The organism is Modestobacter sp. SYSU DS0904 (genome assembly GCF_054051115.1).
In genome coordinates this window covers 1-53,335 of sequence record NZ_JBJHAQ010000028.1, presented here as the reverse complement: position 1 = coordinate 53,335, position 53,335 = coordinate 1, and the positions used below count along the sequence as shown (strand labels likewise).

41 protein-coding genes are annotated in these 53,335 nt (G+C 72.6%); 25 read left to right on the top strand and 16 right to left on the bottom strand.

Annotation, left to right across the window (positions count from 1 at the left end):
- Positions 1–579: 579 nt before the first annotated feature.
- Together ACI79U_RS16285 and ACI79U_RS16280 are read right to left on the bottom strand one after the other, a co-directional pair.
- A complete protein-coding gene (locus ACI79U_RS16285; RefSeq protein ID WP_457070340.1) occupies positions 580–1,635 on the bottom strand; it encodes a hypothetical protein in 1,056 nt (351 codons plus the stop codon).
- A gap of 147 nt (positions 1,636–1,782) precedes the next feature.
- On the bottom strand, positions 1,783–2,922 hold the full coding sequence (locus ACI79U_RS16280) for a glycosyltransferase family 4 protein (protein WP_457070338.1): 1,140 nt from the start codon (positions 2,920–2,922) through the stop codon (positions 1,783–1,785).
- Between the two features lie 511 nt (positions 2,923–3,433).
- On the opposite strand from ACI79U_RS16280, the gene ACI79U_RS16275 reads away from it, so the two are divergent.
- The 7 genes from ACI79U_RS16275 (at position 3,434) to ACI79U_RS16245 (ending at position 13,772) form a co-directional block, all read left to right on the top strand.
- Positions 3,434–4,549: a glycosyltransferase family 4 protein gene (locus ACI79U_RS16275; RefSeq protein ID WP_457070336.1), complete on the top strand. Its 1,116-nt coding sequence runs from the start codon at positions 3,434–3,436 to the stop codon at positions 4,547–4,549.
- A 656-nt stretch (positions 4,550–5,205) separates the two neighbouring features.
- The gene (locus tag ACI79U_RS16270) at positions 5,206–6,135 is read left to right on the top strand and encodes a glycosyltransferase family 2 protein (protein WP_457070334.1); all 930 of its coding nucleotides are present in this window, start codon (positions 5,206–5,208) and stop codon (positions 6,133–6,135) included.
- Between the two features lie 935 nt (positions 6,136–7,070).
- A complete protein-coding gene (locus ACI79U_RS16265) occupies positions 7,071–7,868 on the top strand; it encodes a WecB/TagA/CpsF family glycosyltransferase (protein ID WP_457070332.1) in 798 nt (265 codons plus the stop codon).
- Positions 7,869–7,930: 62 nt separating this feature from the next.
- A complete protein-coding gene (locus tag ACI79U_RS16260; protein ID WP_457070330.1) occupies positions 7,931–8,926 on the top strand; it encodes a glycosyltransferase family 2 protein in 996 nt (331 codons plus the stop codon).
- Positions 8,927–9,668: 742 nt separating this feature from the next.
- Positions 9,669–11,165, top strand: a complete 1,497-nt coding sequence (locus ACI79U_RS16255; protein ID WP_457070328.1) for a hypothetical protein — start codon at positions 9,669–9,671, stop codon at positions 11,163–11,165.
- Positions 11,166–11,314: 149 nt separating this feature from the next.
- Positions 11,315–12,442 (top strand): O-antigen ligase family protein, encoded by a 1,128-nt coding sequence (locus ACI79U_RS16250; RefSeq protein ID WP_457070326.1) that lies wholly within the window; start codon positions 11,315–11,317, stop codon positions 12,440–12,442.
- 115 nt (positions 12,443–12,557) lie between these two features.
- A complete protein-coding gene (locus tag ACI79U_RS16245) occupies positions 12,558–13,772 on the top strand; it encodes a lipopolysaccharide biosynthesis protein (protein WP_457070324.1) in 1,215 nt (404 codons plus the stop codon).
- 202 nt (positions 13,773–13,974) lie between these two features.
- Here ACI79U_RS16245 and ACI79U_RS16240 read toward each other — a convergent pair whose 3' ends face one another.
- Both ACI79U_RS16240 and ACI79U_RS16235 read right to left on the bottom strand, forming a co-directional pair.
- The gene (locus ACI79U_RS16240) at positions 13,975–15,615 is read right to left on the bottom strand and encodes a family 16 glycosylhydrolase (protein ID WP_457070322.1); all 1,641 of its coding nucleotides are present in this window, start codon (positions 15,613–15,615) and stop codon (positions 13,975–13,977) included.
- Between the two features lie 409 nt (positions 15,616–16,024).
- Positions 16,025–17,482, bottom strand: a complete 1,458-nt coding sequence (locus ACI79U_RS16235; protein ID WP_457070320.1) for a hypothetical protein — start codon at positions 17,480–17,482, stop codon at positions 16,025–16,027.
- Between the two features lie 581 nt (positions 17,483–18,063).
- Here ACI79U_RS16235 and ACI79U_RS16230 point away from each other — a divergent pair.
- On the top strand, positions 18,064–19,509 hold the full coding sequence (locus ACI79U_RS16230) for a sugar transferase (protein WP_457070318.1): 1,446 nt from the start codon (positions 18,064–18,066) through the stop codon (positions 19,507–19,509).
- Positions 19,510–20,124: 615 nt separating this feature from the next.
- Here the strand turns inward: ACI79U_RS16230 and ACI79U_RS16225 are convergent.
- Complete coding sequence (locus ACI79U_RS16225) at positions 20,125–21,195, bottom strand: LCP family protein (protein ID WP_457070316.1); 1,071 nt, start codon at positions 21,193–21,195, stop codon at positions 20,125–20,127.
- Between the two features lie 243 nt (positions 21,196–21,438).
- Between ACI79U_RS16225 and ACI79U_RS16220 the strand changes: the two genes are divergently transcribed.
- A complete protein-coding gene (locus ACI79U_RS16220) occupies positions 21,439–22,758 on the top strand; it encodes a UDP-glucose dehydrogenase family protein (RefSeq protein ID WP_457070314.1) in 1,320 nt (439 codons plus the stop codon).
- A gap of 40 nt (positions 22,759–22,798) precedes the next feature.
- Here ACI79U_RS16220 and ACI79U_RS16215 read toward each other — a convergent pair whose 3' ends face one another.
- Positions 22,799–23,383: a hypothetical protein gene (locus ACI79U_RS16215; RefSeq protein WP_457070312.1), complete on the bottom strand. Its 585-nt coding sequence runs from the start codon at positions 23,381–23,383 to the stop codon at positions 22,799–22,801.
- 139 nt (positions 23,384–23,522) lie between these two features.
- Here ACI79U_RS16215 and ACI79U_RS16210 point away from each other — a divergent pair, with 139 nt between their 5' ends.
- The 4 genes from ACI79U_RS16210 to ACI79U_RS16195 all read left to right on the top strand — a co-directional run bounded on the left by ACI79U_RS16210 (position 23,523) and on the right by ACI79U_RS16195 (position 27,322).
- Positions 23,523–24,275 carry a 3'(2'),5'-bisphosphate nucleotidase CysQ gene (locus ACI79U_RS16210; RefSeq protein ID WP_457070310.1) on the top strand — a complete coding sequence of 251 codons (753 nt, stop codon included), beginning with the start codon at positions 23,523–23,525 and terminating at the stop codon, positions 24,273–24,275.
- Between the two features lie 112 nt (positions 24,276–24,387).
- Complete coding sequence (locus ACI79U_RS16205; protein ID WP_457072811.1) at positions 24,388–25,200, top strand: hypothetical protein; 813 nt, start codon at positions 24,388–24,390, stop codon at positions 25,198–25,200.
- 315 nt (positions 25,201–25,515) lie between these two features.
- Positions 25,516–27,018, top strand: coding sequence for a sugar transferase (locus tag ACI79U_RS16200; protein ID WP_457070306.1), 1,503 nt, complete (start codon positions 25,516–25,518; stop codon positions 27,016–27,018).
- Positions 27,008–27,322 (top strand): hypothetical protein, encoded by a 315-nt coding sequence (locus ACI79U_RS16195; protein WP_457070304.1) that lies wholly within the window; start codon positions 27,008–27,010, stop codon positions 27,320–27,322. Before ACI79U_RS16200 ends, ACI79U_RS16195 begins: the two co-directional genes overlap by 11 nt.
- Here ACI79U_RS16195 and ACI79U_RS16190 read toward each other — a convergent pair.
- A complete protein-coding gene (locus ACI79U_RS16190; RefSeq protein WP_457070302.1) occupies positions 27,309–28,328 on the bottom strand; it encodes a cell wall-binding repeat-containing protein in 1,020 nt (339 codons plus the stop codon). The two genes, ACI79U_RS16195 and ACI79U_RS16190, sit on opposite strands and share 14 nt — an antisense overlap.
- A gap of 399 nt (positions 28,329–28,727) precedes the next feature.
- Between ACI79U_RS16190 and ACI79U_RS16185 the strand changes: the two genes are divergently transcribed.
- The 5 genes from ACI79U_RS16185 (at position 28,728) to ACI79U_RS16165 (ending at position 34,073) form a co-directional block, all read left to right on the top strand.
- Complete coding sequence (locus tag ACI79U_RS16185; RefSeq protein ID WP_457070300.1) at positions 28,728–29,774, top strand: alpha-hydroxy acid oxidase; 1,047 nt, start codon at positions 28,728–28,730, stop codon at positions 29,772–29,774.
- A 134-nt stretch (positions 29,775–29,908) separates the two neighbouring features.
- Positions 29,909–30,727: a sugar phosphate nucleotidyltransferase gene (locus ACI79U_RS16180; RefSeq protein WP_457070298.1), complete on the top strand. Its 819-nt coding sequence runs from the start codon at positions 29,909–29,911 to the stop codon at positions 30,725–30,727.
- A gap of 411 nt (positions 30,728–31,138) precedes the next feature.
- On the top strand, positions 31,139–32,164 hold the full coding sequence (locus ACI79U_RS16175; protein ID WP_457070296.1) for an NAD-dependent epimerase/dehydratase family protein: 1,026 nt from the start codon (positions 31,139–31,141) through the stop codon (positions 32,162–32,164).
- Positions 32,161–32,730 (top strand): dTDP-4-dehydrorhamnose 3,5-epimerase family protein, encoded by a 570-nt coding sequence (locus tag ACI79U_RS16170; protein ID WP_457070294.1) that lies wholly within the window; start codon positions 32,161–32,163, stop codon positions 32,728–32,730. The genes ACI79U_RS16175 and ACI79U_RS16170 overlap by 4 nt, the downstream gene beginning before the upstream one ends.
- A complete protein-coding gene (locus ACI79U_RS16165) occupies positions 32,727–34,073 on the top strand; it encodes an NAD(P)H-dependent oxidoreductase (protein ID WP_457070292.1) in 1,347 nt (448 codons plus the stop codon). The genes ACI79U_RS16170 and ACI79U_RS16165 overlap by 4 nt, the downstream gene beginning before the upstream one ends.
- Positions 34,074–34,127: 54 nt before the next feature.
- Here the strand turns inward: ACI79U_RS16165 and ACI79U_RS16160 are convergent, their stop codons facing one another.
- The gene (locus ACI79U_RS16160) at positions 34,128–34,559 is read right to left on the bottom strand and encodes a MerR family transcriptional regulator (RefSeq protein ID WP_457070290.1); all 432 of its coding nucleotides are present in this window, start codon (positions 34,557–34,559) and stop codon (positions 34,128–34,130) included.
- 126 nt (positions 34,560–34,685) lie between these two features.
- Positions 34,686–35,834: a DUF4267 domain-containing protein gene (locus ACI79U_RS16155; RefSeq protein WP_457070288.1), complete on the bottom strand. Its 1,149-nt coding sequence runs from the start codon at positions 35,832–35,834 to the stop codon at positions 34,686–34,688.
- 315 nt (positions 35,835–36,149) lie between these two features.
- Between ACI79U_RS16155 and ACI79U_RS16150 the strand changes: the two genes are divergently transcribed.
- Positions 36,150–37,184, top strand: a complete 1,035-nt coding sequence (locus ACI79U_RS16150) for a glycosyltransferase family 2 protein (RefSeq protein ID WP_457070286.1) — start codon at positions 36,150–36,152, stop codon at positions 37,182–37,184.
- Between the two features lie 41 nt (positions 37,185–37,225).
- Here ACI79U_RS16150 and ACI79U_RS16145 read toward each other — a convergent pair whose 3' ends face one another.
- A complete protein-coding gene (locus ACI79U_RS16145) occupies positions 37,226–38,347 on the bottom strand; it encodes a glycosyltransferase family 4 protein (RefSeq protein WP_457070284.1) in 1,122 nt (373 codons plus the stop codon).
- Positions 38,344–39,231 (bottom strand): glycosyltransferase, encoded by an 888-nt coding sequence (locus ACI79U_RS16140; RefSeq protein WP_457070282.1) that lies wholly within the window; start codon positions 39,229–39,231, stop codon positions 38,344–38,346. The genes ACI79U_RS16145 and ACI79U_RS16140 overlap by 4 nt, the downstream gene beginning before the upstream one ends.
- Positions 39,232–39,428: 197 nt before the next feature.
- Here ACI79U_RS16140 and ACI79U_RS16135 point away from each other — a divergent pair, with 197 nt between their 5' ends.
- A complete protein-coding gene (locus ACI79U_RS16135; protein WP_457070280.1) occupies positions 39,429–40,577 on the top strand; it encodes a glycoside hydrolase family 26 protein in 1,149 nt (382 codons plus the stop codon).
- Between the two features lie 12 nt (positions 40,578–40,589).
- Here the strand turns inward: ACI79U_RS16135 and ACI79U_RS16130 are convergent, their stop codons facing one another.
- Positions 40,590–42,005 carry a hypothetical protein gene (locus ACI79U_RS16130; protein ID WP_457070278.1) on the bottom strand — a complete coding sequence of 472 codons (1,416 nt, stop codon included), beginning with the start codon at positions 42,003–42,005 and terminating at the stop codon, positions 40,590–40,592.
- Between the two features lie 132 nt (positions 42,006–42,137).
- Between ACI79U_RS16130 and ACI79U_RS16125 the strand changes: the two genes are divergently transcribed.
- Positions 42,138–43,601, top strand: a complete 1,464-nt coding sequence (locus ACI79U_RS16125) for a hypothetical protein (RefSeq protein WP_457070276.1) — start codon at positions 42,138–42,140, stop codon at positions 43,599–43,601.
- Positions 43,602–43,623: 22 nt separating this feature from the next.
- On the opposite strand, the gene ACI79U_RS16120 is transcribed toward ACI79U_RS16125, so the two are convergent.
- Complete coding sequence (locus tag ACI79U_RS16120; RefSeq protein WP_457070274.1) at positions 43,624–44,913, bottom strand: hypothetical protein; 1,290 nt, start codon at positions 44,911–44,913, stop codon at positions 43,624–43,626.
- A 366-nt stretch (positions 44,914–45,279) separates the two neighbouring features.
- On the opposite strand from ACI79U_RS16120, the gene ACI79U_RS16115 reads away from it, so the two are divergent.
- From ACI79U_RS16115 to ACI79U_RS16100, 4 genes are all read left to right on the top strand, one after another.
- Positions 45,280–46,770, top strand: a complete 1,491-nt coding sequence (locus ACI79U_RS16115; protein ID WP_457070272.1) for a hypothetical protein — start codon at positions 45,280–45,282, stop codon at positions 46,768–46,770.
- A 254-nt stretch (positions 46,771–47,024) separates the two neighbouring features.
- Positions 47,025–48,308, top strand: coding sequence for a hypothetical protein (locus ACI79U_RS16110; protein ID WP_457070270.1), 1,284 nt, complete (start codon positions 47,025–47,027; stop codon positions 48,306–48,308).
- 304 nt (positions 48,309–48,612) lie between these two features.
- The gene (locus tag ACI79U_RS16105; protein ID WP_457070268.1) at positions 48,613–50,124 is read left to right on the top strand and encodes a sugar transferase; all 1,512 of its coding nucleotides are present in this window, start codon (positions 48,613–48,615) and stop codon (positions 50,122–50,124) included.
- 86 nt (positions 50,125–50,210) lie between these two features.
- Positions 50,211–51,707 carry a hypothetical protein gene (locus ACI79U_RS16100; protein WP_457072810.1) on the top strand — a complete coding sequence of 499 codons (1,497 nt, stop codon included), beginning with the start codon at positions 50,211–50,213 and terminating at the stop codon, positions 51,705–51,707.
- Between the two features lie 12 nt (positions 51,708–51,719).
- Here the strand turns inward: ACI79U_RS16100 and cysC are convergent, their stop codons facing one another.
- From cysC to ACI79U_RS16085, 3 genes are all read right to left on the bottom strand, one after another.
- Positions 51,720–52,748, bottom strand: a complete 1,029-nt coding sequence (gene cysC / locus ACI79U_RS16095) for an adenylyl-sulfate kinase (protein ID WP_457070264.1) — start codon at positions 52,746–52,748, stop codon at positions 51,720–51,722.
- A gap of 41 nt (positions 52,749–52,789) precedes the next feature.
- Positions 52,790–52,939, bottom strand: coding sequence for a hypothetical protein (locus ACI79U_RS16090; RefSeq protein ID WP_457070262.1), 150 nt, complete (start codon positions 52,937–52,939; stop codon positions 52,790–52,792).
- Between the two features lie 111 nt (positions 52,940–53,050).
- The gene (locus ACI79U_RS16085) at positions 53,051–53,191 is read right to left on the bottom strand and encodes a hypothetical protein (RefSeq protein WP_457070260.1); all 141 of its coding nucleotides are present in this window, start codon (positions 53,189–53,191) and stop codon (positions 53,051–53,053) included.
- Positions 53,192–53,335: the final 144 nt, after the last annotated feature.

The following is a 53,335-nucleotide window of genomic DNA, read 5'->3' as shown; positions in this document are numbered from 1 at the left end:
CCGCCACGACGAGCACCGCCACGACGAGCACCGCCACGACGAGCACCGCCACGACGAGCACCGCCACGACGAGCACCGCCACGACGAGCACCGCCACGACGAGCACCGCCACGACGAGCACCGCCACGACGAGCACCGCCACCACGAGCACCGCCACCACGAGCACCGCCACCAGGGGAGCGGCCCAGCGGAGCCGGCGACGACGCCCCGGCGCCGCTGCGGGCTCGCCGTCGGCGACCGGCTGGGGTGGTGCTGCCGTCGCGCCGGCGACCGGGCGGAGCGGGGACCGCCCGCAGGACTCGATGACACGCGGTGCGCCACCACCGGGGTACCCCGGGACGCGCTCGAGCGCCCAGGCGTCGAGGTCCCGGACGGCTCCGGAGAATCTTGTCGCGGGGACAGCGGCCGGCGGCCCAGTTGTCCAGGGTGCGCACGCTGACCCGGTTGCCGGAGCGGCGGGCGAGCTGTTCCTTGCCGCCGGTGGCGCCGAGCAGCCAGTTGACCTGGACGACGAACGGGTCGGCGGGCGCTCCGGCGGACGCCCCTCTCTCCGGGCGGCCGGTGGTGCGGTGGGCGCGGTCAGCCGCCGAGCAGGTCGCCGACGGTGCCGATGATGCCGCCGAGCAGGCCCTCGGTCGGCTCGGGCGCCTCGGTGGTCGGGGTGGCGGCCGGGGTCTCCGGGGCCGGCGCCGGGGTGGTGGGTACCGCGGACGGCGCCGCCGGGTCGCTGGGCGCGGGGGAGCCGGCCGGGACGGACGGGGCCGGGGGTTTCGGCTGCGTGGGTGCCGGCCGGACGGGCTGCGCGGTGCTGATGGGTTGCGGCACGGTCTGCGGGGTGAGCACCGTCCGGGGCGTCGACCGCTGGGCGGTGTTCGGCGCGGGGGTGCCGACGGTGGCGGGCGTCGAGGGGACGAGTGTGATGACGGGGGGCGCCACGGCGGCCGGCTCCGGGGAAAGCGGGGCGGGCTCGGGTACCGCGTCGACGGCCTGGCCCTCGGGGGTGACCTCGACGTCGTCAGGGACCTCGTTGGTGGCGGCCACGGTGGCGGGGTCGGTGGGGGCAGTCGGTCGGCTGTAAGGGTCGCCGATGCCCGCGGACGTGGGGTCGGCGAGCTGACTGCCACGCTCGAGCTCGGCGCGGGTGGCGTCCTCGCGCTCGGGGACGGCGGCGACATCGGCGGCGACGGCGTCGTGCAGGCCCAGGTTGCTGCTGGAGCGGGCGAGCACCGGGGCGAGGGCCATCACGACGAGGGCGCTGCAGGCCACGATCTGCTGGGTGAGCCGGCTGGCGGTGCGCGGGCGCGGCTTCGCCGGGGCCTTGGTCCGGCGGATCTGCTTCCCGGCCGGGCGGCGCTGCTCGGCGGGGCGGCGCTGCTCGGCGGCGCGGTGGCGGTCGGTCTGCAGCGGCGGGGGAGGCGGCAGGTCGGGAGCGGCGTACCGGGGAGCTCTAGGGGTGACCAGCGGCGGGGGAGGGGGCAGGTCAGGCGCGCCGTACGCGTAGCGAGGAGGTGCGGCCGGGGCGACCTGCGGCTCGACGGAGACGGCGTGGTGGCGCCCGGTCTCGGTGAGCGTGGCGCCCACGTCGATGCGGCGGTGGCGGCCGGTGGTCCCCGGACCCTGTGCTGCGGCGTGCACCCTGCTGCTTCCCCCCGTTCACCCGCCGGCCGGCAGCCAGCGATGAAGAAGATAGGGCGCGTAGTCGCACGTGCACAGACCGCTACCGCGTGTCCCCCCGGGACACGCCATGCCATGCGTGGCGGGTCAGCGGGAAGCGCAGGTCTCTCAGTCGCCGGCAGGTGGCGTCACAGGTCCCGGCCCGGCGAGCATCGCACGGATGAAGTCCTGATATGCGGGCGCCAGCTCATCGGCCGGGAGCAGGCGCGCCGCCGCCCTCAGGTCAGGTAGCCGGCTCGGCAGCAGGCGCAGGGCCGCCGCGAGGTCATGCACGTCGCCGGGTCGGGCGAACAGCGCCGCGTCCCGGTAGATGTCCCGGAACAGCGGCAGGTCGCTGGCCACGGCCGGCACCCCGCGCTTGCGCGCCAACGCGGCCATGCCCGAGTTGTCGATGCTGCGGTAGGGCAGCGCCACGACGTCCGCCGCGGCCAGCAACTGCGCAAGGGTGGACTCCTCGAGCCACCCGGGGCGCAGCGTGACCACCGGGTCCACCCCGAGGGATGCAGCCAGCGCGGGCAGGTCCAGCTCGGGCCACGGCCGCCCGGCCATGAGGACGTGCACCGGCAGGTCCGGGTCCTGAACCCGGGCCGCGGCCAGAGCTCGCAGCAGGACGTCGGGTCCCTTGTAGGGATAGAGGTAGCCGAGGAGGGCAACAACGATCCGGTCGGTGGGGAGCCCCAACGCCGCTCGCTCGTCAGGGTCGGCACTCCCGGCGGGCGCCTCGGCGGTGATGTCCGGCGGGGGGAAGGGCAGCCGAACCACGTTCATCCGCCGCGTCTCGGCCCAGGCCTGCATGGCGTCGGTGTGCACGACCACGTGCTGCGCCCGGCGGGCCGCCGCCACCACCAGTCGCGAGTCCTGGTCCCTGACCTGTGGCGCCCGGTTGTGCACCGTGGCCACCACGACGGCCCCGCAGGCACGCAGCGTCGCCACCAGTGGCAGTTCGTAGGACGGCCGCATGCCCAGGTGCACCCAGGCGATGTCACCCCGGCGCACGGACCGCGCCGCGCGCAGTAGACCGACCAGGGCTGCCCGCGCCTTGCCCACCGGTCCACCGGCCCCACGGGGAAACCAGACGGCCGAGGTCGCGCGCAGCCCGCCCACCGGGCCGCCGTCCGTGGTGGCGACGACGACGTCGGAGACGGGGGCGACCAGGTTGGCGACGTCGACCGCGTACCGGCCGATGCCGCCGTGCCCGAACTCCTCGACGAGCCAGACTCGATGCTCGGAACGCCGGTGGGCCGTCACGGGTCGGTGACCGCGCGACCAGTGGCCGTGGACAGGGCGGTCGCCCTCACCACGTAGCCGGCGACGACGGCGCCCCAGGTCCGGCCAGCCACGACGGTGCGCTCCCCCTGGACGGGCCGTGCCACCACGGCAATACCGACTCCCGACAACCGGCACGCAACCTAGCGCACATTCTCATTCGTGCCGGAAGTCGTCGGCGCACCACATCAACCGTCAACACGGATCCTGCTTCGAGTTCGCGCCTTGGATGGCCAGCGCGCCTATAGCACTGGACGGTGGGACGTGCGGGAACCTGCTGCCGCATTCACACGATCGGGTGCTCGTGCCGATATGTCACCGATCGATCATGGTTCGTCTTCCCATTACCTGAACGAGTCCTTACGTTTCCGCCATGCCCGCAACGTCTCGCAGAGTTCTCATTTCTGCCTTTGACTGCAGCCCCGGTCGAGGGTCGGATCCGGGGACGGGCTGGGGGTTCGCCGAGGCCATGGCGAAGCATCACGAGGTGTGGGTGCTCACCAGCACCGCGAACCGGCCGGAGATCGAGCGGGAGCTGAGCCGGATTCCTCGCGCTGACTTGAACTTCGTCTACTGCGACCTGCCGTCGTGGATGTCGCGGCGAACGCAGGGGCGGCACATGCGATGGAGCCTCTACTACTACCCGTGGCAGGTCTTGGCCTACGTCGTTGCCAAGCGACTGCACCGCCGAGTGGACTTCCATCTGGTCCATCACATCACGCTGATGAAGTTCTGGATGCCGACGTTCCTCTTCCTGCTGCCCGTGCCCCTGATCTGGGGGCCCGTCGGTGGTGGTGAGTCAGCTCCCCGCTCGCATTACCCGAGTCTGGGCATCCGCGGGAGGCTCTACGAGGCCGCGCGTGATGGCATCCGCGCCCTGGGTGCACGAGACCCCTTCGTCCGGCTGAGCGCGCGACGCAGCGTGCTGGCCTACGGGACCACCGAGGAGACCTCCACGCGGCTCCGCGCTCTGGGCGCCCGGACGGTCCGCACCCTCCCGGGGGTGTGCTTGCCCCAGGAGGAGATCGAGGCGCTGGGGTCGCGGCCATTCGGCTCCGACGGGCCGCTACGGCTGATCAGCATCGCCCAGCTCCTGCACTGGAAGGGGTTCCAGTACGGCCTGGCCGGATTCGCAGCAGCCGGGCTCCCGGACGCCGAGTACTGGATCGTCGGGGACGGACCCGAGCGCGCCTCGTTGGAGCGACTGGCGGAGCGGCTGGGCGTTGCCCAGCAGGTGCGTTTCCTGGGCGCGCTCGGACGGGTGGAGACCATGGATGCGTTGACCGAGTGCCATGCGCTGGTGCACCCCAGCCTGCACGACTCCGGCGGCTCGGTGTGCCTCGAGGCCATGGCGGCGGGGCGTCCGGTGCTCTGCCTGGACACCGGTGGCCCCGCCGCACTGGTCGGAGAGGACGCCGGGATCCGCATCACCCCCTCGAGCCCGGCGGACACGGTGCGCGGCTTGGCCGAGGCCATTCGCATGCTGGACTCCGCACCGCAGCTGCGCGTCCGTATGGGGGAAGCGGGGAAGAGGCGGATGGCCCAATTCGATTGGGACAGCCGGGCGGAAGAGTTCGTCCAGATCTACGAGGAAGTGCTCGTAACGTGAGCATTGGGCGAAGTTGCAGACGCTGCACCTCGACCGGCCGAACATGGGGGCAGGGTGACCGAGCGACCCGGGGCGGCCAGTCAGCTGGCGGACAGGCTCCCCGAGCGACCGGGCATGGCGTCAAGCAGAGCTGTGCGGCCAGCCATGCTCCTCGCAGTCTGATAGAGGCAGCTCGCTGGACTCACTCAGTCAGGCAGACAAGCCAGTGCGACTAGGACGACCCCGTCCACCAGCATGCCCACCGTCGGGGCACGCCGGTCCGCTACGTCAACCTCGCCCGGCGAGATGGTGCAAATACATGTGAAGAGTTGGACGAACTCCGAACGGAGGCAGGCGCCGGGTGCACGGCCGCGTCGCCGCTCAGAAGATTAAGGAACCGCGCCGCCGGGCTACGGCCACCGGCACCACGCCGTCGACGGCCGCTTCCGGCTGGCCTGCACTGAAACACGCGTCGACGATCGCAAGGAGGCCGGGGTCGCCTCTAGGACCCGGGCGCTGGCATGGTCGCCGGCTGCGGGGTCACCACGAGCCGGGTGCTGCTCGACCACGGCTCGGTCTACCGCCTCGGTGGCCAACCTCCCGTCGCTCGCGTCACCAAACTGGCGGATCAGAACAGCTAGTACTCTGCGGCCTCACGCCGAGAGAGGAAAACGCCCGTGGAGCAAGACGGTAACCGCCCCAGCGTCTCCGTGGTGATTCCCACACGAGGCCGACCAGACTTCCTGCAGCAGGCACTCGCGTCCGTCCAAGCCCAGGACTTCGACGGACTCATTGAAACCATCGTCGTATTCGACCACAGTGACGCGGATGCGTCACTGGCCGAATCGTCGACTCCCACCCGGCCAGTCCAGGTCGCGGTGAACACGCGCACGCCCGGGCCGGCCGGCGCTCGAAATACGGGGATTCAGGCTGCATCCCACGACCTAATCGCTTTTCTTGACGACGACGATGTCTGGGCTGTCGAGAAAATCCGCCGCCAAGTAGACGAAATGCAACGCAGCGGAAGACGAGCCGTGGCGACGACCATCCTGGTCGACGACGGTGGTCAAGTGTCGGAGCGTAGCCTTGGGTCCAGTATTCTGCAGTTCTCCGATCTCTTGCGTAGTCGGACGCAGACGGTTCACCAGTCGACTGTCGTGGTTGAGCGGATGTACCTGGTGAATGAAGTCGGACTGTTTGATGAGCAGATACCGAGCAGTTATGGTGAAGACTTCGACTGGCTTCTGCGAGCCACTTCGATTGAGCCGATACAAATTGTGTTAGCTCCCTTGACGCGCGTGCGGTGGCACAGTACGTCATGGTTCTACGACCGATGGCACATCATCGTTGCGGCATTGCTGTACCTGACCGAAAAGCATCCTTTATTGTGGTCCGACCGGCGAGGGTCTGCTGTCCTCATGGGCAGGCTGGCCTTCGCCCATGCCGCAATGGGTGAACGCCGCAAGGCGCTCCGTTGGATAGCACGAACGTTTCGCACCGACCCATTGCAGCCGCGATGGATGCTTGCTCTACCGGTCGTGGCAAGCGCGCGAGCAGCTTTACCGGTCCTTCGCGTGGTCCGACGGGCCTCCGGCCGAAGCGTCTGATGTGTGATCCAGACGAGACAGGCAGCCCGGCTGGAGTTCTGTGATGAAGTCCGGCGGTCCACGGCGGCACAATCGGGGCTGACCCGGTTCTTGGAACAGATCGGGTCGTTGCCCATGCCATAGTGAGCCCCGAGGGCGGGAAGGGCTTGCGTCGGGTTCGGACCGGTGGGCCGAGGACGAAGTGGCGTCGGCGGGGTTACCGAAGGCATCGATCCGCTCGATGACCGTCGGCTCCACCGGCCCGGGCGACCATCGTGACCGGCCTAGTGTTGCGGCTCCCACCTTCGTTTTGCTGCGCTGATACAGCAGCTTGGCTCTGGTCTGGAGGCAGCGGGTTGATGCTTGCTGTCGTCTGGGCCCCCACTCCCCACAGCGAATGCGGGGCGGCGCATGGTGTGCGGGTCCGGGCCCTCGGCAATGGCGTCGACAAGAATGAGGGCAACAGGCTGTTGTGCGCCGTCGTAGCCATAGGTTCTTCTCCAAGGCCAGTTGTTGCCCGATGCACCCATGTCCCTCAAGCCAGGCAGCCGATGGCGATTGAGGTAGTGGTAAGACGTCTGGCTGCCTAGCCGCGGTCCGGATGACGATGCGGAAAGTCGTGTCAGCGCCGTCGGTGGCCCGCCGAATGCTGCCATTGTCAATGGCAGCGAATCCGATCCAGTGTCATCCGGTCGCTGAGGAAGTGGCCCACGCCGGCGCCCGGCTTCCCGCCCGTCACCGCCCGAGAGCGATGCGCGGGGCGAGAGCGGCGCGTTGGCCCGGCACCCGTCGTCTACCTCCCGCCAAGGTGTGACCCCACCCTGGAGGGTGAGGGTGGCACTGTGAACACACAGGGAAGCCGCGGGGATGGGAGAGTGGGGCGAGAATGCGAGAACAGTCGCCGAGAGAAGCGAAGAAGCGGCCCGGTCGGGGGGTCGACACAGACGGAGGGTGTCGTGGGGCAGTCGCACAAAGTCACCGAGCTGGCTGAGGAGCGGTGGTCGGCGAACCTGGCTTCGCACCTCGCGGATGCGGTCACCGTCGGCCGAGGCGCAGCGATCACCTGGTTCAATCATGCGTCGATGTCCCGGTCGCTAGCCGCTTCGGTTCCCATCGACCGTTTCGACTATGTCGGAATCGACGGCCTCCTCTTGAGGTGGCTGACTGCGCCCGCGGCGCCGCGGACGAGCGCGGACCTGGTCCTGCCTCGCCTGTTCGATCGTGTCCCGGAGAAGTGTCGTGTGGCCCTCGTGGGAAGTCAGCGACCAAGTCTTGACGCGGCGGCACGGGCCATCGAGGCTCTTCCTTCCGCACCGAAAGTCGTGTTCACGTGCGATGGATACGGCGAGCTGCCTACAGCCAGTGACCTGGCCAACCGATTGCTGAAATTGGACGTCCAAGTCGTCGTCGTGGGTCTGGGTGCTCCCCTGCAGGACAACTATGTCCTGGATCTCGTCGAGTGCGGAATGAGTCACGAAGTGCTGCTCACGTGCGGTGGATGGCTTGACCAGGTTGCATCCCCCACCTATTACCCATCCTTCGCCTATCGACTGAAGGTCAACTGGCTCATCCGAGTTCTTCGTGAGCCCGGAAGGTTGTGGCGCCGTTACACGGTCGAAGCGGTTCTGGCCTACCGTCGACGGCGAGCACTCAAATCCTATCTACTGGCCCGAGGCGGACGGCCCTTCCAGGCAATGGCCAGCGCATGCGGCTATGGGGCGGCAGGGCCGCCCACACCGTCGCTGGCGGACTGATGCGCGAGGGGCACACGGAAACCTCCGTTGATGCAGTCAGTTGTATGGGGAGGGAGGTACAGATGAGTGGGCGCGACGAACTGGCGCGGAGCAGCCACAGCGACATCGACGTGGTCATCGGTATTCTCACCCACCGGAGGCCGGAACTCTTGCGTTCTCTGCTCGGGCGACTAGGGGAACTGCGCTTCTCCCCGGGTTCGGCGCCACGCTTGCAGGTGCTGGTGGTCGACAACTCGCCGGGTCTAGAGGCCAAGCCGGTGGTGGAGTGCTTTGCAGCTGACCTTGGACCCGGTTCTGAGTACGTGCCTTTGGGTGCGGGGAACATCGCCGCCGGTCGCAACGAGGTGCTTAGAAGGGCACGTGATCGTGCGCCCCTGCTTGCCCTCATCGACGATGACGAACTGCCCGACCCCGACTGGCTGCAGCGACTGTTGGACGCCCACGGCCGGACGTCCGCCGACGTCGTCACCGGGCCGGTGGTGGCTGTCTACCCCGCGGAAGCGCCGGCCTGGCTCAAACGGTCGATCTTTCATTCGACCGCGGGTAGCCCGGTGCCGGTGTGGGTCTCCGAGGCCTACACCTCCAATGTCCTCCTGGAGACGGCGCTGTTTCGCCGCTGCGGACTTCAGTTCGATCCGGTGTTGGGCACGTCCGGGGGTGAAGACCAGCTGTTCTTCCGTCAGGCAGTGCACGCTGGCGCACGGATCTTCTGGGAGCCGACTGCTGTCGTACGCGAGCCTGTTCCTCCGGAGCGGCTGTCGGTCCGTTACCTGCTGCGGCGCGAGTACCGCAAGGGTGGGACGCTTGGGCTCCTCGATCGTTCACGCCCTGGCTGGCCTCCCGGGCGCCCCTTTCGGCGTGCGCTCAGCGGGGTCTTCTGGGGCCTGACTGGTGGAGGCGCCGCCCTGGTAGGCGCCCTCACCGGGAGCCGCGCATCGTGCGTGAGCGGACTCATGCGCGCAGCCCGCGCCGCCGGCATGTTCGCCGGCCTGCGGGGTCGGACCTACGACCTGTACCGCCGCCCTGCGACGGAGGGCGCAGGGATGGCCGCGGAGTGAACTGCCGGCACGAGGAGATGACGAGCTCGGCCGGGTCTGGCTCGACGGGACCCGCGTCCGCCTGGCGGTTGCTCCTCGTCTCGCCTCTGGTGCCGAGAACGTCGATCGGAGAGGCAGCGTCCGTGTCCATCATCCGCTGCTAGGCCTGTCAGCACTTTCCATCGCGTTCCCATACCGGCCGCGCTCATCGACGCGGACGGCGGAAGCAGGCCGAGGATGCGCCAGGGCAGGGGTGAAGTATTGGTAGTACGAGCGATCGCCAGAATTCGCGCCAACCAATTTGATGAGAGTGTCGGCGATCTGACCTGAGCGCGGGCGTCGATGCACTACCGCACACTGGGGGCCAGTGGTCTCTTCGTCTCGGTTCAATGCATCTCGTGCGATGTCGCTTCCTTTGATCCGGTGGGGTATCGAAATCGCGCACGCTCCTCGACACTTGAACCCGCGACGCCGTTGCCGTTCTCGTTGCGCCGCTGCCCGCTCACGAGGGGCGTTGCTCCCGCTACAGTTTGGCGGGCGGGACGTGTTCAACCTGCGCGGTAGGTCGGTGCAAGGCCACGCCTGGCGGTCGCTGGGGCTCGCTGCACGGGCCGGTCGGGGAGTGGCAGTCTCTCGCTCCGAAGGGTAGGGAGTGCGGGTCTGGCGTGTTCGCACCGGCTTCGCCGGTGTCAGGCTTCACTAGTATTGCGACGACCCAGCTTCGTGTGCCAATAGGCTGGGAGATGCCGACGAAAGGTTTCCTGTGGAACTCCAGCTCCTGTTCCAGGTGGTCAGGAAGTCCGCGCGCATCATCCTCGCCTGCGCGCTGATGGGCGCGCTGGTCGGACTGATCAGCTGGGTTGTGCTGCCCGCCGAGCATGAGGCCTCGGCGGTTATCGTCATGGACAGCAACGCTGTGACGGCACCTGGGCAAACGCCATTCACGGGCGATCCCGAACGTTATGTGACCGGCGAGATGGAGTTTCTGCGCAGCTTCTCGATCGCGGAACAGGCGGGGCAGGCTCTGGCGCCTAGTTTGGGCCCGCAGCAGGTGCTGGATTCGCTCGAGTTGTCGCACGTGACGGGCAGCGATGTGGTGTTGGTCACTGCCCGTGCCGATACCCCAGCACAGGCCAGGGACCTGGCGAACGCAGTCGCCGACACGTATGTGCAGACGAGAGAGAACGCTGCGCAGGCGGCACTGGACGCGCAGCGGCAGGCGCTTGAGGCGCAAGCTGAGCTGCTCGAGGGCAGGCTCGCGACCGAGGACCTCTCCGACTCGCTGGCTGGGGCGTTGACCACCCAGTACGCGCAGCTGACGGCGTCGGTGGCCGAACTCTCACGTCCTGGAGTCCTTCGCGACGCGACGCGCGTCGTGGACGAAGCGCGAGATGCAACGTCGACACGGACCGTCACGCTGCCGGCCGGCGTCCTGGGGGGCGCGGTCATCGGTGGGCTGCTCGGCACGCTCGCCATGGTCATCCGGGCTGTGCGACGCCCTCGGGTCGCGGATGCGCTGCAGGCTGAGTCCCTCACCGGACGACCGATCCTGACCACGCTCCCGCACGTCCGAGGTCTCGGTCGCCTGAAAAGGGATCAGTTGCTTGCCCGGATGGACGAGCCGATGGGTCGGCTCGCTGCGCTGGTGGACGTCGAGAAGGGCACCTCGGACCGGGTGGTGATCACCTGCTGCAGCGCCGCGTCCTCGGCGGGGTGCTCGACCGTCGCCTCGCTGCTGGCCATGAGGCTCGCTCGGGACGGGCTGCGGGTGGCCGTGGTGACGAGCGGGCCTCTGGCGGACGTGGCGTTCCTGATGCCGTCACAGCTCGACATCCGCAACTCGGCGGGGGTAGGCCCTGAGCGACGGCGAGGTCGGGCGTCACGACACCGCGCCGTGGCTGGCGACCGTCGCGGCGCAGACGCGCTGGCTGGCCGCCCGAGCGGGCCGCCACCGAATGAGTGGCAGTGGAGCGATGGCGCGCTCCCTGGCCTGACGGTCGCTCATCGCAGCGAACCGGCAACCCTGTCTTCGGACGACGTCCGCGTTGCCATCGAGCAGGGGGCGGGGTACGACGTGGTGATCATCGATGCGTCCTCGCTGCTGAGCTCTACGTTCGCCACGACGGCTGTGCGCGAGAGCGACAGTGTGGTTCTCGTCGTGCCCGTTCTCGAGCAATTCGAGACGGACCTGCGCCTGGCGATGCGCGTCCTCGATGCCAAGAGCGAGGCTCCCCTGCACGTGGTCCTCAACGACCGATGACGGTCTGCACTGGCGCAGTGGCGCTCCCGCCGACGTGGCGAAGGGTGCACACGTCGGCGGCGCTGCTCCTGGCTAGCGCATTCGTCCTGTCGCAGTGGTCGGACTTCCTCGTCACCAGGTGGCTCCTGCGGCTCCTGCCCGTGTGGGCCGTGCTGCTGCTGCTGCTCCTGCCGAGGGGCGAGCGCGGACGTCTTCGCTTGTCCGTCCCGCTCGCCCTCTTCGGCCTCTGGTGCCTGGCGTCCTACATCTGGTCCGCTGATCCGCAGACGAGTGTTCGCCGTCTCGTCGATCTGGTCGCACTCCTGCTCGTCGGTTGGGCGACGAGTCAGGTGCTCGGTGCCGCGGGTGCTCGGCGCGTTCTCGCCCGTGCTGTGAAATACGTACTGGTGGTCTCGGTCGTCACGCTGGTGGCGCTACCTGGCTGGGCAACGGAGCCGGGCGGCGACGGAGCCCCGGGATGGCACGGGCCGTTCCCGCACAAGAACGGGCTGGGCTTCTTCTGTGCGTTGGCGGCCATCACATTGTGGTCGGAGCTACCGCGGGGCTGGCCGCGGCGCCTGTGGCTGGGCCTCGTGGCGGTGCTGCTGATCGGGAGCCAATCCGCCAGTGCGCTAGCAGCCGGCGCCACTGCTGCAGTGGTGATGGCCTGGTTCACTCTCAGAGATGCGAACGGGTCGCTTCGGGTCCGAATTGCGGCCGACACGGCAGCCGTATCGGCGCTCGGCGTGCTTGCCGCAGTCGCCGTGCTGTGGCCTGAGGTGTTCTTCGCTGCGCTGGGGCGGGACACGTCGTTGACGGGCCGTCGTGCCATCTGGACTGCGGTGGACACTGCGATAGACGAGCGGCCCCTGCTGGGGTACGGGTTCGGTGGTGTCTGGGGTGAAACTTCCCCTGTGACCCTGGCCCTCTGGCGGGAGTCGCGCTTCGACGCCTTCTATGCACACAGCGGCTATCTGGACATCTGGCTCCAGGTGGGCGGGGTCGGTCTGGCCCTGCTCGTCGTCCTGTTGATCGTCACGCTTCGTGGTGCACTGCAGGCCCGCGCGCACCAGGCAGGCGCATGGCCACTCGGGGTGATGGTGCTGCTGCTGCTGACGGCCATCACGGAGAGTGAGCCCTTCACCGGAAACGGGCTGCTCCTCATTGCGTTGCTTGCCGGAGGAACGTCCACCTTGAGACGGCAATCCGCAGGTCCACTCGGCGAGAGCGTACCCGGATCTTCCCGGCGGACGGAAGTCCGTCGGGTAGCCGGTGCGCCCCCTAGCTGGGGGGCGTGAGATGTCGAGGGGTACCGCCGGGGACCGCGGCGGACGCCATGCCGCGCCAAGCACTGGATTGACACGAATCGTCCGGGTGTGGCGGAGTCGAGTCGGCCGACTGGCGGGTGACACCGTGTGGGCGTCGAGCGTCGAGGCGTTGACCATGATCTCCGGCCTCGTGGTGATGTACCTCATCACGACGAGGCTGGGACCGGCCGATTATGGGTACTTCGTAGGCGCTCAGGCGCTGGTCGCGACCCTGGGCATGCTGTCCTACGCGTCGCTGTCCCAGCTGCTCATGCAGAGCATCGTCCGCGACCGGGAGGAGCCGCACGGCGCCTTCGCGCGTTGTTTCGCGCTGCTCTGCTGTGCCACCTCGGCGATGCTGGTGATCGGCTTCTCGCTGCGGCCGCTCCTCTTCCCGGAGTTGTCCACCCGGGTGTTCCTGCTGCTCGCGGTCGCGGAGCTCATCGGCTCCGGGGTGGTGGCGCTGGGTGCCAGCTATCTCCAGGCGATGGACCTCTACCGGCAGTCGGTCGTGGCCAGGCTGGTGCTCCTGGTCCTCCGGTCAGCGTCCGTGGTGCTCCTCGCCGTCCTCGGAGGGCTGTCGTTGGAAGCGGTGGGGTGGAGCTACTGCGTCCTGGGGGTGCTGGCGGCCGGTGGCGTGCTGCTGCACCTCCGCCTGCACGACGGGCTGTCCCCGCGCTGGCAGCGGCCCACCGTCCGGAACTTCCGTGACGCCGGGTCCTTCGCCGCCGCGCTCCTGTCCTTCGCCGTGCACGAGGACGCCGACAAGATCCTCATGGTGCGGTTGGCAGACCCCGTCACCGCAGGCCTCTACGCGGCCGCGTACCGGGCGGTGCAGGTGGCGGTGGCGCCGATCAAGGCTCTGGTGGCGGCGTCGCACCGACGCTTCCTGCAGCACGACCCCGACCGCAAGAGGGAGCACTTGCAGCGGTCGCTGAACTACACGGCGGTGGGCGCTGCGTACGGGACCCTCGCGGCGGTGGCCATCTTCTTCGGGGCACCGTTGCTGCCGTCGGTCCTCGGCTCCTCCTACGAGGACTCGGTCCAGATGGTGCAGGTGCTGGTCCTCCTGGTCGTGCTGCGTGGCCTGGGGCTGTTCAGCTTCAACGGGCTCATGGGGCTCCGGGCACACGGAGCGCGACTCGTGGCGATCGGGAGCGCGGCTGCCGTGGCCCTCGTCCTGAACGCCGTCCTGATCCCGCTGTACTCGTGGTGGGGCGGCGTGACGGCGACCCTCCTCGCCGAGGGCCTGTTCGTCGCGCTCACGTGGGTGGCCTTGGTCCGGCGCCAGCGCGGGCACGACGCCCAGGTCACGGTGTAGGCCGCCAGCCAGCTCGGCGATGTTCGACAGCGAGGGGGTGGCCGGGTCTCGCCTGTGCGGCCGCCGCCATCGCTGCCGCCCGCCTGCCCGGGTCGTGCGGTTCGTCGTCCCGACGGGTTTCGTCCGGCCTGGACCGGCCGAGTCCGCGGCTGCGTGAGGCGGAGGTCATGTCCGCCTCACGTCGACAGCAGGGCCAGTCAGGTCAGTCGACCGGCTTGGTGTCCCATCGGCGGATGTGGTCGACCTGCATCGACAGGACGTCCGGGGTGCTGGCGTCACTGCGTTGCCCGGCCGGGAACCACGAGGCGTCCACCGCGTAGTCCAGGCGGATGGACATCGTCACGTCGTCGAAGAAGGCGGCGTCGGAGCCGGTGACCTCGGCCACCTGGCGGCCGTCCTGGTAGAAGCGGAGGTGACCCTTCTGCCAGTCGAGGCCGTACGTGTGCCAGTCCGTCGTGTCGGTCATGACGTGCGCGACGTCGACCTGACCGTCGGCGGTCGTCGCACCGGCCGCGGGGGCGATCGCTCCGCGCGCGTACGCTTTCTCGTGCACGGTGACCGACCACGGCTGGCCGGAGGCGTGGCCGAACACCTCGAGCAGGTCGATCTCCGCGTTCTCCTTGCCCGGGTTCAGACCGCTTGCAGCGAACAGCCACAACGCCGGCCACCCGCCCTTCGCAGGGACGGGTGCGCGCATCCGGATCTCGTAGTAGCCGTGGCCGAACCGGGCGTCGGGGCGCGCGGTGTTGGAGATCAGGAGGCCACCGGACCAGGGAGGCGCATGTCCCGGGTTTTGGGTGTTGACCGCTGCGATGTCGGTGGCCCACTCGGCAGGCGTGCGCTGAGCGGTGATGCTCAGCACCCCGTCCGACACGCTGAACGGTGACCGGAACTCCCCGGCGAGACGCTGGTTCGGGTTGAGGAACCACGTGGCGGGTCGTGAGCCGTCGAAGGCCGCGTGCCCCGCGTCGACGGGCTGCCAGGTGTCGTTGGCCCGCCAGAACCCACCCGGGTGGGCACTGCTGGCCAGGTCGAGGGAGTCGAACTCCTCGGACCAGGTGGGCGCGACCGATGCCGCCTTCTTCTTCCCCCGCGAGGAGACGGTCACCTGACTGACCGCCATCACGCCTGTGTCGGCCTCCGCCTTGCGGCTGCTCGCTGCCACGGCCATGGTCACCGACGCCAGGTCGATGTCCGAGTCCGGCCGGACGAACTGCTCCTGCCACGTCCTGCGATCAGCGCTGAACTCGAACACCAGGTTGGGAGCGGCGTGGCGGACGCGCCATGCCGCCGTGTCCGCCGGGTAGGTCGAGTACTCGGTCGTCGTGGTCCCCCCGCTGGTCCGCTCGAGCAACGCAGCCCCGTCCGCCCAGCCGAAGCGCCACTGGTGCGCGTCGCCGGAGCTCACCGTCACCGTCGCCTCGGCGGAACGGCTGCCGGTGGCCGGCAACTGGTCGACGTCCCAGGTGATCCACCCGTCGGTCAGGTCGAAGGCGTGCGTGGACTCGACCGCAGGGCTCTCCGGTGTGGCGGCCACCAGCAGTTGGCCGCCGGAGACGGTCGCCGATGGCGATGTGGTCAGCCCGGTCCACTTCGTCGGGTCCGGGGAGTCGAAGACGTCGTACGTCTCCGTCGTCGTCCGGGTGTCCAGCGCCGTCGTGGGCGCACCGTTGCCGGGAGGGCTCTCGGTGCCTCCACCGGTCGAGGCCGGGGTGGCGGCGGGCGGGGTGGAGGCGGTCGGGGCGGTGCTCGTCACGTTCGGCCCGGGGCGATCACCTTGGCTGGAGCCCGCCGCGGTCGGTCCCGGCGACGTGCCCGCCTGGCAGGCCAGGAGGGTGCTCATGACGATCAGCGTCGCCGCCGTGGCCTTGGTCCTGGTGACGACAGCGCTGTGCAGTCGGGTCGAGCTCCCCCTCGCTGGTGCGCCCGGGAGGGAGGGGTGCCGTTCGCGCTCGGTGGACGACCGGAGGTCGGCGGTGAGCGGTGCAGGGCCGACGGAGGAGGTCACAGTGGCCATGATGGTAGGGGGGCGACCTACCGGTGGAACGGCCGATGCGTGCGGTTCCGGTGCGACGGGAGTCGCCAACGGGGCCGATGGGACGTGTGTCCTTGTCCACGTCCCGAGCTCGGCGCTCCGGGACGTGCTCGTCCACCGGACGTGTGGCGCGGTGCCCGTGCCCGGCTGCGGTGGAGGGAGCGGCGGGCTGACGCCGCGACCCTGGTCGCCTACGGGTCCTGCGGGTGGGGCGGGCTCACCCCGGCTTGGAGACCAGAGCTCGAAGCGGACGGTGCGCCCGCCCCACGAGGTAGAGGAACGCGACGGCCATCTGCAGGTTCAGGACGTCGGCCGGCTCCGCCGTCAACTGGATCGCGGCGAGCACGACGAACGTGAGGACCATCGTGAGTCGGTGCGAGGCCCGGAGGTGGACCCCGAGGTCCCGGTAGGCGATGTAGGGGATCCAGCGGGCGAGCACGAGCGAGGTCAGGATGACGACGCCCGCCACGTTGGTCGAGAGGATCACCCCGTAGCCCGCTGTGCGTGCGAGCTGGAGCGCGGCGTAGGGGAAGCCCCGCCGCTCTGCCGGGATCCGGTTGTACAGCCGGTAGAGGACCCGGGCGACGAGCAGGTACCCGACCCAGGTGAGGACCACGAGGCCGTAGAGCCGCCACGGGTCGACGTCCGCGAACCCGGACAGTCGCAGCGTGTCCCCTGCACCGAGGACGAGGGCGCACCCCGGCAGGCCGAGCAGGACCGCGCAGGTCCAGGCCGAGCCGATGTGCATCCGGTCCGCGTACAACGCGGCGCCGGGAGGGTGGTTGGGGTTGTGTTCGGACCGGACCGCGAAGGTGTCGTTCTCGTGGTAGCCGATCTCGTAGACCAGCCAGAACGACAGGTGCAGCAAGAGCAGGCCCAGGGCCGTCGGCAGTGGGCGCTCGGACAGCCAGGCGAAGGCCAGGCAAAGCACCACGACGTCCTCGAGGAGGACGTTGTGCAGCAGGTACTTCTCCCCGGACCGCTTGCCCATCTTCGTGTAGAGGAACGGCAGGTAGGCGCCTGCTGACACGTTCACGTGGACCACCTGCGGCCAGGTGACGAGCAGGGGGGTCCGGCACTCGTCCAGCAGGTCCTGGTCGTCGGCGCTGTCCGTGACGACCAGGGCGCCGGCGAGGGACTCGGGGCCGACGGCGTCCCGGACCATGGCCGCCTTGCCGGCTCTGCGGGTCCGGTAGCCGTCGCGGAGCCTGGCGGCGACCGTCAGCTCGGCGCCCGGCGCCACGCCGCTCAGCAGTGGCCCGACCACCGGCCGGAAGCCGAACGTCACCACCCGCATCGGCACGGCGCCGCCCAGTGCGGCCAGCAGTTCGTCGTTGCGCCACTGGCGTCCCAGGCTCGGTGCGCAGCGCCGCCAGCGCGGCAGCGTCCACGGCAGGAGGACCGTGACCGCGAGGACCCTGATCCAGTCGCGGTAGAGGAACTCGGCTCGGTCCTCGCCGGAGAACCGCCACGGCCTCACTGCGTTGATGACGGCCAGGACGGCGACAGCCAACCACCTCGGGCGTGCGCTCCGGAGGTAGGCCTCCGTCGAGCTGCGCAGCAGCAGTGTCTCGTCGAAGTCGACGAGGTGGACGCTGTGGCCGCCCGTGGCGACGGCGCGGCGCACGACCTCGCCCGGCGCCACCCCCTCGAACAGGGCTCTGTTGTCGTCCATCGCTCCGGCCTGGTGCGTCGTTCGGCACGGTCACCACGGCTGTCGACCCTCGGGGGTCGGGCCAGGCACCGAGCCGCGGCGGGTTCTGTCGCGAGGCAGGCAGGCCGGTGGGTGCAGCGTTCGTGTGAACCCGGCCGTCGTGCGCTCTGCTTGGACGTGACGCTAGGGCACGCCGTCGCTGCGACGACGACACCGGGCCGGTGCAGTCACCACATCGAGTGGGCGCGGCAGGCGGCGAACGGTCGACCGGGGCGACATGAAAGCCGACGAGAACGCTTGTGGACCACGCCACCAACGTTTCCCTTATCGGCGAGTGTCCGTGATCGTGGAATTACGGGCAGTGACACTGTCGAAGTAACGCTACGTGGCTAATTCATTGCGTATTTGACGGTTCTGTGCGAGGCGTCGGGCGGGTATGGTGCAGAAGACCGATTGAAGCTTGTACTACCAGTGTGAGCCGCATTCAATTGCCGCCTCTCTGGCCGAGCGTGCACGGGGGATCCGCTCTCATGGTTTTGCTTGACGGGCGCGATGATGTCGTTCGTCCCCGCACTCCGGGCGCCCGTCGACGCTTCCCCGGGGTGACCCGGTTCCGGGGCGGGGGCACCGCGGCTCGGCGCGCCTGGCAGCCCATGTACGTCCGCTGGGTCGCACTCGGCGACGTCGCTTGCGCCCTGCTCGCCTCCCTCGTCGGCTACCTCGTCCGCTTCGGGCCCGATGCCGACGAGCTGAGCGCCCAGCACCCGTCCGCCTGGATGGTCGCCGTGCTGCCGGTGGTGTGGGCGGCGAGTCTGCTGCTTGCCCGCAGCTACGAGGAACGTTTCCTCTGGGTCGGTGCCGAGGAGTTCCGGCGCGTGTTCTCCGCGGCCGTCGCCCTCCTCGCCGGAGTGGGCGCAGTCTCCTGGGCCTTCCAGTTGGAGTTGGCGCGTGGCTTCGTGATCATCGCTCTGCCGCTGGCGACGTTGCTGACGCTCCTCCAGCGATATGCGCAGCGGCATCGGGTACACCGCCGCCGCGTGCGCGGGGACTACCTGCAGAACGCCATCCTCGTCGGCCACCGAAGCGGGGTCCTCGCCCTCCACGAGCAGATCGAGCGCGAGGCGTACCACGGATACCGGGTGATCGGTTGTTGCCTGCCGCCCTCCCCGCTGGGCGCGGAGGTCGCGGAGTTCGATGGGCTCCCGGTGCTCGGTGGCCTGGAGGACGTCGTGGAGGTCGTCCGGCAGTACGAGGTCGACACCGTGGCTGTGCTGCCCTCGCCGGAGCTCGACGGGCCGGCCCTGCGCCGCCTCGGCTGGGATCTGGAGAAGACCGAGGCAGAGTTGCTGCTCGCGCCCGCCGTCACCGAGATCGCCGGCCCCCGCGTGCGCATCCGTCCGGTCTGCGGCCTCCCGCTGCTGCACATGGAGCGCCCCGAGCTGCGCGGCGTCCGCAGGCTCACCAAGGAGGCGTTCGACCGCGCCGCGGCCGGTGTCGGCCTGCTGTGCATCCTCCCCGCATTCCTCGGCCTTGCCCTCGCCGTCGGTCTCACCAGCCGCGGCGGCGTCTTCTACCGGCAGGAGCGCGTCGGCCGGGACGGCCAGACCTTCGGGATGCTCAAGTTCCGCAGCATGGTCAGCGGTGCCGACCGGATGGTGCCCGACCTGACCGGGCAGAGCGACGGCAATGGCGTGCTGTTCAAGATGAAGGGCGACCCGCGGGTCACCCGCGTCGGCAAGGTGCTGCGCCGCTACTCCCTCGACGAGCTGCCGCAGTTGATCAACGTGGTGCGCGGCGACATGTCCCTCGTCGGCCCTCGGCCGCCGCTGCCCACCGAGGTCGAGCGCTACGGCTTCGACATGCACCGCCGCTTCCTGGTCAAGCCGGGCATCACCGGCCTGTGGCAGGTCAGCGGCCGCTCGGATCTCTCCTGGGACGACTCGGTGCGCATCGACGTCCGATACGTGGAGAACTGGTCGCTGGCCTTCGACTTCATGATCTTGTGGAAGACCGTGGGGGCCGTCTTCCGGGGCTCGGGCGCGTACTGAACGCCGCCCCGAGGGAAGCCACCCGGGCCTGGTGGCTGCGGCCTGCGGCTGTGAGCGTGGTGTCACGACGCAGAGTGCCTGCGCCGACGGAGGTCATGGCCACGGCGCCGATCAGAGCACCGTGGTCAGCCACCCACACGTTCAATGCCAGCCAAATCGCGCCCAGGACGAATGCCACCGGCGCATCGTCGTCGGTCAGCTGCGCGGGCTGGCGGATCCGATGAAGCGTCTGGGGCTTGTGATCCTCCGGGGACGAGTGTTGTGGTCGCGCGAGGATCGACCGCCGCTGCCGGCGACATCGCCGCTCCCGGTGCCACGTCGGCTCACGTCCCGCTCCGACAAGATCACCCACGGTCGGGGAGCTCCGGCCGGTGGTACTGCCGCCCGCCAACACCTTGTCGTCCGCAGATTGGTCGGCCATCGTCTGCCTCCGATGTCGAGACGGGGTCAGAGGCGATTCGATGACGTGGTGGGGCTGGTTGATCGTGGGCTGGGTGGCCTGCTCGCTGCCGTTCGCCCTCTGGTTGGGTGCCGTTGCACCCGAGGTGAGGCGTCAGGAAGAAGCCAGCAGACGCCTGGGGTCGGACTGGCTGCTCCACCGCCGCAGCCGACGCGTCAGCGCGGGACGTCGGTCAGTGCCTCATCCTTGAACTCGCCGGTGTTCTGCCCCAGCGAGTCAGTCTGCAGGTAACCCCACATCCGATCGGCCGATACGTCGTCGAGGTAGACCACGCTGGCTGCGCCCTCGGTGCCGGTGCCCAGTACCGGTGCGGTGAAGAACTCGACGTCGGCTGGGCGCAGCCCGCGCAGCGAGTACGCCATGGCCAGCATGTCGCCGTTGCTCAGCTTGTCGTCCACCGCTACCGCGCTGGTGACGGTCAGCAGGGTGTCGTCGAGCTTTGCCGGGCTGGAGAAGACATCCTGGCTGAACAGTTTGGTGAACATCGCCCGCAGGTAGTTCTGCTGCCGCTTCACCCGGTCGAAGTCGCCGCCGGGCAGGTCGTAGCGCTGCCCGACGTACCAGCGGGCCTGGTCGCCGTCGAGGTGGTTCTGCCCCGCCTCGAAGGTGTGTGGCCCGTTGCTCGTCGTCTCCTGGACGACGACGTCGATCCCGCCCAGGTCGTCGGTCATCTGGATCAGCCCGGCGAAGTCGATCGCGGCGTAGTGGTCGATCCGGACCCCGGTCAGCTGCTCGATGGTCTGGATGAGGAGCGTCGGGCCACCGAAGGCGTAGGCAGCGTTGATCTTGTTCATCCCGTGGCCGGGGATGTCCACCCAGGAGTCGCGGGGGATGGAGATGACCTGCGCGTGCTCCCGGTCGCCGGCGAAGCGGGCGATCATGATCGCGTCCGAGCGGGCGTCGGGCAGCTCGCCCGGCGCGACCTCGGCCCGGGTGTCCGAGCCGACCAGCAGGAAGGTGATCGGGTCCTCGGTCGTCGTCTCGGCGGCGGGGGAGGGGGCGGCCGGTCGGCTCTGCTCCGCGATGCCGGCGAAGACGTTGCCGACCCGGTCGACGTTGCCGCCGTATCGGTCGCTCAGGAACCACAGAGTTCCGCCGGCGAGGACGGCCAGCGCGAGACCGGCGACCGCTACCGCGATGAGCGCGCGGCGCCATGGGTGCCGCCGCCTCGAAGGTGTAGCGGTGTCCGCGCCGTCGGTCGCGGCCGGGCTGGTGTCGACTGGCACGGGTCCTCCCTCTCCTAGTTCGTCACTCAGAGTGCGGCGAGTTCCGCGCATCCGCCTAGTCGATGCGAGGCCTGGACACGATCGGAGGAGAAGCGATCACCCGTTGGGGACCTGGAGTCGTCGCGGTCGGTGACGAGCCGCCAGGATGAGAGCGGCACCGCTGGTGGTCAGGCCGCAGCGGTGGCCCGTACCGTTCAGCGGGCCCGGTCCAGCGGGAAACCTCAAGCAGAGCATGGAGACGGCATGAAGATCTCGGTCATCGGTTGCGGTTACCTGGGTGCGGTGCACGCGGCGTCGATGGCCGAACTCGGGCACGACGTCGTCGGCATCGACGTCGACCAGCCGAAGATCGACGCCCTGCAGCAGGCCCGCGCCCCGTTCTACGAGCCCGGCTTCGAGGAGCTGCTCGGTCGCAGCCTCGCGTCCGGCCGGCTGCGGTTCAGCACCGACATGGCCGACGCGGGCGACGCCGTCATCCACTTCGTCTGCGTGGGCACCCCGCAGAAGCGCGGCGAGTACGCCGCCGACCTGCGCTACGTGGAGGCGGCCGTCGAGTCGCTGCTGCAGGCGCTCAAGCCCGGCGACCTGGTCGCCGGCAAGTCCACCGTGCCGGTGGGCACCGCCGCCCGGCTGGCCGAGCTCGTCGAGGGCAAGGTGCCCGGCGCGATGCTGGCGTGGAACCCGGAGTTCCTCCGCGAGGGCTTCGCCGTGCAGGACACCCTGCACCCCGACCGCCTGGTCTACGGCCTGCCCGCCGGCGCCGACGGCGAGCGGGCCCGGTCGATGCTCGACGAGGTGTACGCGCCGATCGTCGCCGCGCAGACCCCGCAGGTGATCACCGACTACGCGACCGCGGAGATGGTGAAGACCGCGGCCAACTCCTTCCTGGCCACGAAGATCTCCTTCATCAACGCGATGGCCGAGCTGTGCGAGGCCACCGGCGCCGACGTGAAGCAGCTGGCCGACGCGATCGGCCACGACGACCGGATCGGCCGCAAGTTCCTCAACGCCGGCCTCGGCTTCGGTGGCGGCTGCCTGCCCAAGGACATCCGTGCCTTCATGGCCCGCGCCGGTGAGCTGGGCGCCGACCAGGCACTGACCTTCCTGCGCGAGGTCGACAACATCAACATGCGGCGCCGGATCCGGATGGTCGACCTGGCCCGCGAGGTCTGCGACGGCTCGCTGGTCGGCAAGCGCGTGGCAGTGCTGGGCGCGGCGTTCAAGCCCAACAGCGACGACATCCGCGACTCCCCGGCGCTCAACGTCGCCGCGCAGCTGCAGCTGCAGGGCGCCGCGGTTCAGGTGACCGACCCGGCCGCGGGGGAGAACATCCGGCGGAGCTGGCCCCAGCTCGACGTCGTCGACACCGCCGAGGAGGCAGCCGACCGCGCCGACGCCGTCCTGCTGCTCACCGAGTGGCAGCAGTACCGCGACCTGGACCCGACCGCCTTCGGCAAGGTCGTCCGGCAGAAGCGCGTGCTCGACGGCCGCAACGCGCTGGACCGCGACAGCTGGGTGGCCGCCGGCTGGACCTACCGCGCTCTCGGCCGCCGCGCCGGCTGATCGGCGACCACGCTCAGGGAACGGTGCGGCTGGGAGTCGCTCAGGCGAGCGGCTCCCAGTCGAGCACGGCGTCCCGGAGGTTCTCGCGCGTCCGTGCGCTGTCCAGTCGCAGGACCGGCTGGCGCAGGCCCGCGAGCCGCGCCTCGTGGGCAAGGCGGCTTCGGCCCTGGAACTCCGGGTCGTCGTAGCCGCGCGCCCACTCCGGGAACGCAGTCCAGGCAGCTTCGTCGAAGGCCCCACCCGCTCGCCGAGCGGCTTCCCGGGCTTCCAGTCGGCGCAGCCGCTCGTCAGGGTCGAGGGTCAGGAACACCGCGGCGTCGCACTCGGCGACGATGCTCTCGCCCCAGCCGAGCATCGACCCGGACACCACCCACGCCTCGCGAGGCACGAACACGCTGCGCATCAACGCCAGACGCTCCTCCACCGGGCGCTTGTCGACGTAGGGCGGAGCTGAGGGCATCTGAACCGCTTCGGTCACGAACTCCGCGCATGACCGGTGGTGATCCGGGGCACAGTGCCACTCATGTTGCTGCTGGTTCTCGCGTGCTGGGTCGTGTTGGCGATCGCACTGCTGCCCGTTGCCGCGGCCCTGGGGCACGCTGCGCGCCAGCAGGACCGCCGTCACGCCGCCACGCTCGCCACCGCACGACGGCGTCCGTCGTCGGCCCTGCGGTCAACCAGCCGCGCCGCCTGACCCGCACGTCGCACCCCGTCGCCCGCACCGTCAGGATGGGCCGACCCCATCCCTGACGGAGAGGCCGCCGGTGTCCGACCACGACCGCGCTGCTGACCTGGCCACCCGCGCCGGACAGCTGCTCCTGCAGGTCCGCGGCCGCGACCTGCCCGACGCCGCCGCCCGCAAGAACGCCGGCGACGCCGAGTCGCACACCTTCCTGATGACCCAGCTCGCCGGACTCTGCCCCGGTGACGCCGTCCTCTCCGAAGAGGGCGCCGACGACGCCGCCCGGCTCTCCGCCGACCGGGTCTGGATCGTCGACCCGCTCGACGGCACCCGCGAGTTCGCCGAACTCGACCGCGCCGACTGGGCCGTGCACGTCGCGATCTGGGCGCGCGGCGAGCTGGTCGCCGGCGCCGTCGCACTGCCCGCCGAGGGCACCACGTACGGCACCGGGCAGCCCCCGGCGGTGCCGCCCCGCGACGATGGCCCGATCCGGCTCGCCGTCAGCCGCACCCGACCGCCGGTGATGGTCGCCGAGGTCGCCACCCGGCTGCGCGCCGACCTCGTGCCCATGGGCTCGGCCGGGGCCAAGGCGATGGCGGTCGTCCGCGGCCACGCCGACGCCTACGTGCACGCCGGCGGCCAGTACGAGTGGGATTCCGCCGCCCCCGTGGCGGTCGCCCGCGCCGCCGGCCTGCACACCAGCCGCGCCGACGGCTCGCCCCTGCAGTACAACCGGCCCAGCCCCTGGCTGCCCGACCTGGTCATCTGCCGTCCCGAGCTGGCCGAGCAGGTCCTCGCGGCCGTCGCGGAGGCGCAGGGAGACGCCCACTCCTGATCCCTGCGTCATCGGCAGTTCCGAACCGGTCAAGCACCGGCTCGCACCTGCCGATGGGGAGGACATGCCGTGGTGGGGATGGGCGTTGGTCGGATGGGTCGGACTGTCCGTGGTGCTCGCCCCGCTCATCGGCATCGCGCTGCGTGAGGCCGACGTCCGGGAGCGCGAGTCGTTCGGCGCTGCCCCCGAGCGCGCCGCCCGGCCCGCTCGGGTGCGCCGCCGGCGCATCCCGCTGCCCCCGGTCTCCGTTGCCCTGCTGCTCACCGGCATCACCCTCGAGGCCGTCGGCTTCGTCGTCCGCACCTCCGGCAACGAACGCGGCGCCGGGCGGCTCTGGTCGATGGACCTCCCGCTCGCCGTGCCCCGCATGTTCGTCGCCGCGCTCTTCGCCGCCGCCGCGCTGGCCGCCCTGCTCGGCGCCGCCCGCGCCACCGGCCGCCGCCCCTGGTGGCTGGCCGTCGGGCTGATCGCCGCGGTCATCGCCCAGGTCAAGGCCGGCGGCACCGTGCACGTCCGCGCGCTGGAGACCGCCGGCGTCAGCGACCGCCCGCTGCTCGCCACCGTCGGCAGCATCGCCGTCGTCGGCGTCGTCCTCGTCGCGCTGTGGCTGCTCAGCCGGAACGAACGCCGCGACCGCCGCCGGGTGCTCACCGCGCTGGCCATCTACGCCGTCGCCGCCGCCGGCCTCTCCGGCGTCTCGTCGCTGGTCGGCCAGGCCGGCGCGAGCGCCTTCTGGGTCGCCTCGGCCACCTTCATCGAGGAGTGCGGTGAGGTCCTCGGCGGGGTCGCCGTGCTCACCGCCGTCCTGGTCGGCGTCGCCCCGCGGCTGGTGCTGCCCGCCGCCTGGGCGCTCCGCCGCACCGCCGACGCCGAGACCGTCGACGCCCCCGCCCCGCAGCGCCGCCCCGGCGACCTGCGCTGGTGACCCGCGCCGCACCTGACGGGTCGACCAGCGGACGAACACTCTCGGTGATCGATCTCACGACCTGACTGCTCCTTGATCCACGGTCGTCGACGCGGCGACCAGCCCGCGCGTCGTCGCGATGCGTGGTCGAGTACCTGCGTCGAGTGCATGTTTGCGGCGGGTCCTTCGCTCGTCGCCGGGTCGTGCGCACGCGCTGGACGCGCGCGCGGGGCCGAGAATCCGTACGTTGGCCTGGGTCGGCCGAACAGCGCAGTTCCCGGCGGTTCACGCACGCGCTCGGCGCCGTGCTTCCCGACCTGCCCTGGGGGCCACTCCGTGTCACTGCTGGACAGCGCGAACGAGGTGGTCACCTCACGCCCGCACACGACCGGGAACCGTCGCCGGTTCTCGGCACCGCGCCTGCGGGGCGAGGGCCCGGTCGCCCGGCGCGCCTGGCAGACGACCTACGTTCGGCGCCTCGTCGCCGGTGACCTGGTGCTGGCCTTCGTCGCCGGCTGGTTCGGCCGGCTGCAGCCGGAGACCGGCCCGCTCGCCGACAACGGCACCCCCTGGACGCTGCTCGCTCTCCCCGTGGTCTGGGTGGCCGCGATGACGCTGGCCCGCACCTACGAGCGGCGCTTCCTCTGGGTCGGGCCCGAGGAGTTCCGCCGGCTCTTCTCCGCCGCGGTGCTGCTGCTGGCCGCCGTCGGCACCATCTCCTGGGCCTTCAAGCTCGAGGTCGCCCGCAGCTTCGTCGTCGTCGCGCTCCCGCTGGCCACCGCGCTGACCCTGCTGCACCGCTACCTGGAGCGGGTCTGGGTGCACCGCCAGCGCGCCCACGGCCGCTACCAGCAGACCGCCATCCTGGTCGGGCACCGCAACGGCACCGCCGAGCTGCACGCCCAGCTCGAGCGGCAGGCCCGCCACGGCCTGCGGGTCATCGGGGTCTGCCTGCCGCACGCCGGCCCGGACCACGTGGTCTTCGACGGGCTGCCGATCCTCGGCGACTTCTCCGAGATCGTCGACGTCGTCCAGCGCTACGAGGTCGACACCGTCGCCGTGCTGCCCTCCCCGGAGCTGGACGGCGCCGCGCTGCGCCGGCTGGGCTGGGAGCTGGAGACCACCGAGGCCGAGCTGCTGCTGGCCCCCGCCGTCACCGAGGTCGCCGGCCCGCGGGTGGGCATCCGGCCGGTCAACGGTCTGCCGCTGCTGCACCTGGAGCGCCCGGAGTTCCGCGGCATCCGCCGGGTCACCAAGGACGTCTTCGACCGCTCGATGGCCTTCCTCGCCGTCGTCGTCCTGCTGCCGCTGCTGGTTGGGCTGGCCCTCGCGGTCAAGCTCACCAGCCGTGGCCCGGTGTTCTTCCGGCACGAGCGGATCGGCCGGGAGGGCACGCCGTTCCACGTGCTCAAGTTCCGCAGCATGGTCCCCGACGCGGACGCGAAGACGGCCGAGCTGATGGCGCAGAACGAGGGCAACGACGTCCAGTTCAAGATGAAGCGCGACCCCCGGGTCACCCCCATCGGCCGGGTCATGCGCCGGTACTCCCTCGATGAGCTGCCGCAGCTGCTCAACGTCCTCGGCGGCACCATGTCGCTGGTCGGGCCCCGGCCGCACGTCACCCGCGAGGTCGAGCAGTACGGTTTCGACATGCGCCGCCGCCTGCTGGTGAAGCCCGGCATCACCGGGTTGTGGCAGGTCAGCGGCCGGTCCAACCTCTCCTGGGACGACTCGGTGCGCATCGACGTCCGCTACGTGGAGAACTGGTCGCTCACCTTCGACCTGATGATCCTGGGCAAGACCCTCGGCGCCGTCGTCCGAGGTTCGGGTGCCTACTGAGCCACCGGTCGGTGCCCGCACCGACCTGGTCGAGCTGGTCCGCTGGGCGGCCGCCGGCCTGGTCGCCGCGGTGCTGACCGGGTTCGCGTTCCTGCTGGTCACCGGCAGCTACCGCAAGGAAGGGCCCGTGGTGCTGGCGCTGAGCACCAATCACGGGCTGCACCTCGGTGACCTCTTCGTGCTCGCCGGCTGGGCGGCCTCGCTGGTGGCCGTGCTGCTGGTCACCGTGCTGCCTGCCCGCCGGCGGCCACCCCGGGACGCCGACGCCGACGTCCGGGGCGCCGAGGTGGTCAGCAGCGGGTGAGGTCGGCCGCGGCGGCGCTGACCGTCCCGGTGCCGCCGATCACCTGGACGTTGTCCTGCATCCGGTGCTCGACGATGTAGTCCAGGACGACGCCGGGGACGCAGGCCTTCCTGGTGAGCAGCACGTTGTACTCGCTGTCCTGGGCCTGGGTGTACGGGACCGCCGACAGCGCCCCCTGCCAGGTCTCGCCGTTGACCAGGATCACGTTGATCGGCTCCCAGCCCATGGTGAGCAGGGCGGCGACGTTCGTGGCGTACCGGTCGGCGTCGCCGATCCGCTGGAGCACCGCACCGCCGGAGAGCGTCCGGCGCACCTGTGACAGCACCGTGTTGGACAGCACCCCGGTGTTGCCGATCAGCACCACCCGCTGCGGGTCGAGCCGGACCAGCTCGGCGCGGGTCGCCTCCGGCAGCGAGTCCCTCGTGGACAGCAGCACCGTCGCCCCGTTCTGCAGCGCCGTGCCCATCCCCGCCTCGGCCTCCTGCGGCACCTCCCCGGAGAGCAGGAAGACGGTGCCGTTGGAGTCGAACCGCTGCGACACCAGGGCCGCGGTCGCGTACCGGTCGGCCCCGGCGATCCGCTCGACCGTGGGCGCGTAGGACCGCAGCGCCTGCTCGGTCGCCGAGCTGACCTTGTTCGTCCCCCCGAGGACGACGATGTGCTCCAGCTCCAGCCGGCGCAGCTCCGCGGTCACCGACGCCGGCATCGCGCCCCGGCTGGGCACCAGCAGCACCGGCGGCTCCCACTCGTGCCGGCCGTCGTGGATGCTCATCGCGTCGGCGACCACCGGGGCCATCAGCACGTCGGCGGGGTCGCTGCCGGAGGTGATCACCGCTACCCGGGTCGACTCCGCCGGGTCCCAGACCATCTCCCGGGACACGGCCACCGCGGTGTCGTAGACGTTGTCGTTGCCGATCCGGTAGGGGGTGGCCTGCGCCGTCCCCGTCGCGCCCAGCACGACCACCGCTGTCGCAGCGCCGATGGTCAGAGCTCGTCGTCCGAACATGTCGTCCCCCGTGTGACGTGGTTCCCCCGCCGTGGTCGGTCGAGTGTCCACCCGCCGGGCCGGCGGGGACAGCGCACGCCGACGGCCGGGTCGTCACCCGCCGTCGTGGACGCGCCGCGGTCGCGTCCAGACCCCGAGCGCCGTTGTGCGCTGATCGTCGGTTCGCGCCAGGCAGACCGACGATCAGCGCACAACGGCGAGGGCGGCGGCGATGCGGGGGATCAGCCTCTGGGGGCATCGGAGCCGGGGCGTCACCTGACGTCATGGACGCGCGGGGGAGGGGGTGGCGCCGGTAGCCGGTCCGTGCGGGCGCCACCCGCAGTAGCGTGCAGTCCCCCACCCACGGACCGGAAGGAGACGGGGAGCCGCGGCCCACCGGCCCGGCTCGCCGACACCCGCATGCTGTCGCTGCTCGCCGAGCAGCTCGAGGCCGCCCGTGAGCGGCTCGAGCCCGCTGTCTTCGACTACTACTCCGCCGGCTCCGGCCAGGAGGTGACCGTCGGGGAGGCCGAGGCGGCCTGGGGCGCCTTCCGGCTGCGCCCGCGGGTGCTGCACGACGTCTCGACCGTCGACCTCGGGGTCGAGCTGCTCGGTACCCGGGTGGCGTCGCCGTTCGTCGTCGCCCCGATGGCCTTCCACGCCCTCGCCCACCCCGACGGCGAGTGCGAGACGTTCGCCGGCGCCGGCAAGGCCGGCGCGCTCGGCGTCCTCTCCACCCGGTCGTCGCGGCGGATCGAGGAGGTGGCCGCCTCGGCCACCGGCCCCTGGTGGTTCCAGGCCTACGGCATGCGGGACCGCGCCCTCACCCACGCGCTGGTGCGGCGGGCGGCCGACGCCGGCGCCGGCGCGATCGTGCTGACCGTCGACACCCCCTACGTCGGGCGGAAGGGCCGGGTCAGCGGCGTCCGGATCTCCGTTCCCGACGACCACTTCCTGATCAACCTCGCCCAGCACCTGCTGCCGGGCACGGTGGCCCGGGAGGCGGCCGAGCAGGACCCGTCGATGACGCCGGCCGTCATCGCCGAGCTCGCCGAGGTCAGCGGCCTGCCGGTGCTGGTCAAGGGCGTCCTGCGCGGCGACGAGGCGGTGCGCTGCCTGGACGCGGGCGCCGCCGGGGTCATCGTCTCCAACCACGGCGGGCGGCAGCTGGACCGCGCGGTGCCCAGCGCGCTGGCGCTGGCCGACGTCGTGACGGCGGTCGCCGGCCGGGCTCCGGTGCTGGTGGACGGCGGCATCCGCACCGGCACGGACGCGCTGCTGGCCCTCGCCCTCGGCGCCGACGCGGTGCTCGTCGGCCGCCCGGTGCTGTGGGCGCTGGCCGCCGGGGGAGCGGGCGCGGTCGCCGCCGCGCTGGAGGCGCTCGCCGCCGACCTGCGGCACGTGCTCGCCGTCGCCGGTGCCGCGCGGATCGCCGACCTGGACCCCAGCATGGTCACGCGAGCGTGAGGGGACCGTAACCTCGAGTCATCAACGCCCGGAGCGGCGGAAACCCGCTGTCACCCGATCGCGGACCCTGCACTTCCCAGTTGTCAGAGCCCGGATCTAGGTTCCAGCGTCGAGACACACCTCGAGGAGGTCAGATGAGCGAGTACCCGGACGTGACGCCGGCCGACATCCCGGTCGTGATCCTGTGCGGTGGGATGGGCACCCGGCTCCGGGAGGCCAGCGAGCAGCTGCCCAAGGGGTTGGTGGACATCGGTGGGCGGCCGGTGCTGTGGCACATCATGAAGACCTACAGCCACTTCGGCTTCCGGCGCTTCGTGCTCTGCCTGGGCTACAAGGGCGACATGATCAAGGAGTACTTCGTCGACCACCGGGCCCGGATGAACGACTTCACCCTCCGGATGCGCGGGAACCACGAGCTCGAGTTCCACACGAACGTGGCCGAGGAGGACTGGGAGATCACCTTCGCGGAGACCGGGCTCACCACCGCCACCGGCGCACGCATCGCCCGGGTCGCCCAGTACCTGGACGCCCCCCGGTTCGCCCTGACCTACGGCGACGGCATCGGCGCGGTCGACCTGTCGGCCACGCTGGCCGCGCACACCGCCTCGGGGAAGCTCGGCACGCTCACCGGCGTGCACCCGGCCGGCCGGTACGGCGAGATGGTGCTCGAGGGCGACTCGGTCACGGCGTTCAACGAGAAGCAGTCGCAGACCGGTTACGTCAACGGTGGCTTCTTCTTCTTCGAGCGCGCCTTCGTCGACCGCTACCTGGACGCCGAGGCGGTCGAGGAGATGCTCGAGCACGCGCCGCTGCAGAAGCTCGCCCGCGACGGTGAGCTGGGCGTGCACCGGCACGAGGGCTTCTGGATGGGCATGGACACCTTCCGCGACTGGAAAGAGCTCAACAGCCTCTGGGACGCCGGCCAGGCGGAGTGGAAGGTCTGGGCCGACTGAGCCCCGGCGGCGCAGCCCCGTGCTGCGCCGCCGCCCCGCCGGCGCGGCCGGTGGGGCCCGGCCGTGGGCCTCGGCCGGCGGCCGACCCGAGCTGTTCCACCGCAGTCGTGTGCTGCCCGCGCCCGGTGGGCAGGGCAGGACCGCGGCGCACCTCCGCCGGGGTGCCCGGTCCCGTCCCCGCGCGGCGGACGCCGCGGGACACGGCGCGGGAAGTCGCCCAACACCCGCTGTAGGCACGGCGATGCTCGATGTAAGCGACTACCTACCCACCGTGACCGAGCAGCGTGGCATGCCCGGCAGGCCGTTGTCGCGGGTCACCAACCCCATCGGGTGATCGTCACCCTGTGTCATCCAGAGGGGGGAGATGCGCGGTAGCGTCAGCCACCCAGTCAGGACGAGATGAGGACGAACGTGCGCGTACTGGTCACCGGCACCGAGGGGTACCTCGGCTGTCTCACCGCACAGGAGCTGCTCCGGGCAGGCCACGACGTCGTCGGGGTCGACACGGGTTACTACAAGCACGGCTGGCTCTACCCCGGCGTCGACCGGGTGCCCGAGACCCTGGCGCTGGACATCCGCCGGCTGGGCCGCGAGCACCTCGAGGGCGTCGACGCGATCGTGCACATGGCGGAGCTGTCGAACGACCCGATCGGCGACCTGATCGGCGACATCACCTACGACATCAACCACCGCGGCTCGGTGCACCTGGCCGAGCAGGCCAAGGCCGCCGGCGTCTCCCGGTTCGTCTACATGAGCTCCTGCAGCGTGTACGGCGTGGCCGACGGCGTCGTCGACGAGACCAGCCCGGTCGACCCGCAGACCTCCTACGCCCGGTGCAAGGCGCTGGTGGAGGGCGACGTCGGCGCGATGGCCGCCGACGGCTTCTCGCCGACCTTCCTGCGCAACGCCACCGCGTTCGGCGCCAGCCCGCGGATGCGCTTCGACATCGTGCTCAACAACCTCTCCGGCCTGGCCTGGACGACGGGCAAGATCGCGATGACCAGCGACGGCTCCCCGTGGCGGCCGCTGGTGCACGCCCTCGACATCGCCAAGGCCATCCGGATGACCCTGGAGAGCCCCCGCGAGCGGGTGCACGGCGCGATCTTCAACGTCGGCAGCGAGGCCAACAACTACCGGGTGCGGGACATCGCCGAGATCGTCGCGGCCGAGTTCCCCGGCTGCGAGCTCACCTTCGGCGACCCGAGCGCGGACAACCGCAGCTACCGGGTGGCCTTCGACAAGATCCGCGAGGTCCTGCCCGGCTACGACACCGACTGGGACGCCAAGGCCGGCGCGGCCCAGCTGCACAAGGTGTTCCAGTCGATCGACATGGACGAGGCGACCTTCACCGGCCGCGGCCACACCCGCCTGAAGCAGATCGAGTACCTGATGCGCACCAAGCAGGTCGACGACGAGCTCTACTGGGCGGCACCGTGAAGTACACGCCGCAGGCCGTCGACGGGGTGCACCTCGTCGAGATGGAGCCGCACAGCGACGACCGCGGCTTCTTCGCCCGCTCGTTCGACACCGCCGAGTTCGAGGCGCACGGCATGCGGCCCGAGGTGGCCCAGTGCAACGTGTCGTTCAACCACCGGGCCGGGACGCTGCGCGGTCTGCACCTCTCGCTGCCCGGGCACCCCGAGGCGAAGTTCATCCGCTGCACCCGCGGGGCGATCGTCGACGTCGCCGTCGACGTGCGGCCGGAGTCCCCGACGTACCTGCAGCACGTGGCCGTCGAGCTGACCGCCGACAACCGGTCGGCGCTCTACCTGCCGCCGCACCTGGCGCACGCCTACCAGACCCTCACCGACGACACCGAGGTGCTGTACATGGTGAGCGTGCCCTACGCCCCCGGTGCCGAGATGGGCTTCCGGTACGACGACCCGGCCTTCGGCGTCTCGTGGCCGCTGCCGGTCTCGGTCATCTCGGACAAGGACGCCGGGTGGGCGCCGTTCGACGCCGACGCCAACGCCGAGCGGTTCGCGGCGGGGGTCCCGTCGTGATCGTGGTCGACTCGCTGCTCGCGCAGCGGCAGACCGAGGGGCGGCCGGTCGGGCTCGGCCTGGTCGGCGCCGGGTTCATGGCCCGCGGTCTGATCAACCAGGTGCTCAACAGCACCCCGGGGATGCAGCTGGTCGCGGTGAGCAACCGGACCCCGGCCAAGGCGCACGAGGCCGTCACCACCGCCGGCGGGTCACCGGCGGCCGCGGAGAGCGCCGCCGACATCGACCGGCTGGCCGCCGCCGGTCAGGTCGCCATCACCGACGACTTCGCCCTGCTCACCCAGAGCGACCGGGTGGACGTCGTCGTCGACGCGACCGGTGCGGTGCTCTTCGGCGCCGAGCTGGCGCTGTCCTGCTTCGCCGGCGGCAAGCACCTGGTGCTGCTCAACGCCGAGGTCGACGCGACGCTGGGGCCGCTGCTGGCGACCAAGGCCGACGCGGCCGGGGTCGTCTACACCGGGGCCGACGGCGACCAGCCGGCCGTGCAGATGAACCTGATCCGGTTCGTGCGGCAGATCGGCCTGCGCCCGCTGGTGGCCGGCAACATCAAGGGCCTGCAGGACCCCTACCGCAACCCCACGACCCAGGAGGGGTTCGCCAAGCGCTGGGGGCAGGACCCCTGGATGGTCACCAGCTTCGCCGACGGCACCAAGGTCAGCGTCGAGGAGGCGCTCGTCGCCAACGCGGCCGGGTTCAGCGTGCACAAGCGCGGCATGCTCGGCCGGGACCACCGGGGCCACGTCGACGAGCTCACCGGCATGTACGACGTCGAGGAGCTGCGGGCCCTCGGGGGCGCCGTCGACTACGTGGTCGGGTCCCAGCCCGGCCCGGGGATCTACGTCCTCGGCGAGCACGACGACCCCAAGCAGCAGCACTACCTGGAGCTCTACAAGCTGGGCACCGGGCCGCTGTACAGCTTCTACACGCCGTACCACCTGTGCCACTTCGAGGTGCCGATCACCGTGGCCCGGGCAGCGCTGCTCGGCGACCCGGCGATCCGTCCGGCCGGCGCCCCGCAGGTCGACGTGGTCACGGTGGCGAAGACCGACCTGCCCGCCGGCACCGAGCTGGACCGGCCGGGTGGGTACCACTACTACGGCGAGGCCGAGCGGTCCGACGTCACCCACGCCGACCGGCTGCTGCCGCTGGGCGTGGCCGAGGGCGCCCGGCTGCTCCGGGACGTCCGCAAGGACGAGGTCATCGGCTACGCCGACGTGGAGCTGCCGGCCGGCCGGCTGGTCGACCGGTTGCGGGCCGAGCAGGACGAGCTGTTCTTCGGCAGCGCCGCGGCCACCGCGCCCCTGCCGACCGCGTCCCTGCCGACCGGGGCCGGGCAGAGCTGACCGGGCCGAGCTGACGAGGTGGCCGGGGCCGAGCGCCCCGGCCACCCGCGGCCGTCAGGACGCGGTCGAGCTCTGCTCGCTGTCCGAGGAGGCGGCGCTCTCCTCGGACTCCAGGATCGAGATGAACTCGTCGGCCATGGACAGGTGCCGCCGCAGCCGGTGCCGCCGCTCGTGCGCGGCCGCCACGAACTGCCCGAGCACCGAGCGCAGCTCCGCCGGGTCGGGCAGCGCGGCCCGGCGGGCAGCGCGCAGACCGCTCACCACCTGGAGCAGCTCCCGCATCTCCTCCACGGAGAAGCCGAGCGGCTTCATCCGCCGGATCACCATCAGCCGCTCGAAGTCGGCCTCGCTGTAGAGCCGGAAGTTGCCCGCGGTCCGGGCCGACGGCATCAGCAGCCCGATCTCGTCGTAGTGCCGGAGCGTCGGCAGGGAGATCCCCGAGCGGGCGGCGAGCTCCCCGATCCGCATCAGCCGTTCCTCCGGCACCGCAACCCTCCCCGACCTCCCGTGGGCCCCGGCCAGGGCCCCCACTCGCCCATCGTGCGGCGCCCGCGCCGCGGCGGGGACCCCCCTCCGGTGCGGAGGTGGGGTGGTCGCCCGGAGGACTGCGGGTCAGCCGTCGAAAAAGCTGTCGACGAGATCCTCCCAGCCCGGGCTGCCGCCACCGTCCTCGGCCTGCTGTGGCGGCGGGGCCGGCGCCGGCTGCCGGCTGGTGGTCGGCGCGGGTTCGGGTTCGCTGCTGGGCGTCGCGGTGGGGCCGGCCGGCTCCTCCGGGACCGGGGGCTGGGTGACCGGGGGCTGGGTCACCGGGGGCTGGGAGACGGGCGCCTCGGTGGCCGGCGGCGGGGTGGCCGGCGGGTCCGTGACCGGCGGCTGGGTGGCCGGCGGTGTGGCGGCCGGGGGCTGGGAGACGGGCGCCTCGGTGGCCGGCGGCGGGGTGACCGGGGGCGGGGTGACCGGGGGCTGGATGACCGGCGGCTGCGCGGCGGGCGGCGGGGTGACCGGAGGCGGGGAGGCCGGGGAGAGGGGCGTGGCTCCGCGGGTCACGCTGCCGGCCACCGTCGACGCCGCGCTGGTGCCCGCGGGCGCCGGGGTCGTGGTCGTCCGCGGCCCGGGGGTGGGGTCGCCGGACGTACTGTGGCCGGCCGTTCCCGCAGCCGCGGAGCCGGCGTCACCGGTGGTGCCCACCACGGCCGGCGAGCGCGGCCGGTCGACCTGGGGCAGGGAGCTCCAGCGGGGGAGCGGCAGCCGGGCCGTGGGTGGCGCGCCCGCCGGTGCACCGGCTCCGGCCTCGGCCGCCGGGACCGGAGCGGGCGCCGGGTCGATCGCGGCGTTGATCGCGGCGTCGGACGTCGCCTGCACCAGCGGTGGGTCGGCGCGGTCGGCGTCGCCGGACACCGGCCCGGGCACGGAGCCCCCGGTGCTCCCGCTGGGCGGCCGCTGAGCGGTGTCGGCGGCGGTCAGGCGGACGGGGTCGTCGGCCGGCAGTGCGCCCAGCAGCACCCACCCCCCGGCGGCCAGCACGAGCCCCGCGGTCACCAGGTGCCCGGCCAGGGTGCGCCGCCGGGCGCCGGGCAGGGCGAGGACGACCACCGCGCCGACCAGCGCGAACACCCCCAGGGCAACCATGGCCGGCCCGATCCCGGCGGTGACGACCAGCAGCACCAGGGCGCCCAGCCCGCACCCGGCCGCCGCATCGGTGGCCGGACCGCGCTCGGCCCACCGGAGGGCGGCGCGGGGGGACGGTGGGCGGCGGGCCACAGCGGCCTCCTCGGGGGTCTCGGTCGTCCGTGCGGTGGCTCGTCACCCGAACGGGTGACGAGCGGGCGCCCGATTGTGAGGCACAGCACCGCGAGTGCGCTCGTCGATCCCGCGAACACGGAGAGCCGCTCGCCGAGGGTGGCGCGAGGGTGACGGAGCGTTCCTCCCCCGGGCCTGCAGTCGGCCGCAACGGCGGCGCGACGTCACCCGGCGGGGCGACCACCCGGCCCTCTGATTGACCCTCCGCGGCGCCTCGGGCACAGTCGAACAGGCTTCGACCACCCGGGTCGGGTGCTTGAGGAGGGCAGACGCTCGATGAGCGACACGACGACGACCACCGACATCCCGGGCGGCGAGGACTCCCAGCCGCTGGTGACCGTCGTCATCCCGGCGAAGAACGAGGAACGGTCGATCGGCAGCTGCCTCGACTCGGTCCTCGCGCAGGACTGGACGAACCTCCAGGTCATCGTGGTCGACGGTGCCTCCGACGACGCGACCCCCGCGATCGTCGCCGAGTACTCCGCGCGCGACCCCCGGGTGGAGCTGCTGACCAACCCGGTCGGCGTGATCCCGGTGTCGCTCAACCTCGCCGTCAACCAGGCCAAGGGCGAGTGGCTGGTCCGCATCGACGCCCACGCCTCGGTCCCGTCCGACTACGTCCGCATCGCTGCGCAGCACCTGATGACCGGCCGGTACGGCGGCGTCGGCGGTCGCAAGGACGGCGTCGGCCGCACCCCGGCGGGGAAGGCGGTGGCCGCGGTGATGGCCTCCCGGTTCGGCGTCGGCGGCTCGACCTACCACTACGGCACCGTCCCCACCGAGGTCGAGCACGTGCCCTTCGGGGCCTACCCGGTCTCGGTCATCCGTGCGCTGGGCGGCTGGGACGAGCAGCTGCGGGTCAACCAGGACTTCGAGTTCGACCACCGCGTCCGCGAGGCAGGTCACACGATCCTGTTCGACCCCGCCCTGCACATCGACTGGGAGTGCCGGCAGTCGATCCGCGACTTCGCCAAGCAGTACAAGCGCTACGGCGGCGGCAAGGTGAACGTCGCCCTCAAGCACCCCGAGTCGGTCAAGCCCCGGCACCTGGCCGCGCCCGCGCTCGTCGTGGAGTGCGCGCTGGCCGCCGGCGCGCTGCTCACCGGCCGTCCGCTCCGCGCCGCCGTGCTGGTCTCCCCGTACGCGGCCGCCCTGGCCGTCGCCTACCGGGCGACGGCGCCGAAGGTGGCGCCCGAGGCGCGGCCGTACGTCGTGCCCGCGTTCCTCGCCATGCACCTGAGCTGGGGCGTCGGCTTCTGGCAGCAGCTGGGCCGGCGGGCGCAGGCCGCCGCGCGCAACCGGCGCGGCTGACCCCCACGGGGGTGCGGCCCTCGGCCGCACCCCCTGTCGGGTCAGGTCCCGGCGAGCGACTCCCGCACGAACGCCCGGTAGGGCGTCTCCAGGTCGTCGGCGCCCATCCGCTGGGCGGCGTCCCGCAGCCCCGCCAGGCGGCCGGGGAGCTCCGTCAGGGCCCGGGCCAGCTCCGCCGGGTCGTCGGGCCGGACGAAGACGGCCGCGTCACCGTAGGTGTCGCGCAGCAGCGGCAGCTCGCTGGCCACTGCGGGCAGCTGCCAGCGCCGCCCCAGCGCCGCCATCCCCGAGTTGTCGATCCGGCGGTAGGGCAGCGCCAGCACGTCGGCGGCGGACAGCAGCTGCGCCATCCGGGACTCCTCGAGCCAGCCGGGCTGCAGCGTCACCGCACCCTCGATGCCCAGGCGGCGCACCAGCTCCGGCAGGTCCTGCTCCGGCGACGGGCGGCCGGCCATCAGCACGTGCACCGGGAGGGCCGGCTGGGCCCGGCGGGCCTCGGCGAGCGCCGTGAGCAGCACGTCGGGCCCCTTGTAGGGGTACAGGTAGCCCAGGAACGCGACCAGGACGGCGGCAGCGGGCACCCCGAGCTCGTCGCGGACCCGGCGGGCGGCCTCCGGCCCGACGGCGACGGCGCCCGGGGCGATGTCCGGCGGCGGGAAGGGCAACCGCACCGCGGGGAGCCCGTGCTCGGCGGCCCAGTCGGCCATGGCGTCGGTGTGGACGACCACCGCGTGCGCCCGCCGCGCGGTGGCCACCACGGCCGTGGAGCTGCCGGAGCTGCCGTGCGGGGCGCGGTTGTGCACCGTGGCCACCACGCGCGCCCCACCCCGGCGGAGCGCCTCGACCAGCAGTCGTTCGTACCCCGGGCGGATCCCCAGCGGCACCCAGGCGACGTCACCCCGGCGCACCGAGCGCGCCGCGCGCAGCAGCCCGACCGCGGCGGCCCGGGCCTTCGCCACCGGGCTGTCGGACCCCCGCGGGAACCAGACGACCGACCGGCCGGCGAGCCCGTCGACCGGTCCGCCGTCGGTGGTGGCCACCACGGTCTCCTCCACCGGGCCGACGAGGTTGGCCACGTCGACGGCGTAGCGGCCGATGCCCCCGTGCCCGAACTGCTCGACGAGCCACAGCCGCGGGCCGCGCTCCTGCTCCGGTGTGGTCATCGGTCGGTCACCACCTGGCCGGCCACCGTGGCCCGGGCGGTCACCAGGCCGACCGCGTAGGCCCAGTGCTCCTGCGCCCGGCGGCGGTTGCGCACGGCGAGCTGGCCGGCGGTCCGCAGTGCGTAGCCGAAGGCCATGAAGGCGCTGATCGCCCCGGCCCGCACCGGTGACTGGTGCCGGCGCACGTAGCGGGTCAGCGAGGCGCCGCGCAGGCGCATCATCTCCAGCGACGGTGCGCCGGACCCACCGGAGCTGCCGTGCACCCCGACGTCGGATCGCATCCGCTCGTACATCCCGCGCTCGCGTGCCACCCGGCCGAACGCGACGTCCTCGCAGTAGACGTAGTACCGGTCGTCGAAGCCGCCCAGCTCGGCGAAGGTGGACCGGCGGATCGCCATCACCGCGCCGCTGACCCAGTCGACGTCGAGCCGCTCGCCGGCCGCCGGCCGGGCGAAGGGGCCGACCTTCGGCCACACCTTGTGCAGCCCGATCGCGAACGCGGCGGCCCGCAACGGGGAGAACTCCCAGCCACCCACGCCCAGGCGCGGCCGGCCGGCGGGGTCGACGAGCACCGCGGCGCTGGCCGCGCAGCGCGGGTCGGCGACGACGTCCTCGGCGAGGGTGGCGAGGTCGGCCGCGGTGGGCCGGGTGTCGGGGTTGACGAACACGATGACCTCGGTGGTCGCCGCGTCGGCGCCGGCGTTCGCGGCGCGCGCGTACCCGACCCCGCCGCCCGACAGGTACTTCCCGTTGGGACGGGCGGCCACCACGTCGGGCAGGCCGTCGCTGCCGTCGGAGTTGTCGACGACGATCACCGGCAGCTCGGCGGGCAGCCCGTCGAGCAGCTCCGCCACGAGCGCGCGACTACGGTAGGCAACGGTCACGACCGTCAGATCGGGGGCATTCGCCGCTGCATGGGCCACGCCTGGGCTCCTCCCCGGCGGGCGAGGGAACCCACCGCTGTCACTGTGCGTAATAAGCTCAGGCCAACCTACCCGCTGTCGGATCGAGTGACCCCGGTGCGGAGGGCGGTTCACCCGATCGTTCAGTCAACAGCACCCGATGATCTCGAGGAGGCGCGGTGGACCCGCACCGGCCCAACGGCACCGACCTGGCCGCACCCCCGCCGTCGGCGCCCCCTACCGGTACCCGCCGTCCCCGCCGGCGGCTCGGGTGGCTGCTGGTCGCGGCAGCCCTCGCCCTGGTCGTGGTCGTCGTCGCCATCGTCCGGTGGACCGGGAGCGAGCCGGAGCCGCCGGCCCCCGCCCCGCCGCCACCCGACGCGGAGAGCCCCGCACCGCTGAGCCGGGACGACTGGCAGGGCACGGCGGTCGGCGTCTTCCGGAAGACGCAACCGTCGGCCGTGCAGGCGTACGAGGAGTGGCTGGGCCGCCCGATCGAGCTCGCCATCGACTACTCCTCCCGCGAGGACTGGCGGGACGTCTCCCAGCCGGAGTACCTCTACGAGGCGTGGGACGGCTACCCGTACCGGCTCGTGCTCGGCATCCCGATGCTCCCCGACGAGGTCGACGCCTCGCTGGAGGAGGGGGCCCGGGGCGAGTACGACGAGTACTTCCGGACCCTGGCCGAGGGCCTGGTCGACGCCGGCCAGGAGGACGCCGTCCTGCGGGTGGGCTGGGAGTTCAACCTGGACTCGTGGGTCTGGTCCAGCGAGGACGAGGAGACCTGGGTCGCCTACTGGCGCCGGATCGTCGACGTCATGCGCAGCGTCGACGGCCAGCAGTTCCGGTTCGACTGGAACCCGAACAACGGCGTCAGCAGCATCGACGCCGTCGAGTACTACCCGGGCGACGAGTACGTCGACTACGTCGGCGTCGACGCCTACGACGTCACCGGCGCGGTGTACCCGATCCCCGACGACTGCGGCCAGACCTGCGCCGACGCGCTCCGGCGGGAGGCGTGGCAGGACCACATCTACGGCGGTGAGCGGGGGCTGCGGTTCTGGAGCGAGTTCGCCGCCGAGCACGACAAGCAGCTGTCGCTCCCGGAGTGGGGGGTGTGGGAGCGCAACGACGGGATCGGCGGCGGTGACAACCCGTACTACATCGAGCAGATGGCGGAGTTCATCGCCGACCCGGACAACCGGGTGGGCTACCAGGCCTACTTCGAGAACGCGAACTCGCAGGGCACCCACGAGCTGATGGGCGACGACTTCCCGCGGTCGCGGGAGCGCTACCTCGAGCTCTTCGGCAGCCCCGACGGCGGCTGAGCCGCCGGCCGCTCAGGTCAGCGGTACGGGCACCGGCCGGGACGCCGGCCGGGGGCGCCACAGCCCCCGGCCGGCGGAGCGCGGCCGGGCGGGCAGCAGGTCGATGCGGGTCTCCTGCCCGGCCCAGAGCCCGGTGAGCAGCCAGGCGACGATCGCGGTGTGCGGCTGCAGCAGGCTGCCGGACAGCAGGAAGATCATCACCAGCACGCTGCCGGGGACGACGCGCCACGCACCCCGGTCGAGCAGCGCCAGCACGATGAACAGCACGAAGGCCCCGCCGGCGAGGAGGCCGTACTCGAACAGCAGCTTCGGCACGATCGTGTAGACCACGGCCTGGCCCAGCTCGCCGTCCCGGACCGAGGGCAGCAGCCGCTCGACGGAGCCGGCACCGGCGCCGACCAGGAAGCGCACCGGCTCGGCGATCATGGCGTTGGCGACCTCGGTGTAGGGCTGCACGAACCGCAGGTAACCGCTGCTGCCGGTCTGGCCGGTCTCGCCCACCCGCTCCAGGAGCAGCGGGGCCACCGGGCTGACCAGCACGCCGAACGCCAGGGCGGCCAGGGTGGCCAGGTGCACCGGCCGGATCAGCCACCAGGCGCGGACGAGGACCAGCACGCCCGCGGCGAGGAGCAGGATGATGCCGGTGCCCGAGACCGCGGAGAACACCCCGGCGACGAGGGCCACGACCTGCCACGACGGCGCCCGGGTGACCACGGCGACGATGGCGCCCAGCGCGCAGAACTGGGAGAGGAACGAGGGCTCGAGGAACACGAAGGCGTTGCCCTTGTGCACGGGCGAGCCGTAGAAGAGCGGGATGTTCGTGTTGTACGACTGGGAGTAGAGGTCCGGGGGCAGGAGCTCGCCCAGGAAGTCGGTGTAGCTCCAGATCCCGGCCAGCTGCGAGCCCAGCTGGGCCACGCCGATCAGCGCGAAGACGACCATCATCAGGACGAAGTTGCGGGCCACCCGCTGCAGCGTGTCCGTGTGCCCCGGGCCGACCCGCAGGATCCACAGCAGGTACAGGACCAGCAGCAGGCCGAGCGAGGTCACCGAGACCAGGCCGCCGGTGGCCGCGGCGATCGTCGTGGCCGCCAGGCAGAGCACGGCGGCGATCCCGAGCAGCTCGGCCCGCAGCTGGTCGATCCGGAGGAGGCCGGTGACCAGCAGCAGACCGGCGATGCCGTAGGTCAGCAGGAGGCTCACCTGCACCGGGCTGGCGCCGACGGGGATCAGCAGCCGCTGGGTGAGCAGGACCAGGACCAGCAGGGTGGTGACCCCGCGCACGATCAGGTCGGCCGACCGCTCCGCGGCCGTCACCCCGCTCGCGCCGGTCGTCGTCGCCCCGGTCGTCGTCCCCGGCGGTGCCACCGCGGGAGGGGCGGACGGAGGGGAACCGTCCGGGGGCGCGCTGCCCGCGGTTGCTGTCATGCCGCTCCCTCGAGCTCCGTCGTGTGTGACCCGATCGTGGTACAGCACCGCCGATCGGGATCCCCAGCCCGGCGGTGCGTGCAACGATTATCGCGGGCCGGCATCCCGTCGGTGGTAGGAGGATCTCGTTCGGTGACCACTTTGAGGGACCAGCCCCACGCGGGTCAGGGGTCCGTCGTCGGGAGCGCCCTGTGGCGCGGCCGCTGGCTGATCGGCGGCGCGGCGGTGGCGGCGGGTCTGCTGGGCGCGCAGCTGAGTGCCCTCCAGGAGGAGACCTACACGGCGCAGAGCCGGATGGTGCTCTCGGCGACCGCCAACTTCGACCCGCTGGGGGGCAACTCCCCGTCCAACGCGGGCCGCTACCTCGCCAACCAGATGGCGATCCTCGACTCCGAGCCGGTGCTCGAGCTGGTGGCCGAGCAGCTGGGCGGCGACGCCGACCCGGCGACGCTCGCCGAGGCCGTCAGCGTGGCGACGCTGGCCGACAGCGACATCGTGGTGATCTCCGCGACGGCGCCCGACCCCGAGCTCGCCGCGGCCCGGGCGGACGCGGTCACCGCCGCCTACCAGCAGTACGTCACCCAGCGGGTGCAGGAGGTGGCCGACGCCGCGGTGGCCGCGGTGGCGGCCGACCCCGGCGCGGTGGCGGACGTCCGCACCCAGGCTGCGGTCTACGGCGACGGGGTCGCCGTCGCCGAGCCGGCCGCGGTCCCGACGGCCCCGACCGCGCCGAACCCGGTGCGGGACGGCGCGCTGCTCGCCGTCCTCGCGGGCCTGGTCGCCGCCGGGGTGGCGATCCTGCGCCGCGGCCACGGACCGGTCAGCGGGGTGCAACTGGCCGAGGAGGCGGGCGCCCCGCTGCTGGGCGAGGTCGATCTGGCGCTGTCCCGTTCGGGCCGGCTGGAGCCGGACCCGGAGGCGTTCGGCATGCCGCTGGTCGCGCTGGACTACGCCACGGACGGCCGGGCCGGCTCGGTGCTGGTCACCGAGCTCGACGAGCGGGAGCTGGGTGCCGGGGTCGCCCTGGGGCTGGCCGCCTCGGCCGGGCGCACCCGCCGGGTCCTCGTCGTGGACGCCGACGTCGCGGGCCGCCGGCTCACCCGGATGACCGGGGCGTCCCGTCCCCGGCGCCCGCTCGACGACCTGGTCGGCGGGGTGCCCGTCGAGGAGGTCACCACCCGCTGGACGGCCGGCGGCGACCAGGTGGTCGACGTCGCGCGGCTGGGCACCAGTGCCCTGCGGCAGCAGGGTGGCGCGACCGTGCTGCACCGGTGCCTCGAGCTGGTGGCCGGCTCCTACGACCTGGTGCTGTTCACCGCCGGGCCGATCTTCTCCGACCCGGTGGCGTTCAGTCTGCTCCGGGAGGCCGGATCGGTCGTCCTGGTCGTCGACCGGCGGGCCGGCAAGCGGCTGGCCCCGACGCTCGCCAGCTTCCGCTACCGGCTCCAGCTGGCCGACCGCTCCTGCGACGGGGTGATCGTGGCCCGGCAGCACCGGTCGCGCGGCACCTCGGGGTCGCCCGCACCGGTGGAGCCGGTGGCGCCGGCGCCCCAGCCGGCGGCAGCGCCCGAGGCCGCACCCGTCGCCCAGCGGTGACGGGTGCGGCCCCGGGCCGCGGTCAGAGCTTGGCGCCGTCCACCAGGGCCACGGTCCGGCTGCTGCCCGCGACCCGGGCCACGACCGGCAGCACCACGCTGGTGACGTTGCTCAGCTTCCAGGTGGAGACCAGCCCGTTCCGGTAACCCGGCGCGACCAGGTTGTCGGAGAGGTCGACGTTGCGCGGGGTCCCCTTGGGGCCGTCGTGCACGTGGAAGGTGTAGCCGCCGCCCATGATCGCCGTCTGGTTGATCCGGGCGTAGGGGATCGGCGAGGCGTCGGGCTTGATCAGGGTGGCCGAGGTGTGCGCGCCGGTCATGTCGATGTAGGACCGGGCGAACGCGGATCCCCCGCCGATGGTCTGGATGCCGTCCTGGTGGTGCTCCCGCGGGTTGCTCGGCGCCACCCCGTGGATGTAGAGGTACTCGCCCGTCACGGACGTCGCGTAGGCGCGGATGCCGTCGTTGTGGCCGGTGATCTCCACCCGGGAGACGTCGACCTGGGACGTGCCGCGGGCGGTGAAGACGCCGACCATCTCGGTGTCGTTCTTCCCGTCGATCAGCGCGTTGCGGACGCTGACGCGGCCGCCTTCGATCTTCAGCTGGGCGCGCACGAGGGCGAACTCCTGCAGCACGCAGGTGCAGTCGACGGTGATGTCGGAGGTGACGGTCTTACCGGCCAGCCGGTCGGCGTCGGCCTGGCTGCGGATCTTGCCGCCGCCGGTGGTGCCGCTGATCGCCCGGGTGGGGCCGGTGTTGGCGTCGAACCAGCTGCGCAGCACGGTGGTGTCGCCGGTGGTCCAGGCCTGCGTCCACGAATCGGCCTCCCGGCCGGGTGCGACCGGCGGGGCGACGGCGGCCGGCGCGGGAGCGGTACCGGTCCCGCCGGTGGTGCCGCCGGTGCGCGACTGCGGAGCCGGTGCGGGGGCCGGAGCCGGCTTGGAGGCCGGAGCCGGCTTGGAGGCCGGCGCGGGGGCCGGGGCCGGCGCGGGGGCCGTGCTGCCGGGGGCGGTCGAGGTCCCGGCCGCGGCCGACGGGGCGGTCTCCGGGGTGTCCGGGGCGGCGGCGGAGGTGCTCGAGGCGTCGGCAGAGCCCTGCGTGCCGGGCCGCTGCTGGTCGACGTCCGGCGCGCTGGGGACGGCGGGGGCGGCCGCCGTGGGCGCGGGGGCCGGGGCGGCGATCCCGGCCGCCTCGACCATCGACTGCAGCCCCCCGGTGGCCGCGGCCAGCGACAGGAGGCAGGTGACCAGGGCGGTCACGAGCGCGGAGAGGCGGAAGCGTCCGAAGGACGACAGGGACCGGCGGCGGTGCATGGAGGAGCCCTTCCAGGTCTGTCGGCGGTGCCGGCAGAGCGGCACACCGGCTGGGCCACGGGTGACGTGGCGCGTCGGGGCGGCGCGGTGGCCGGCCCGTGGTCCGCCGGCCCGCAGGCCGGCGGAGCAGACTCTGACATAAGCGCTGAGCGTCGGAAAGGTCACGCTGAGTACCAGGTGGAGATTCCGTCACACCAGTCACATTCGCACCACCCGCCCGCGCGGGGCTGCCGATGAGGGGTCGACGGAGGCCACGGGCACCCACGCGGAGGGACACGTCGGCGCCGCTCGCCGGGCGGGCGCCGCGCGGATGACACAGTGGGTGCCCTGGGCGGCCACCGAACCGCCCCATGCCCGAGGAGAACGGTGCCCGAGCAGTCGAGCCCGGCCGGCTGGACGTCCGGCGCGGCCGGTCCGTCCCGGCGGCCCCTGTCGCTGGCGCCCGTCTGGCGCGCCCGGTGGTTCGTCGTCGGCGCAGCCGTGGTCGCCGGGGTGGGGGGCTACCTGGTCAGCCAGGACCAGCCGCCCACCTACACGGCCGAGACCCGCCTGGTGCTGTCCGCCAGCCAGGACTTCGAGCCGCTGGGACGCAGCTCCTCCGGGGACGCCTCCCGGTTCGTGGCGAACCAGGCCTCGATCCTGGGCGCCCCCCGGGTGCTGCAGCTGGCGGTGGACGAGTTGGACGACGGGACGTCGCTGGGCGAGCTCGCCGAGGCCGTGACCGTCTCGGCGGCCGCCGACAGCGACGTGCTGGTCGTCGAGGCCGTGGCCGGCGACCCGGAGGAGGCGGCCGAGCGGGCCAACGCGGTGGCGGCCGGGTACCTGCAGTACCGCGCGGCGCAGGTGGCCGACGAGGCGCAGGCCGCGATCGCGGTGACGACGGATCCGGTGACCGCCGACCAGATCCGGACCGCGGCGGTCGTGTACGGCGACGGCGTCGCTCTCGTCGACACCGCCGAGCCCCCCGAGTCGGCGACCACCCCGCAACCGCTGCGCAACGCCCTCGTGCTCGCCGTCCTCGCCGCCCTGGCCGCGGCCGCCCTCGCGGCGGTCGTGGGGCGCCGGGGGCCGATCACCGACGCCACCGTCCTGGTCCGTGCGGCGGGCGCCCCCGTGCTGGGCGCCGTCCCGCTCCCGCGCGCCTCGGGGCCCGGGGTGTCGGGCGGCTCCGAGGCATTCGCGCTGACCGCGGTGGCGCTGGACTACGTGCGGCCGCCCGGCGACGGGCCGGTCCTGGTGACCGGCGTGACCGAGGAGAGCGGAACCGCAGCGGTCGTCCGCGGGCTGGCAGTGGCGGCGGCTGATCGTGGGCGACGGGTGGTGGTCGTCGACGCCGAACCGGGCCAGGCGCTGCTGGGGCTCTTCCCCGGTCTGGCACCGGCCCGCCGCCTCGACGAACTGGGTGCCGGCGGGAGCCGGCCCGGTGCGGCCGCCGACCAGGAGGCGGGGCGGCCCGGCATCCGCCTGGCGGTCCTGGGCCGGCCGGCCGGCCGGGGGTCCGGTGCGGACGTCGCCGACGGGCTGAGCCGGGCGGCCGCCGACTGCGACCTGCTCCTCGTCTCCGCCGGACCGCTGTCCCGCAGCTCGTCCGCCTTCGCCCTGCTGCGGCAGGCCACGGCGGTCGTCGCGGTGATCGGGGTGACCGAGGACCCGGAGGCGCTGAGCGACGTGCGGGACCGGCTCGCGACCGCCGGCCGACCGCTGACCGGGGTGATCGTGACCCGGCCGGGTGCCACCGGCCGGCGCGGGCGCTCCCGCCGGCACCGCTCGCGGGGAGGCGCCTCCCGGGCGTCCGAGGAGGGCACGGGAGCGACGGCGGTCGCCCTGACCGGGACGGGGGAGCGGGCCGCGCCCTGAGTGCGTGATCTGCTTCACCAACCCCGGGTCACCTGTTGCCTCTGGCAGCATCCGGGGCACGAGTGGCGTGTGTTGCCGTCACGGAGAACCCCCTTGGAGAGCTCGATGGCCCGGTCGTCCGCCCCTGACGGGGCGTCCGGCGCCGGCCCGGCGGAACCACTGCTGGCCCGGGCCGGTCGGCGGGCCCGGTGAGCGGAACCGGACCGGCGGGCAGTCCGCCGGGCCCGTCGCTCACCCCGGCTCCCGAGGCGGTGGTGAGCAGTCCGGAGAGCCCCTCGCCCCGGGGCCGGACGCGGGTGCGGGCCTCCTGGTCGCTGCTGGACCAGGTGCTCTCCAGCCTGGCCAACTTCGGGCTGACCATCGCGGTGGCCCGGGCGGTCGACGAGCAGCTCGGCGGCGTCTTCACCTATGCCTTCATGGTGTTCACCCTGGTGATCGGCCTGACCCGGGCGGTGTCCACCGATCCGCTGGTCATCCGGTTCAGCGCCGCCGACACGGTCGCCCGCGGCCGGGCCGTGGCCCAGGCGGCCGGTGCCAGCACCGCGATGGGCCTGGCCGCCGGCGCGCTGTGCCTCGCCGTCGGGCTGGTGGTGCGCGGGGACCTGGGCACGGCGCTGGCGCTGCTGCTGCTCGTCCTGCCCGGCCACCTCCTCCAGGACAGCTACCGCAGCGCGGCGTTCGCCAGCGGCGACCCGCGCCGGGCCGCGCTCAACGACACGGTCCGGGTGGTGGTGCAGTTCACCGGGATCGGCGTCTGCGTGGCCGCCGGCACCACCGGGCTGTCCGGGTACCTGGCCAGCTGGGCCGTCGGGGCGTGGGCCGGTGCGGTGGTGGGGGCGGTGCAGTTCGGTCGCCCGGCGCTGCTGCGCGGGATCCGCTCCTGGCTGCGGGACCACGCCGGCCTGAGCGCCCGGCTGGGCAGCGACTACCTGATCAACATGGGCGCCTTCACCGTGGCCACCTCGGTGCTGGCCGCGCTGCTGGGCTTCGCGGCCACCGGTGGGCTCCGGTTCGCCCAGACGATCCTGGGGCCGATCCAGGTGCTGTTCGGTGCCACCACGGCGTTCCTGGTGCCGGTGCTCGCCCGCCGGCTGGCCAGCGGTGGGCCGGCGTCGCTCCGTCGGCTCTCGGCCCTGACGTCGCTCGGCTGCTTCGGGATCAGCGCCGCGGTCGTCGCCGTCCTGCTCCTGATCCCGACCTGGCTGGGTCGGGAGCTGCTGGGGGCGTCGTGGGACGAGGCGCGGGAGGTCATGGCCGCCGTCGGCTGGAGCCAGTGCGTGAACGCGATCGTGATCGGTGCGTCGCTGCCGCTCAAGGCGATGGGCCGCGCCGACCTCCTGCTGCGGATCACGGCGGTGCAGGCGCCGCTGATCCTCGGGCTCGGCGTGGGTGGCGGGATCTGGCTGGGCATCGAGGGGGCCGCCTGGGGCATGGCCGCGGCGCAGACGGCCGGCTGCGCCACCGGGATGACCCTGGCCTGGCGGGCGATGACCCGCCGCCCGGCAGCGCCGTCGGCAGAGCACGGGGATTCGCAGTGACCTTGCGTGATCGACCGCCTCCGTTCGGTTGATTTCTTCCACCGTTCGGGGGAATACCCTCGCGATCGGGTCCGCTGGCCATGACGCACGGTGAGAGCTGTGGCAGCGTCACATCCGCTCCCGGGTCACCGGTGCCCCAGGAGCCCCGGTCGTGGGGTGGCTCGCGTCGGGGGGCCGTGACGCCCCTCGGCGGCACGTGGCTGCCGCGAGGCGGCGCTCCGGAACGGGCGTCCGCCCCCGCTCGACCGGGTCCGGCGGGACACCGCGCAGGCAGGACTCCGAGGGGATGGGGGACACCGCACTCATGACCGAGAACTCCGCGCGCCCGGCGCTGCGCGTCCGGCAGGTAGCCAGCGAGGACCTTGACGCGCCGCGCCCGGGCGGGGCACACGCCGTCACCGCGGCGGGCTGGCCGGAGGAGCCGGGCAACGGTCTCTGGGGCCGGCTCGCCAAGCACGGGGTCCCCCCGTTCCTGGTCGTGCTGGACCTGCTGGCCGTGTGCGTCGGGGTCGTCGGGGTCGAGTGGGTCAGCAGCGAGGTCGGCTGGGACACCCCCGCGCGGAAGATCGCCTTCTTCGGGCTCACGCTGCTGGCGCTGTTCTGGCTCGCCGGGCTCTACCGCTCGCGGCTGTCGCTGTCCGTGCTGGACGACCTGCCGGTCATGGGCGGGCGCTGGCTCTCGGCCGCGGCCATCTCGATCATCGCCCAGATCGTCTGGGCGCAGGCCGTCTGGCGGAACTACATCATCGACTGGCGCTTCCTCTGGGGGGCCGTGGTCGCCGGGGTCTGCGCCGTGCTGTTCCGGGCCGCGGGGTACGCCCTGGTCCGCCGGCTGCGCACCCAGCGGCTGGTGGCCCACCGCACGCTGATCCTCGGGGCCGGCACGGTCGGCAACCAGATCGCGGACATCCTCCGGGCCCACCCCGAGTACGGACTGCACCCGATCGGCTTCCTCGACGCCGATCCGCGGGTCACCGAGTCGCCGTCCGGGCTGCGCGTCCTCGGCGGCCCGTCGTCCCTGGCGCCGGTGCTGACCGAGGCGCGCATCCGGAACATCGTCGTGGCCTTCTCCTCGATGAAGGAGTCGGAGATGGTCAGCGTGATCCGCACCTGCGACCGCATGAAGGCCGAGCTGTTCGTCGTCCCGCGGCTGTTCGAGCTGCACCACGTCGACGGCGACATGGACACCGCCTGGGGTCTGCCGCTGGTGCGGCTGCGCCGGGCGGCGTACCGGAGCCCGGCGTGGCGGGTCAAGCGGATCATCGACGTGGCCGTGTCCGGCCTGGCCCTGCTCCTGCTGCTGCCGCTGCTGGCCGTCCTCGCCCTCGCCGTCCGGCTGGACGGCGGGCCGGGGATCCTGTTCCGGCAGCAGCGGATCGGTGTCGACGGGCGCCCCTTCGACGTGCTGAAGTTCCGCTCGCTCCGGCCGGTGGACGACACCGAGTCCGCGACGAACTGGAACATCTCGCACGACGACCGCCTGAGCCCGATCGGCCGGTTCCTGCGCAAGACCTCGCTGGACGAGCTGCCGCAGCTCTACAACATCCTGCGCGGGGACATGAGCCTGGTCGGCCCGCGGCCGGAGCGCCCGCACTTCGTCGACCAGTTCCGCAGCGCCTACCCCAGCTACGAGGCCCGGCACCGGGTGCCCTGCGGGCTCACCGGGTGGGCCCAGGTGCACGGGCTGCGCGGGGACACCTCCATCGCCGACCGGGCGCGCTTCGACAACTACTACATCCAGAACTGGTCGCTCTGGCTCGACGCCAAGATCATCCTCCGGACGGTCAGTGCGGTCGTGCGGGGTGCCGGGAGCTGACCCCGGCGCCTCACCCCCCGGGGGCGGGGGGTGCTGACGACGGGCGGGGGACGGGTTAGCTTCCTCTCCGGGCATCGCACGAGGTGATGGCCGGCAGTGGCGCCCCGGGCGCCGGATCGGGGGAGGGACGTCGTGTCGCGCCGACCGCACCCGTCGCCGTCCCGCCGACCCCGTACCGGGCCGGCGAACCCGTGCTGAACCGTTCTCGATCCGGCCCTCCGGCGTCACCCGCCGTCCCCACGGACGAGGAGGCGGTCGCCACCGGGCAGAGGTCCGCGGAGGCGCTCGCCGCCGGCCAGGCCGACCCGGCCGGGCGCGGCTCCGGTGGGCAGGCGGTGTGGACCGTCGTCGACCAGGTGTTGTCCAGCGTCGCCAACTTCGGCCTGACCATCGTCGTGGCGCGGGAGGTGGACCAGGTCACGGCCGGCGCCTTCGCGTACGCCTTCCTGATCCTCAGCTTCTGCCTGGGTGTCTCCCGGGCCATCTCGACCGATCCGCTGGTGATTCGCTTCAGCGCGGCGTCCCCGGAGGCCCGGGCCCGGGCCGTGGCCGCGGCGTCGGGTGCCATGGGCATGCTGGGGCTGCTCGCCGGCGTGGTGTGCGCGGTCGCCGGCCTGCTGGTCGGGGACGTGCTGGGGGCGGCGCTGCTGCTGCTGCTGGTGGTGCTGCCGGGCCAGTTCCTGCAGGACAGCTGGCGCAGCGCCTCCTTCGCGTCCCGGCACGCCCGCCGGGCCGCTGCGAACGACGCCGTCCGGGTCGCCGTGCAGTTCGGCGCGCTGGGGGCGTGCGCCTGGACCGGGGTCGACGACCTGCGCTGGTACATGGCGGCCTGGGCGCTGGGGGCCTGGACGGCCGGGCTGTTCGGCCTGTGGCAGTTCCGGGCCACCGTCTCCCCGCGCGCGAGCCTCGGCTGGCTCCGCGGCAACGCCGGGCTGAGCGTGCGGCTGGGGGCCGGCTACGCCATCAACATGGGTGCGGTCACCGTGACCACAACGGTGCTCACCGGCATGCTCGGCCTGGTCGCCACCGGTGGGCTCCGGTTCGCGCAGACGGTGCTCGGGCCGATCCAGGTGGCGTTCGGCGCACTCACCTCGTTCATGATCCCGATGCTGGCCCGGCGGCTGGCCGCCCAGGGGCCGCAGGCGTTGCGTCGCCCGGCGGTCGTGGTGTCGGCCGGTGCCTGCGCGCTGTGCATCGTGGTGGTCGGGGTGCTGCTGGTCCTGCCGTCGTCGGTCGGGGAGCAGCTGCTCGGCAGCTCCTGGGAGGGGACGCGCGAGGTGATGGCCCCCGTGGGGGTCGGTCAGTGCCTGATCGCGCTGGGCATGGGCGGCTCGCTGCCGCTGCTCGCCATGGGCCGTGCGGACCTGATGCTGCGGGTCACCGCGCTGCAGGCGCCGCTGCTGCTCGGGTTCGGCCTCGGCGGCGCCGCCTTGGCCGGGATCAGCGGCGCGGCGTGGGGGATGGCCGGCGCCCAGGCCTTCGGGTGCGTGCTGGTGCTCTTCCTGTCCCACCGGGCGATGCGGACGGGGGACGTCCGGTCGACCGCGGCCGACCAGCCCGCGGCGGATCTCGGTACCAGCTGACCCGGCCGCGGTTCAGCCGAGCCCGAGGTGGGCCAGCACCGTCCGCGCGCCCTCGTCGGCGCTGAGCGCCCGGGTGTCCAGGGTGACCTCGGCGTCGGTCGGCTCCTCGTAGGGGTCGCTGATGCCGGTGAACTCGGCGATCTCCCCGCGCCGCGCCTTGGCGTACAGGCCCTTGCGGTCGCGCGCCTCGCACTCGGCCAGCGGCGTGGCCACGTGCACCAGGGTGAAGGCGCCCGCGCCGGCCTGCTCCTCGACCAGCGCCCGGGCATCGGCCCGGGTGGCCGCGTACGGCGCGATCGGTGCGCAGACCGCGATCCCGCCGTGCTTGGCGATCTGCCCGGCCACCCAGCCGATCCGCCGCACGTTCGTGTCCCGGTCGGCCTTGGAGAACCCCAGCCCCGCCGACAGGTGGGTGCGCACCTCGTCGCCGTCCAGCAGCGTGACCGTGCGGCCGGCCTCCAGCAGCAGCTCCACCAGCCGTGCGGCGATCGTCGACTTCCCCGCCCCGGACAGGCCGGTGAACATCACCGCGCGACCGCCGGTGGCCAGCGGCGCCGGCGCGCCGACGCCGGCCGGCCCGGTGGCCCCGTAGGCCGCGGCCAGCTCGGCCCACGCCACCTCCGGCGCCGCCGCGGTCACCGGCACCGGGACGACGAGCACCGCCCGGTCCCGGGCCAGCGGCGCCCACGCCGCGGCCAGCGTGGAGACCGCGGCGGAGTCCGGCGCGGTGCCGGCGACCGGCAGCAGGGCCAGCACCGCCGCCGGCAGCCGGGTGGCGTCGGCCGGGGGCGCGCCCACCCAGGCCGCCACCTCGGGCCAGCCACGGGCGGCCAGCTCGGCCCGCACCGCCTCCGGCGACCGCCAGCGCGGCACCTCGCGCACGGTGAGCGCGCCGTCGGTGCGGGTGGCGACCAGCACCCCCTCGGCGTCCTCGTACTCCTCGGCCGGGGGCAGGTCCGCCGCGCCCGCGGTCAGCCCGAAGGCGTGCCGGGCGAGGTCGGCGAGCTGGGCGTGCGTCAGCCGGGTGCGGGTCGGCGCCATGGGTGCAGTCTGGCAAGCGGCCTGCCGGCGCCGCGGCCGGGTCAGAGCGCGGGGCGCTCCAGGCCGCAGCGGCAGGCGTAGAACGTCGAGCCGCTGAACGGGTCGTCGATGCGGGTGCGGAAACGGTGCACGTGGCCCTGCGGGCGCGCGGGTGGGGCGGGCGTCGCCGGGCGGGTGGCGGAGGTCGGCACGCCACGGAGGGTGGGCCCGGCCGGCGGCGGGACGGCCAACGACGGACGTCCGGACGGCGAACTCGGCGTCACGGTCGTCCCCCGGGTGGGCGACGGCCGGCACTCGGACGGCTACATGCCGGGCCGGACCACTCCGCAGCGGCAGCGGTAGAGCGACGCACCGCTGAACGGGTCGTCGCCCAGCCGGCGCCAGTGGTGGAGGTGCAGGCGCGCCGGGAGCGACGGCCGCACGGCACGCGGGAGTCGGGTCACCCGCTCAGTGTGCGAGCAGTTCGCCGTTCCAGCACCCCTGCGTGGGGGGGGGGGGGGGGGGGGGGGGGGGGGGGGGGGGGGGGGGGGGGGGGGGGGGGGGGGGGGGGGGGGGGGGGGGGGGGGGGGGGGGGGGGGGGGGGGGGG

Excerpts from the sequence above, each read along its gene's own strand:
- ACI79U_RS16260 (WP_457070330.1), top strand. The coding sequence starts at position 7,931 with ATGAGTGGGCGCGACGAACTGGCGCGGAGCAGCCACAGCGACATCGAC.
- ACI79U_RS16120 (WP_457070274.1), bottom strand. The coding sequence starts at position 44,913 with ATGCACCGCCGCCGGTCCCTGTCGTCCTTCGGACGCTTCCGCCTCTCC.
- ACI79U_RS16150 (WP_457070286.1), top strand. The coding sequence starts at position 36,150 with ATGAGCGACACGACGACGACCACCGACATCCCGGGCGGCGAGGACTCC.
- ACI79U_RS16220 (WP_457070314.1), top strand. The coding sequence starts at position 21,439 with ATGAAGATCTCGGTCATCGGTTGCGGTTACCTGGGTGCGGTGCACGCG.
- ACI79U_RS16180 (WP_457070298.1), top strand. The coding sequence starts at position 29,909 with ATGAGCGAGTACCCGGACGTGACGCCGGCCGACATCCCGGTCGTGATC.
- ACI79U_RS16105 (WP_457070268.1), top strand. The coding sequence starts at position 48,613 with ATGACCGAGAACTCCGCGCGCCCGGCGCTGCGCGTCCGGCAGGTAGCC.
- ACI79U_RS16190 (WP_457070302.1), bottom strand. The coding sequence starts at position 28,328 with ATGTTCGGACGACGAGCTCTGACCATCGGCGCTGCGACAGCGGTGGTC.
- ACI79U_RS16130 (WP_457070278.1), bottom strand. The coding sequence starts at position 42,005 with ATGACAGCAACCGCGGGCAGCGCGCCCCCGGACGGTTCCCCTCCGTCC.
- ACI79U_RS16235 (WP_457070320.1), bottom strand. The coding sequence starts at position 17,482 with ATGGACGACAACAGAGCCCTGTTCGAGGGGGTGGCGCCGGGCGAGGTC.
- ACI79U_RS16185 (WP_457070300.1), top strand. The coding sequence starts at position 28,728 with ATGCTGTCGCTGCTCGCCGAGCAGCTCGAGGCCGCCCGTGAGCGGCTC.
- ACI79U_RS16100 (WP_457072810.1), top strand. The coding sequence starts at position 50,211 with ATGGCCGGCAGTGGCGCCCCGGGCGCCGGATCGGGGGAGGGACGTCGT.
- ACI79U_RS16240 (WP_457070322.1), bottom strand. The coding sequence starts at position 15,615 with ATGAGCACCCTCCTGGCCTGCCAGGCGGGCACGTCGCCGGGACCGACC.
- cysC (WP_457070264.1), bottom strand. The coding sequence starts at position 52,748 with ATGGCGCCGACCCGCACCCGGCTGACGCACGCCCAGCTCGCCGACCTC.
- ACI79U_RS16145 (WP_457070284.1), bottom strand. The coding sequence starts at position 38,347 with ATGACCACACCGGAGCAGGAGCGCGGCCCGCGGCTGTGGCTCGTCGAG.